The organism is Micromonospora sp. NBC_01740, assembly GCF_035920365.1.
Classification (GTDB): Bacteria; Actinomycetota; Actinomycetes; order Mycobacteriales; family Micromonosporaceae; genus Micromonospora; species Micromonospora reichwaldensis.
Genome location: NZ_CP109150.1, coordinates 6167512 through 6224822 on the forward strand (window position 1 = coordinate 6167512; position 57311 = coordinate 6224822).

Annotated in this window: 49 protein-coding genes (2 of these 49 only partly in view); 21 read left to right on the forward strand and 28 right to left on the reverse strand. The window is 73.4% G+C overall.

The annotated features are described in order from the left end of the window. The 3 genes in view from OG989_RS26885 to OG989_RS26895 are tightly spaced (at most 54 nt apart) and all read left to right on the forward strand, a layout consistent with a single transcriptional unit that may run on beyond the window. Positions 1–481, forward strand: partial view of an MFS transporter gene (locus OG989_RS26885; RefSeq protein ID WP_327031242.1) — the end only. Its footprint begins 734 nt before the window's first position; 481 of the gene's 1215 nt are visible here — the last part of the coding sequence; its start codon lies beyond the left edge, outside the window; its stop codon occupies positions 479–481. Positions 482–535: 54 nt separating this feature from the next. Then, the gene (locus OG989_RS26890; protein WP_327028861.1) at positions 536–1357 is read left to right on the forward strand and encodes an SDR family NAD(P)-dependent oxidoreductase; all 822 of its coding nucleotides are present in this window, start codon (positions 536–538) and stop codon (positions 1355–1357) included. Continuing rightward, a complete protein-coding gene (locus OG989_RS26895; protein WP_327028862.1) occupies positions 1350–1949 on the forward strand; it encodes a nuclear transport factor 2 family protein in 600 nt (199 codons plus the stop codon). The genes OG989_RS26890 and OG989_RS26895 overlap by 8 nt, the downstream gene beginning before the upstream one ends. A gap of 16 nt (positions 1950–1965) precedes the next feature. Here the strand turns inward: OG989_RS26895 and OG989_RS26900 are convergent, their stop codons facing one another. Further along, positions 1966–2781 (reverse strand): SDR family NAD(P)-dependent oxidoreductase, encoded by an 816-nt coding sequence (locus OG989_RS26900; RefSeq protein ID WP_327028863.1) that lies wholly within the window; start codon positions 2779–2781, stop codon positions 1966–1968. Next, a complete protein-coding gene (locus tag OG989_RS26905) occupies positions 2778–3590 on the reverse strand; it encodes a hypothetical protein (RefSeq protein ID WP_327028864.1) in 813 nt (270 codons plus the stop codon). Before OG989_RS26905 ends, OG989_RS26900 begins: the two co-directional genes overlap by 4 nt. 134 nt (positions 3591–3724) lie before the next feature. Between OG989_RS26905 and OG989_RS26910 the strand changes: the two genes are divergently transcribed. Beyond that, a complete protein-coding gene (locus tag OG989_RS26910) occupies positions 3725–4990 on the forward strand; it encodes an FAS1-like dehydratase domain-containing protein (RefSeq protein ID WP_327028865.1) in 1266 nt (421 codons plus the stop codon). A 10-nt stretch (positions 4991–5000) separates the two neighbouring features. After that, a complete protein-coding gene (locus OG989_RS26915; protein ID WP_327028866.1) occupies positions 5001–5954 on the forward strand; it encodes a quinone oxidoreductase family protein in 954 nt (317 codons plus the stop codon). Positions 5955–6162: 208 nt separating this feature from the next. Here OG989_RS26915 and OG989_RS26920 read toward each other — a convergent pair whose 3' ends face one another. The 16 genes from OG989_RS26920 to OG989_RS26995 form a co-directional block, all read right to left on the reverse strand. Beyond that, complete coding sequence (locus tag OG989_RS26920) at positions 6163–6693, reverse strand: nitroreductase/quinone reductase family protein (protein ID WP_151455101.1); 531 nt, start codon at positions 6691–6693, stop codon at positions 6163–6165. After that, entirely contained in the window at positions 6690–8162 is a 1473-nt protein-coding gene (locus OG989_RS26925; protein WP_151455102.1) for an MmgE/PrpD family protein, read from the reverse strand. Before OG989_RS26925 ends, OG989_RS26920 begins: the two co-directional genes overlap by 4 nt. A 3-nt stretch (positions 8163–8165) precedes the next feature. Next, positions 8166–8993 carry an ATP-binding cassette domain-containing protein gene (locus OG989_RS26930; protein WP_151455103.1) on the reverse strand — a complete coding sequence of 276 codons (828 nt, stop codon included), beginning with the start codon at positions 8991–8993 and terminating at the stop codon, positions 8166–8168. Beyond that, on the reverse strand, positions 8993–10063 hold the full coding sequence (locus OG989_RS26935; RefSeq protein WP_327028867.1) for an ABC transporter ATP-binding protein: 1071 nt from the start codon (positions 10061–10063) through the stop codon (positions 8993–8995). The genes OG989_RS26930 and OG989_RS26935 overlap by 1 nt, the downstream gene beginning before the upstream one ends. Before the next feature lie 27 nt (positions 10064–10090). After that, entirely contained in the window at positions 10091–11068 is a 978-nt protein-coding gene (locus OG989_RS26940) for an ABC transporter permease (RefSeq protein ID WP_151455105.1), read from the reverse strand. Next, positions 11065–12006 carry an ABC transporter permease gene (locus OG989_RS26945; protein ID WP_151455106.1) on the reverse strand — a complete coding sequence of 314 codons (942 nt, stop codon included), beginning with the start codon at positions 12004–12006 and terminating at the stop codon, positions 11065–11067. The genes OG989_RS26940 and OG989_RS26945 overlap by 4 nt, the downstream gene beginning before the upstream one ends. Before the next feature lie 142 nt (positions 12007–12148). Further along, positions 12149–13723: an ABC transporter substrate-binding protein gene (locus OG989_RS26950; RefSeq protein WP_151455107.1), complete on the reverse strand. Its 1575-nt coding sequence runs from the start codon at positions 13721–13723 to the stop codon at positions 12149–12151. 141 nt (positions 13724–13864) lie between these two features. Beyond that, entirely contained in the window at positions 13865–15046 is a 1182-nt protein-coding gene (locus OG989_RS26955; protein ID WP_151455108.1) for a lipid-transfer protein, read from the reverse strand. 1 nt (position 15047) lies between these two features. Then, positions 15048–15473 carry a MaoC/PaaZ C-terminal domain-containing protein gene (locus OG989_RS26960; RefSeq protein ID WP_225852247.1) on the reverse strand — a complete coding sequence of 142 codons (426 nt, stop codon included), beginning with the start codon at positions 15471–15473 and terminating at the stop codon, positions 15048–15050. Beyond that, on the reverse strand, positions 15470–16597 hold the full coding sequence (locus tag OG989_RS26965; protein WP_327028868.1) for an acyl-CoA dehydrogenase family protein: 1128 nt from the start codon (positions 16595–16597) through the stop codon (positions 15470–15472). Before OG989_RS26965 ends, OG989_RS26960 begins: the two co-directional genes overlap by 4 nt. Next, complete coding sequence (locus OG989_RS26970; protein WP_327028869.1) at positions 16597–17616, reverse strand: bifunctional MaoC family dehydratase N-terminal/OB-fold nucleic acid binding domain-containing protein; 1020 nt, start codon at positions 17614–17616, stop codon at positions 16597–16599. Before OG989_RS26970 ends, OG989_RS26965 begins: the two co-directional genes overlap by 1 nt. Continuing rightward, positions 17613–18797, reverse strand: a complete 1185-nt coding sequence (locus tag OG989_RS26975; protein WP_151455111.1) for an acyl-CoA dehydrogenase family protein — start codon at positions 18795–18797, stop codon at positions 17613–17615. Before OG989_RS26975 ends, OG989_RS26970 begins: the two co-directional genes overlap by 4 nt. Before the next feature lie 57 nt (positions 18798–18854). Next, entirely contained in the window at positions 18855–20552 is a 1698-nt protein-coding gene (locus OG989_RS26980) for an AMP-binding protein (RefSeq protein WP_327028870.1), read from the reverse strand. 91 nt (positions 20553–20643) lie between these two features. Then, positions 20644–21804 carry a CaiB/BaiF CoA transferase family protein gene (locus OG989_RS26985; RefSeq protein ID WP_327028871.1) on the reverse strand — a complete coding sequence of 387 codons (1161 nt, stop codon included), beginning with the start codon at positions 21802–21804 and terminating at the stop codon, positions 20644–20646. Next, on the reverse strand, positions 21801–23438 hold the full coding sequence (locus tag OG989_RS26990) for an AMP-binding protein (RefSeq protein ID WP_327028872.1): 1638 nt from the start codon (positions 23436–23438) through the stop codon (positions 21801–21803). The genes OG989_RS26985 and OG989_RS26990 overlap by 4 nt, the downstream gene beginning before the upstream one ends. Positions 23439–23512: 74 nt before the next feature. Then, positions 23513–25090, reverse strand: coding sequence for an ABC transporter substrate-binding protein (locus OG989_RS26995; RefSeq protein ID WP_327028873.1), 1578 nt, complete (start codon positions 25088–25090; stop codon positions 23513–23515). A 542-nt stretch (positions 25091–25632) separates the two neighbouring features. On the opposite strand from OG989_RS26995, the gene OG989_RS27000 reads away from it, so the two are divergent. Genes OG989_RS27000 through OG989_RS27025 form a run of 6 tightly spaced genes read left to right on the forward strand, consistent with a single transcriptional unit; the run spans position 25633 to position 30635 of the window. Further along, positions 25633–26280, forward strand: coding sequence for a PaaI family thioesterase (locus OG989_RS27000; RefSeq protein ID WP_327028874.1), 648 nt, complete (start codon positions 25633–25635; stop codon positions 26278–26280). Next, complete coding sequence (locus tag OG989_RS27005; RefSeq protein WP_327028875.1) at positions 26277–27152, forward strand: SDR family NAD(P)-dependent oxidoreductase; 876 nt, start codon at positions 26277–26279, stop codon at positions 27150–27152. The genes OG989_RS27000 and OG989_RS27005 overlap by 4 nt, the downstream gene beginning before the upstream one ends. Further along, the gene (locus OG989_RS27010) at positions 27149–28297 is read left to right on the forward strand and encodes a TIGR03617 family F420-dependent LLM class oxidoreductase (protein WP_327028876.1); all 1149 of its coding nucleotides are present in this window, start codon (positions 27149–27151) and stop codon (positions 28295–28297) included. Before OG989_RS27005 ends, OG989_RS27010 begins: the two co-directional genes overlap by 4 nt. Beyond that, entirely contained in the window at positions 28294–29190 is an 897-nt protein-coding gene (locus OG989_RS27015) for an LLM class F420-dependent oxidoreductase (RefSeq protein ID WP_327028877.1), read from the forward strand. The genes OG989_RS27010 and OG989_RS27015 overlap by 4 nt, the downstream gene beginning before the upstream one ends. A gap of 52 nt (positions 29191–29242) precedes the next feature. Continuing rightward, a complete protein-coding gene (locus OG989_RS27020) occupies positions 29243–29761 on the forward strand; it encodes a nuclear transport factor 2 family protein (RefSeq protein ID WP_327028878.1) in 519 nt (172 codons plus the stop codon). A gap of 4 nt (positions 29762–29765) precedes the next feature. Next, positions 29766–30635, forward strand: a complete 870-nt coding sequence (locus OG989_RS27025; protein WP_151452844.1) for a TIGR03619 family F420-dependent LLM class oxidoreductase — start codon at positions 29766–29768, stop codon at positions 30633–30635. A 48-nt stretch (positions 30636–30683) separates the two neighbouring features. Here OG989_RS27025 and OG989_RS27030 read toward each other — a convergent pair whose 3' ends face one another. Genes OG989_RS27030 through OG989_RS27040 form a run of 3 tightly spaced genes read right to left on the reverse strand, consistent with a single transcriptional unit; the run spans position 30684 to position 32907 of the window. Then, positions 30684–31514: an SDR family NAD(P)-dependent oxidoreductase gene (locus OG989_RS27030; protein WP_327028879.1), complete on the reverse strand. Its 831-nt coding sequence runs from the start codon at positions 31512–31514 to the stop codon at positions 30684–30686. Continuing rightward, complete coding sequence (locus OG989_RS27035) at positions 31511–31987, reverse strand: nuclear transport factor 2 family protein (protein ID WP_327028880.1); 477 nt, start codon at positions 31985–31987, stop codon at positions 31511–31513. The genes OG989_RS27030 and OG989_RS27035 overlap by 4 nt, the downstream gene beginning before the upstream one ends. Continuing rightward, on the reverse strand, positions 31984–32907 hold the full coding sequence (locus tag OG989_RS27040; RefSeq protein WP_151452847.1) for an NAD-dependent epimerase/dehydratase family protein: 924 nt from the start codon (positions 32905–32907) through the stop codon (positions 31984–31986). The genes OG989_RS27035 and OG989_RS27040 overlap by 4 nt, the downstream gene beginning before the upstream one ends. A 205-nt stretch (positions 32908–33112) precedes the next feature. Between OG989_RS27040 and OG989_RS27045 the strand changes: the two genes are divergently transcribed. After that, positions 33113–33574 (forward strand): hypothetical protein, encoded by a 462-nt coding sequence (locus tag OG989_RS27045; RefSeq protein ID WP_151452848.1) that lies wholly within the window; start codon positions 33113–33115, stop codon positions 33572–33574. Positions 33575–33680: 106 nt separating this feature from the next. Here the strand turns inward: OG989_RS27045 and OG989_RS27050 are convergent, their stop codons facing one another. Genes OG989_RS27050 through OG989_RS27060 form a run of 3 tightly spaced genes read right to left on the reverse strand, consistent with a single transcriptional unit; the run spans position 33681 to position 44436 of the window. Continuing rightward, positions 33681–35345, reverse strand: coding sequence for an amino acid adenylation domain-containing protein (locus tag OG989_RS27050; RefSeq protein WP_327028881.1), 1665 nt, complete (start codon positions 35343–35345; stop codon positions 33681–33683). Further along, positions 35342–42691 carry a non-ribosomal peptide synthetase gene (locus OG989_RS27055; RefSeq protein ID WP_327028882.1) on the reverse strand — a complete coding sequence of 2450 codons (7350 nt, stop codon included), beginning with the start codon at positions 42689–42691 and terminating at the stop codon, positions 35342–35344. The genes OG989_RS27050 and OG989_RS27055 overlap by 4 nt, the downstream gene beginning before the upstream one ends. After that, entirely contained in the window at positions 42688–44436 is a 1749-nt protein-coding gene (locus OG989_RS27060; protein ID WP_327028883.1) for a condensation domain-containing protein, read from the reverse strand. The genes OG989_RS27055 and OG989_RS27060 overlap by 4 nt, the downstream gene beginning before the upstream one ends. A gap of 232 nt (positions 44437–44668) precedes the next feature. Here OG989_RS27060 and OG989_RS27065 point away from each other — a divergent pair, with 232 nt between their 5' ends. The 7 genes from OG989_RS27065 (at position 44669) to OG989_RS27095 (ending at position 51262) form a co-directional block, all read left to right on the forward strand. Then, entirely contained in the window at positions 44669–45679 is a 1011-nt protein-coding gene (locus OG989_RS27065) for a ketoacyl-ACP synthase III family protein (protein ID WP_225851946.1), read from the forward strand. Between the two features lie 13 nt (positions 45680–45692). After that, on the forward strand, positions 45693–45962 hold the full coding sequence (locus OG989_RS27070) for an acyl carrier protein (protein ID WP_151452852.1): 270 nt from the start codon (positions 45693–45695) through the stop codon (positions 45960–45962). Then, entirely contained in the window at positions 45959–47122 is a 1164-nt protein-coding gene (locus tag OG989_RS27075; RefSeq protein ID WP_327028884.1) for an acyl-CoA dehydrogenase family protein, read from the forward strand. Before OG989_RS27070 ends, OG989_RS27075 begins: the two co-directional genes overlap by 4 nt. A gap of 5 nt (positions 47123–47127) precedes the next feature. Next, the gene (locus OG989_RS27080; RefSeq protein ID WP_151452873.1) at positions 47128–48147 is read left to right on the forward strand and encodes an HAD-IIIC family phosphatase; all 1020 of its coding nucleotides are present in this window, start codon (positions 47128–47130) and stop codon (positions 48145–48147) included. 43 nt (positions 48148–48190) lie between these two features. Next, on the forward strand, positions 48191–49075 hold the full coding sequence (locus tag OG989_RS27085) for a 3-hydroxyacyl-CoA dehydrogenase family protein (RefSeq protein ID WP_151452854.1): 885 nt from the start codon (positions 48191–48193) through the stop codon (positions 49073–49075). Positions 49076–49986: 911 nt separating this feature from the next. Next, complete coding sequence (locus OG989_RS27090; protein ID WP_327028885.1) at positions 49987–50763, forward strand: hypothetical protein; 777 nt, start codon at positions 49987–49989, stop codon at positions 50761–50763. Positions 50764–51010: 247 nt separating this feature from the next. Next, the gene (locus tag OG989_RS27095; protein WP_327028886.1) at positions 51011–51262 is read left to right on the forward strand and encodes a hypothetical protein; all 252 of its coding nucleotides are present in this window, start codon (positions 51011–51013) and stop codon (positions 51260–51262) included. A 14-nt stretch (positions 51263–51276) separates the two neighbouring features. Here the strand turns inward: OG989_RS27095 and OG989_RS27100 are convergent, their stop codons facing one another. Then, on the reverse strand, positions 51277–52011 hold the full coding sequence (locus OG989_RS27100; protein ID WP_327028887.1) for a VOC family protein: 735 nt from the start codon (positions 52009–52011) through the stop codon (positions 51277–51279). A gap of 144 nt (positions 52012–52155) precedes the next feature. Then, complete coding sequence (locus OG989_RS27105; RefSeq protein ID WP_327028888.1) at positions 52156–52806, reverse strand: TetR/AcrR family transcriptional regulator; 651 nt, start codon at positions 52804–52806, stop codon at positions 52156–52158. A gap of 118 nt (positions 52807–52924) precedes the next feature. Between OG989_RS27105 and OG989_RS27110 the strand changes: the two genes are divergently transcribed. Further along, positions 52925–53950, forward strand: a complete 1026-nt coding sequence (locus tag OG989_RS27110) for a hypothetical protein (protein ID WP_327028889.1) — start codon at positions 52925–52927, stop codon at positions 53948–53950. Positions 53951–54339: 389 nt separating this feature from the next. Here the strand turns inward: OG989_RS27110 and OG989_RS27115 are convergent, their stop codons facing one another. Together OG989_RS27115 and OG989_RS27120 are read right to left on the reverse strand one after the other, a co-directional pair. Then, entirely contained in the window at positions 54340–55485 is a 1146-nt protein-coding gene (locus OG989_RS27115) for an RNA polymerase sigma factor (protein ID WP_151452856.1), read from the reverse strand. A gap of 4 nt (positions 55486–55489) precedes the next feature. Then, a complete protein-coding gene (locus OG989_RS27120) occupies positions 55490–55897 on the reverse strand; it encodes a YciI family protein (protein ID WP_151452857.1) in 408 nt (135 codons plus the stop codon). 585 nt (positions 55898–56482) lie between these two features. On the opposite strand from OG989_RS27120, the gene OG989_RS27125 reads away from it, so the two are divergent. Further along, positions 56483–57311 carry the 5' portion of a glycoside hydrolase family 43 protein gene (locus OG989_RS27125; RefSeq protein ID WP_151452858.1) on the forward strand. The gene runs 563 nt beyond the window's last position, so only the first 829 of its 1392 coding nucleotides appear in the window; its start codon is at positions 56483–56485; its stop codon lies beyond the right edge, outside the window.

The window sequence follows — 57311 nt, forward strand, 5'->3', positions numbered from 1 at the left end:
GACCTCGACCTCGGACCATCCGGAGACGGTCTTCCCCATGCTCGTGGCCCTGACCGGGCTGGGCTCGTTCCTCGGGGTCCTCGTCGTGGCCCGGCTCTCCGGGCGCGTCGCCACCGTGTGGCACGCCGCGGCCACCCTCGGCCTGCTCGCCGTGAGCACCGCGCTGCTCGGGGCGGCGACGACAGTTCCCGTGCTCGCGGGGGCCGCGCTGCTGTGCGGCTCGTTCAGCATCGGCGCCATGGTGATCCTGCAGACGGTCGTCCAGCGGGTCGTCGACGACGCGCAGCGCGGCCGGGCGATGAGCCTCTACTTCCTCGGCTGGGGCGGCATGCCGTTCGGTGCCCTCCTGCTCGGCGGGCTGAGCACGTGGTTCGGCTCCGCGACCGCCTTCCTGCTGTACGCCGCCGCGTGCCTCGCGACGGCGATCACGGTGATCGTGTGGTTGCGGCGCGGGGGCACCGCCCCCCTGCCCGCGACGTGACCGCCCCGGCCCCTCCTGCTACTGCCGACCCACCGCCCCTTGAAGGAGTTCGCCGTGACCGACCAGTCCCCCCCGACCACGCCCGCGGCGGCGCTGCCCGTGCCCGCCGACTTCGCCCACCGCACCGGTGTCGCGCTCGTCACCGGGGGCAGCGGCGGCATCGGCCGGGTCGTCGCCCTCGAGCTGGCCCGCCGGGGGTCGGCGGTGGCGATCACCTACCGCAGCAACGCCGAGGCGGCCCGGCAGGTGCTCGACGAACTGCCGCCCGTCGCGTCCGGCACGCACTCGGCGCACCATCTCGACCTCACCGACGCCGAGGCCACCGCCGCGCTCGTGACCGAGCTCACCGGAAGCCACGGTCCGCTGCACACGATCGTGCACGCGGCCGGGCCGCACGTGCCCATGCGGCACCTGTCGACGGTGCGGCCCGCGCAGTTCGCCGCGCAGGTGGCCAACGACACGACCGCCTTCTTCACGCTGGTCTCGGCCTGCCTGCCGGCCCTGCGGGAAAGCCACGGCAACGTCGTGGCCATCACGACCGCGGCGACGGCGCGCTACCCCACCCGCGACGGCCTCTCCGCCGCACCGAAGGCGGCGGTCGAGGCGCTCGTGCGGGCCTTCGCCAACGAGGAGGGCCGCTTCGGCATCCGGTTCAACTGCGTCGGGCCGGGCATGCTCACCGACGGGATGGCCGAGCGGCTCATCGCCTCGGGAGACCTCGACGAACGCGCCCTGGCCGTCGCCCGGTCCTCGACCCCGCTGCGGCGGTTCGGCGACGCGCTCGACATCGCCGAGGCCGCCTGCTTCCTGGCCAGCGACCGGGCCGACTTCGTCACCGGGCAGAAGCTCGACGTCGACGGCGGCTTCGGTGTCTGAACAGCCCCGGTCCCCGTCGACTTCGGGCCCCGGTGGCGAAGGGGACGCGGCGACCAGGGCCTCCGACGCGGTCGGGCTGGAGGTGCTGCTCGCCGAGCGGGCCATCGAGCGGGCCCTGCTGCGCTACGCGCGCGGGGTCGACCGGATGGACCGGGACCTCGCCGCGAGCGCCTTCCACCCGGACGCCCGGATCACCCTCGGCGGCACCGTGGCCGACCGGGACACGACGCTGGACGTGGTCTTCGCGCTCGTGGCGCGGCGCACCATGACGATGCACTACCTGACGAACGTCCTGGTCGAGCTCGACCCGACCGACCCGGACCGGGCCCGGGCCGAGACGTACGGCATCGCGTTCCAGCGCAGCGCGTCGGAGCCGCCGCACGGCAACATCGTCAGCGGGTTCCGCTACGTCGACCTCGTCACCCGGCGCGCGGGTGAGTGGCGGGTACGGGAACGTCTCACCGTCTCGGAGTGGCAGCGGGTCGACGACCTCGCCGGACAGTGGCCGCTCCCCGAGGCCTCGCTGCGGGGAGCCCGCGACGGGTCCGACCCGGCCAGCCGCCCGTGGCCGCCCGACGGCCCGGGTACCTAGCCACCGGACAGTGCCGTCAGCTCGGGCCGGGGCGCGACCCGCCGAGCATCGCGCGCATCCCGCCGTGGTTGCCGGCGACGAGGGCGGCCCGGTCCAGGCCGGAGCGCCGCGCGGCGACCTCGGCCTGCTGGCGCACGACGTGTACCGGGCCGGCACCCAGGGCTGCCAGCCCCTGGGCGGCGACGTCGGCCGGGTCGGCCGCTTTGGTCAGGTCGAGGCCGGCCCGCTGCATGGCCGGGGTGGCCGTGAGCCCGAGCACGAGGTGCAGCACGTCGACGCCGACCTGCCCGAGTTCGAGCCACAGGCCCTCGGTGAAGATCCGGGCGAAGGCCTTGGCCGCGGCGTAGACGCCGATGTCGGCGTGGCCGAGGTAGCCGGCCGAGGAGCCGACGACGAGAATGCCGCCACGGCCGCGTGCGGCGAGCCGGGCACCGAGCTCCCGGCAAAGTTCGAGCGGGCGGGTGACGTTGAGATCGATGACGGCCTGGACGCGGGCGAGGTCCGCCTCGACGAAGCGGCTGCGGTAGGTGTTCGCGCCGGCGTTGAGGACGAGCAGGCCGAGGTCGAGGTCGGCGACGGCCTCGACGATCCGGGCGGTCGCGTCCGCGTCGAGCAGGTCCAGTGCGAGCACGCGGCACGGGGCCCCGTGGGCCCGCACCCGGTCGGCGACCTCCTCGAGGGCCTCAGGCTTGCGGGCGACGAGCACGACGCCGAGGCCGGCCCGGGCCAGCTGCTCGGCGAACGCGGCGCCGACCCCCTCGGAGCCGCCGACGACCAGGGCCCAGGGCCCGTAGCGCTCGCGCAGGCCGGTCACGCCGGGAGCCGCGCTCATGACCCCGCCCCGCGCTCCGTCGCGGCGGGCTCGTCGAACCAGTCCCACTCCCAGGGGGTGATGGTGGCCAGGGGCCCGGTGAGCAGCGGGGTGGCCGTGCTGGCGAGCGTTGCGGGCGGGGCCGGCAGCGGATCCGCGGCCAGGTCCCGCGCGAACTCGACCGGGTCGGCCTCGAGGTAGGTGAGGCGGATCCGCGTGACCGGTCCGTCGGGGTTGCTGCGGCTCGGGGCGCTGCGGAAGGTCCACACGCCCGCGACACCGTCGCGCGCGAGCAGGTCGGGCACCTGGGTCTCGTGCTCGAACCGGGACAGGTCGGCCACGTCGGGGTGCGGGGAGGTCTCGACCCGGTTCACCTCGACGTACACCCCGCGGTGGGGTCGGAAGGGCAGCGCGGCGAGGGTGACGAGGGCCCGGGGCGCCACGTAGCCCCGGACGGGACGGAACATCCGGGTCATCGGCCGTTCGGTCCAGGCCAGCTCCGGACGCCGGCCCTGGTGGATCGCCCGGTCGCCGAGGTCCTTCCACTCGCCGATCGAGTCCGCGGCCGGCTCGGCGAACCAGTACATCGCCAGGTACTGGCTGCCGGCGAGGGCGGGGTCGGGGTAGCTGCCGAGCCGCTCGCACGCGGGGGTACGCACCCAGCGGTCGCCGTGGACGACGCCGGGCAGGGCGAGGTTCTCGGGGCGGTGGTCGAGCTGATGCCACGCGTTGTAGTCGCGATGGCGCGCGGGGTCGGTCACCTTCGGGAACGAGAAGAAGGCGCGGGTGGCGGTCTCCGGGGTGCTCGGGATCATCTCGGCCCTCTCCACGGGTGGGCGCTGGTGGAGCGCGATCGGGCCGGCGTCGCCGCCGCGCTCGGCCGCTGACGCTTGACCCTAGGGCCGCACCAGCACTACCGTCAAGCAAGCGCTTGGTTGACATAAGTGCCCGCGAAGGAGCCCCCATGACCGCCAGCGACGCGGACTTCCGCGCCCGGCTCGACGCCCTGATCGGCCTCACCGACCCGCCGCGCCGGGCCAAGGACGCGGTCACCGAGGCGGCAATCCGCATCTGGTGCGACGCCGTCGGCGACGAGAACCCCGCCTACCAGGACCCGCAGTGGGCCGCCCGCTCCGCCTGGGGCGGCATCGTGGCCCCCGCGACCTCGCTGAACATGTGGACCCTGCCGGGCAACCGGCGCAGCCACCGCCACGTCGAGAGCCTCGACCGGGTCAACGAGGTCCTCGCCGAGCGTGGCTTCACCTCGGTGGCCGCGGTGCAGACGGAGCACACCTACGTACGCCCGCTGCGCCCCGGCGACCACCTCGAACAGTTCCCCTCCATCGGCGCGGTCTCCCCGGAGAAGTCCACCCGCCTCGGCCGGGGCCACTTCGTCGACCTCGTCAGCGACTACCGCACCCTCGACGGCGAGCCGGTCGGACGCGTCGTCCTGCGGATGCTCCGCTGGAACCCGGCGACCCGGGCCGAGGTCCCGGCGACGCCCGGGGACCGCCTGGCCCGGCCGGTGCGCCCGGTCGGTGCCGCCCCGACCGACCTGCCGCCCGCCGGCACCACCGGCACCCTGACCGCGCACCTGCAACCCGGCTACGCCGCCGCCCCCCTCGACGAGCGCCCCTACCTCGTCGGCACCGCCGAGCTCACCGACGGGACCCGCCTCACCGCAGACGTCGTGGACCTGCGCCCCGACCTCGTGCACGACGGCATGCCGGTCGTCGTGGCCCACCGACGCACCCGCGACGGCCAGCTCCTGCCGGTCCTCACCGCCCCGCGGCCCGAACGCGGAACGAGCACCCGCACCGGGGCCGAGGTGCGCACCGGGCAACGCCTCGCCCCCTGGCCGATCCCCGTCACCCAGCTGTCCATCGCGGCGCTGGCGACCGCGACCTTCGACTTCAACGACGTGCACCTCGACCGCGACGCGGCCCTCGAGCGAGGTGCCCGCGACGTCTACATGAACATCCTCGGCTCGAGCGCGCTGGTCAACTGCTACCTCACCGACTGGGCCGGGCCGGAGGCCCGCGTCGTCGACTTCCGCACCCGCCTCGCCGCGCAGAACCACCCCGGCGACACCTTCACCCTCGACGGTGTCGTCACCGGCGTGAAGCCGGCGCCCGGGGCCACCGGGGGAACGCACGTCACCGTCGACGTCCGCGGCACCAACAGCCTCGGCGACCACGTCATCGCCTCCGCCACCCTCGCCCTGCCCTGAGAGGAACCCCGTGCTCGCCAGCTACGTCGTCGACTCCGGCTCCCCCGACAGCCTGCGGCTCGGCCAGCTCGACGCCCCGACGCTCGGCCCCGGTCAGGTGCTCGTGCGGGTCCAGGCGGCGAGCCTGGACCGGGTCGACACGTACATCCGTCGCGGCACCCACGGGATGGCGGTCGCCGGGCCGGCGATCCTCGGCCGGGACGTCGCCGGCACCGTGGTGGGGACCGGTCCCGGCGTCACCGGTCTCGCTCCCGGCGACGCCGTCGTCGGGCTGACCAGCGGCACCCACGCCGAACTCGCCGTCGTCCCGGCCACGCACTGCTTCCCGCGGCCGGCCGCGCTCGACGCCGTCCACGCCGCGGCGGTGCCCACCGCCGGACGCACCGCCTACGACGCGGTCGTCAACCTCGCCGGGGTGCGCCCCGGTGACCGGGTCCTCGTCGTCGCCGCCGCGGGCGCCGTCGGCACCTTCGCCGCCCAGTACGCCCACCACCTGGGCGCGCGCGTCGTCGGCACCAGCGCCCCGGCGAAGGCCGACGCCGTACGCGCTCTCGGCGCCCTCGACGTCGTGGACCACTACCGCCCCGACGTCGTCGAGTCCCTGCGTGCCGCCCTGCCCGGCGGCGAGGCCGACGTCATAGTCGAGTCGGTCGGCGGCACCCTGTGGTCCGACGTGCTCAAGGTCCTCGCCCCCGGCGGGCGACTGGTCACCTGCGGCGTCACCGCCGACAGCCACGCCCACCTGCACCTGGGTCGACTCATGGTCAAGGGCTGGACGCTGCGCGGCATCGGCCGGCCCGGGCCCGAGGCGGTGGCCCGCCAACTGCGCGAGGCTCTCACTCTCTCGGCCGTCGCCGCCGTCCCCGCGGTCGCCGCCACGTACCCGCTCGAGCGGGCCGCGGCCGCGCACGACCGGCTGGAGGCCTCCGACTTCGTCGGGCGGATCGTCCTCGCGATCGGCTGAGCGGGGCCGCGGGAAGCAGCTCCTCGTTGTGGTGCCTCGTCATGCAGCCTGGAACGGGTGATCCGCGCCGCGTGGGGCGGTGGTGGCCGCCGAGCCGGACCGGCCGCCCACCACGCCGGTGAATCGTCTACGACATCAGCTCGACAGCGTCCCACGTGTGGATCCTCCGCGACGGACACCATGGCGGATCCTGCTCACAGACGAGGCGTCAGGTGAGCGACTCCCCCGACACGGCGGACAGGACGACGAGCGGGATCTGCCGCCCGAAGCCCGCGGCCCGTTCGGCGTAGCGCCCCACGTTCGGCTTCTGCGCCACGACGTGCGCGAACAGCTCCGGGTCGCGCTCCCCGTCGGTCACCCGCGCCCGCACCGCGATCGTCCTGCGCCGCAGGACGATCCAGCAGAGGTCGTGGTGCCGCGCGTTCACCACCCAGGCCGGGTCCTTGGGGCCGCCGCCCTTGGAGCCGACGACCACCAGGTCCGTCCCGTGCGGCACGTACGGCAACGCCGCGTCGCGCAGCTGCCCGGACCGGCGGCCCACCGTCGTCAGCAGCAGCGTGGGGTTGTACGGGAACCGGCCCGCCAGCGCGTACTGCAACGACACGAGCGAGAACCCGGTCCTGCGGACCAGGAACCGGTCGAACGCCATCCCGCGCGGCCCACGGATGACGATCAGCCACGACCGGCCGTACGAGGCGAACGACCTCGTCTCCGCACCGATCCGCTTTCCCCGGCTCATCGCGCCCGGGCCAGCAACGGTGACAGCGTCTCGGCGACGTCGGCGACGTCCTCGATGCCCCGGACCACCTCGACGAGCTGCTCCTGCGTGCCCGCGTCGAGGATCCCGTCGCAGAACGTGGCCAGCTTGCCGGTCACGAAGTCCCAGTCCGCCCGCGTCGCGGAGTCCCACGGGTCGCCCTGGGCGAAGTCCGACTCGACGACGTACTCCCGGCCGCCGGCCCGGATCGTCAGCGCGCCGCGCGTCCGGCGGATCTGACCGCCCGGATGCTCCCTGAGGTCGGCCTCCCACTCGGCGTCGAGCACCGGGTCGGGCGCCGTCGTGATCCGGCGCGCCAGGTCCCACACCTCGGGGTCCGTCAGCCGCTGCGGGTCGTACCACTGCGGACCCGGCGCGTGCCCGAGCAACGCCAGCGCCGCGGCGTACGGCATGTTGAAGGCACCGTCCAGCGGCGCGACGAGCGTGTCCGGGATCTGCGGGGCCGGCTCCCGGAACTGCAACGTCCGGTAGGCCGCCGGGCTCAGCCGGATCTCCATGGACTCGATCTGCGACACCGGCACCCCGTGGGTACTCGGGAACGCGCGGATCGCGTCGAGCGCGGCGTGGGTGAAGCGGCACGTCGGGTACGGCTTGAGCGACGTCTCGCTGATCCACCACGTCGACCCCAGGCCGGCGACCATCTCGTGCCGCTCACCGCCGAGGAAGCCCATCGCCTCGATGAAGCCCGGGGTGCGGTCCAGCACGTCCAGGTCGCCGGTGTAGCCCTCCTCGGCGAGCGCCGCGCCGAGCATCCCGGCGTGCGCGATCGCGCCGTACGGGCCGTACTTGAACGCGTTGAACGAGCGCCGCTCGGCCATGTAGGAGTTCTTCGCCGGCGGGGCCAGCCAGGCGACCAGGCCGAGCGCGTGGGTCAGGCGCTCCGGCTCCCAGCCGCCGACGACGGCGCACGCCGCGGCGGTGCCCATCGAGGCGTACCCGTGCGACGACAGCGGCGACCAGCGGAACTGCCCGTCGGAGAAGGCCATCAGCGAGGTCGACAGGTTCAGCCGCGCGTTGATCTCGAAGGCGAGGATGCTCGCGCGCAACAGGCTCGCCCCGTCGGCGTGCAGCCGCTCGGCCTCGGCCAGTCCGGCCGCGACCCCGAACACCGCGAAGTGCGCCGAGTTGAAGAAGGTGTCGTCCGCGTCCAACGCGTTCATCATGTCCGCGTTGGCGTGCGCGGCGTTGATCGCCGCGACCCGCTGCCCCAGCCCGAACACCGTCGCCTCGGCCGGGCCGCCGAAGCGGGCGGCGACCCGCTGGACCATGCGGCTGCGCCGCAACCGCACCGCCGCCAGCCCACAGACGAGCGAGTCGAGAAAGACGAGCCTTCCGTAGTCGCGCACCGACTCGGGAATGTCCTCGTCGCGGGTCGTCGTCGCGAACCGCGCGAGCAGCTGCGTCCGGGTCGGTCCCGTCGCGTCGGTCACCGCTCAGCCCACCTTTCCCGGCGCGACGAGCCGGTTGCCCTGCGTGTCGCGCGGCAGCGGCACGGGGATCGCCGCGAGCAGCTTCTGTGTGTACTCGTGCCGCGGGTTGGCGAAGATCCGCTCCGTGGTGTCGGTCTCCACGACCTCACCGGAGGCCATCACCATGACCCGGTCGGCGATGACCTCGACGAGAGCCAGGTCGTGGCAGACGAACAGGTACGCCAGACCCAGCTCCTCCTGCAGGTCCCGGAGCAGGTTGAGCACCTGCGCCCGCACCGACACGTCCAGCGCCGCGACCGGCTCGTCGCACACGATCAGGCTCGGCTTCATCGTCAGCGCCCGGGCGATCGCGACCCGCTGCAGCTGCCCGCCGGACAGCTCGGCCGGGTAGCGCTCCAGGTAGCGCGAGCCGATGCCGACCCTGTCGAGCAGCTCGACAGCCTCCCGCTCACGCGTGACCCGGTCCTTGTCGGTGTGCACGAGGATCGGCTCGGCGACCGCGTCCTTGATCGTCATCCGCGGGTCGAGGGAGCTGTACGGGTCCTGGAAGATCATCTGCATCCGCTGACGCAGCTCGCGCATCCGCTTCGTGGCCAGCACGTCGATCCCGTCGAAGGTCACCGACCCGGAGTCCGGCTCGATGAGGCGCAGCACCATGCGCCCGACCGTCGACTTGCCCGCGCCGGACTCACCGACGACCGCGAGGCACTCACCGCGCTCCAGGGTGAAGCTCACCCCCTTGACCGCGTGCGACCACTTCGTACGCCGGCCGAGCCAGTCCCGGCCGGAGCTGAACGACTTCGTGAGACCGTCGACCTCGAGCAGGCTCATCAGACCGTCACTCCATCCAGAGAGAGCTCCGCGACGCGTACGCACCGCGCGTCGTGCCCGGCGGCGCCGTCGACCCGGACCAGGCCCGGGTGGGCCACGTCGCACCGGCCCGGCTGGACGAACTCGCACCGGCTGCTGAACCGGCAGCCGTGCGGCCAGGCACCCGGGGCCGGGATGCCACCGGGAATCGAGCGCAGCCGCCGGCCGGTGCTCAGACCCGGCCTCGGGATCGACCCGATCAGGCCGGAGGTGTAGGGGTGCCGCGGGTGGAAGAAGATCTGCTCCGAGGGCGCGTTCTCGGCCACCTCGCCGGCGTACATGACCACGACCTGCTGGCACAGCTCGGCCACCACGGCGAGGTCGTGGCTGACGAACAGCAGCGCCACGCCGGTCTGCTCCTGCAGGTCGCGCAAGAGCTCGAGGATCCGCTCCTGCACCGTCACGTCGAGCGCCGTCGTCGGCTCGTCGGCGATGAGCAGGCGCGGGTTGCACGCCATGACCATCGCGATCATGACGCGCTGGCACATGCCGCCGGAGAACGCGTGCGGGTACTCGTCGACCCGCTGCGCCGCCCGCGGGATCTGCACCAGCTCCAGCATCTCGACGGCGCGGGCCCGGGCCTGTTTGCGGTTCATGCCCAGGTGCTTGCGCACCGACTCCGCGATCTGGTCCCCGACCGTAAAGGCCGGGTTCAGGCTGCGGATCGGCTGCTGGAAGATCATGCCCATGCCGGGGCCACGCAGGTTCCGCCACTGCTTCCGGGTGCCCGCGGTGAGGTCCGTGCCGTCGAAGACGATCCGGCCCGAGGCGATCCGCCCGCCGGTCGCCTCGGTCAGACCCATCACCGCGACCGAGGTCACCGTCTTGCCCGACCCGGACTCGCCGACGAGAGCCACCGACGCTCCCGGCTTGAGGGAGAACGAGACGTCCTGGACGGTCGTCTGCCACCCACCGGAGGGTGCGGGGAACTCGACGGTGAGGTTCTCCACGCGCAGCAGGTCCGCCGCCGGGCCGGTGGCGGCGTCGGTCCTGGTGCCGGCGATCACGCCGGGTGCCGTTTCATGTGCCATGTCAGCTCCTGGTGGGGGCCGGGCCGGTCAGTTGCCCGACCGGGTGCGCACGAGGGCGCGACGGACACCGTCACCGACGTAGGTGAAGGCGAGGACGGCGAGGAAGATCATCACGCCGGGCGGCCAGACGAGGTACGGCGCGAGGCGCATGTTCGAGGAGGCCGTCGAGAGCATCGAGCCCCAACTGGCCGTGGGGGCCGTGACGCCCAGCCCGAGGAAGCTCAGGCTCGCCTCGGCCGCGACGGCGCTGCCCAACGACACCGAGATGACGAGGATGATCGGCGGCAGCACGTTGGGCAGCACGTGCCGCACCGCCGTGCGCAGGGTGCTGCAGCCCAGGGCGATCGAGGCCTCGATGTAGGTCTCGTGCCGCACGTCCATCGTGCCGGCGCGGGCCACCCGGAAGAAGCGCGGTGCCATGACCAGGCCGATGGCGAGCATCGCGTTGGTGATGCCGGAGCCGAGGACCGCGACGATGGTGATGGCCAGCACGAGCGACGGAGCGCTCATCAGCGCGTCCATGATGCGGGTGAGGATCGTGTCGACCCAACCGCCGCGGTAGCCCGCGATCATCCCGAAGGGCAGGCCGAGCACGAGCGCGACGGCCGAAGCCTGCAGCGCCGCCCAGAGCGAGACCCGCGCCCCGAAGATGAGCCGGCTCAGCACGTCCCGGCCGTAGTCGTCGGTCCCCAGCCAGTGTTCGGCATTCGGCGGCTTGAGCCGCTGCAACAGGTCCTGCACGTCGGGGTCGTACGGCGCCAGGGCCGGGGCGAAGATCGCGATGAGGGTCAGTACGAGCAGGAAGACGCCGGCCACGATCGTCGCGGGGCGACGCACGATGCTCCCGAGGATGCCGGGGGCGGCGACCGGCTCCGGGGCACCCGTACCGGTGGCCGCCGTGGGCACCTCGGTGAGGACGGTCTCGGTGAGGCCGTCGCCGGGCACGCCGACGTCGGGTGATTCGCTCCCCGGCACCGGGGACGCGGGGGGCCGATTCGTGCTCATGACCGCACCTTCGGGTTGAAGTAGCCGTAGGAGATGTCGACGATGAGGTTGACGAGCACGACGATCGTGGTGCTGAAGAGGACGAAGCCGAGCAGCACCGGCACGTCACGCCCCTGTACGGCCTCGACGGCGGTGCGCCCGAGACCCGGCATGTTGTAGATCATCTCGATGGTCACCGACCCGGCGAGGACCTCCGCGACGCGGAAGCCGAGGACGGTGATGACGGGGATGCACGCGTTCTTCAGGGAGTGCTTGAACACGACGCTGGCGCGCGACAGCCCCTTGGCCTCGGCGTTGAGGATGTAGTCGGTCTTCATGACCTGCCCGAGCGCCGAGCGCAGTTGCAGGGTCACCTCGGCGGCGGGGAGCAGACCGAGGGCGATGCCCGGCAGGATGAGGTGCGAGAGCCACGGCCAGAAACCGGCGGAGAGCGGTTGGTAGCCGAAGGCCGGAAACATCTGCAGCCCCACCGCGAAGACCGAGGCGAGCACCAGGCCGAACCAGAAGCCCGGGATGGCGATCGAGATCGAGGCGAACCAGTTGACGACCCGGTCGACGATGCCGCCGGAGCGCAGCGTGGCCACGAGCGCCAGGATGGTCCCGAGCACGACGGCGAAGATCATCGCGACGAGCACCAGCGACATCGTCGTGGCCATCCGCCGGGTCAGCAGCTCGGTCACGGTCTGGTCCGAGAGGAAGGACGTGCCGAGGTCGCCGCGGACGACGTCGCCGATCCACATGAGGTATCGCAGAAGGACCGGATCGTTGAGGTTGAGTTCCTCGCGGATCGCCTCGACGCGTTCCGGGGTCGGTTCGTCACCGGCGAGGACGGCGGCCGGGTCCCCTGGGGCGAACTCGATCAGGACGAACACGAGCAGCGGGACGACGAACAGCAGGGGTATTGCCGCGAGTAGTCGCCTGCCGGCGTAGCGGAGCATGTCCTACCTCGACTCTGGGCGTGGTGCCTGGGACTGGCCGGTCGCGCGGCCTGGGGCCGGGCGGGGCCGGTGAGGTGTCGCCGCCGGCCCCCACAGCGGGTGGGTCCGGCGGCGACACCACCGGGTGGTCAGGAGCGGACGGTCACTTCTTGACCGCGATGTTGCGCAGGTCCCAGATGCCGATGTTCGACATCGGGATGTTGTCGAAGCCGACGACGTTCTCCTTCGCGACGGTCGCGTTGGTCTGGTTGCACAGCGGCACGTACCAGGCCTGTTCGAGCGTCGTCTTCCAGATGTCCTGGTACAGCGGGGCGCGCTTGTCCATCGACAACGCGGGGTTGCCGGCCTCGGCTGCCTTGGCCGCGACGAGCGAGGGGTCCGCGGCGAGCTTGTAGGTGTTCAGCAGGTAGGTGTTCACCGTCGCCGCCGGGTCGGCCTTCGGGCTCCACGACGTGGCGACCATCATCTCGAAGTCGCCGGCGATGAAGCGCGGCTCGTTCTCGGTGTTGGGCACGGGGTTGAGCGTCGCGTCGATGCCGACGGCCTTCAGCGACGCCTGCACCACGTTCGCCGGCTGCTCGGCGTTCGTGCCCGCGGCGAAGGTGATGGACACCTTGGCGCCACCGGCCTGCTGCACCAGGGCCTTGGCCTTGTCGACGCTGAACTCGTACGGGTAGGTGTAGTTCGGGATGCGGCTCGGGTCCGTCTCGCCGACGAGCTGGCGCGTCGGCGTGCAGTAGCCGCTGAAGAGTGCGCTGATCGCCGCCGGGTCGACCGCGTGGGCGATCGCCTGGCGGACCTCGGGCTTGGCGACGGCGCCCTTGTTGGCGCGCATGTAGACGCCCACGAGGTTCTTGAACTTGACCTGGTGCTGCTGCAGGCCGCTGCCCGTGGTGACGATCTTCTCGACCGTGGCGATCTCACCGGCCGAGCTGAGCGGGGCCAGGTCGACCTGGCCGCTCTGCAGACCGTTGAGGCGGGCCGCGGCGTCGGGCACGCGCTGCAGCTCGATGCCGCCGAGGCGTCCGACGTTCGGGTCCCAGTAGCTGTCGGCCCGCTTGAGGACGAGCTTCTCCTGGGGCACGAGCTCGGTGGCGATGTACGGGCCGGAGCCGGCGTTGCCGGGCTTGTTCTTGATGTCGACGCCGTCGGTGATGGCCTTCGGGCTGACCATCATGCCGGCCGTGCCCGTGAAGGACGCGGGAAGCTGGACACCCTTGCCCTTGACCAGCTTGAGGCGCACGGTCGTCTTGTCGACGACCTCGACCGACTCGATGTCGGCGAGGTCGCCCTTGAGGGTCGAGGTCGCGAGGGTCTTGCCGCGCTCGATGTTGACCTTGACGGCCTCGGCGTCGAACGCCGTGCCGTCGTGGAACTTCACGTCGTCACGCAGCTTGAGCTCGAGGACGCTGCCGTCCTCGACGAAGTTCCACTCCTTGGCCAGGCCCGGGACGATCTTGTCGTCCTTGTCGAGCATGGTCAGCCGGTCCCAGACGAGGAACAGGTAGCCCCAGGCGCCGTAGCTCGTCTGGGCGGCCGGGTCGAGGTCGCGCAGCGGACCCGCCGACGCGAACTTGAGCACGGCCGAGGTGTCGATCTCGCCCTGGCCAGCGCCGTTGGTGCCGGAGCTCTCCGGTGAGCTGCAGCCGGCCACGGCGAGGGCCCCGATGGCGATCAGCGCGACCACGCGTCGCCTGGTCTTGTTCTTGACGCCCATTCTCATCCTTCCAAACACGAGCCGAATCGCTCCGGCCGATCGAGAGGTGGTGTTGTCCCCCGACGGCTGCCCGGCGGGATCGGTGGGATCGGTGGGTCGATGCGATGTCTTCGGGGTGTGTGGGTGCCGGCCGCCCGCGGGTCAGCCCTCCGCGGAGAGGATCAGTGCGCTGGTCGGGACCCCGACGCCGGCCGTCACGAGGACGTTGCGTACGCCGTCGGGCTGGTTGGTCGAGGTCCCCCGGACGAGGCGGACGCCCTCCGCGACGCCGTTCGTGCCGTGCAGGTAGGCCTCACCGATCTGGCCACCGTGGGTGTTGGTCGGCAGCGACCCGGTGACCTCGAGGTTGCCGTCGGCGATGAAGTGCCTGGCCTCACCGCGACCGCAGAAGCCGTACTCCTCGAGCTGGTGGAGCACGTACGGGGTGAAGTGGTCGTAGAGGATCGCCGCGTCCATGTCGGCGGGCCCGAGGCCCGACTGGGCCCACAACTGTCGGGCGCAGAGCTCGACCTCGGGGATCCGGGTCAGGTCCTCGCGGTAGTAGCTGACCATCTGGTACTGGTCCGGCCCCAGACCCTGGGCCGCGCCGACGATGTAGGCCGGGGTGGCGGGCAGGTCCTTGGCGCGCTCGGCGCTGACGACGACCATCGCCTGGCCGCCGTCGGTCTCCTGGCAGCAGTCGAACAGGTGCAGCGGCTCGGCGATCCAGCGGGAGGCCTGGTGCTCCTCGAGGGTGAGCGGCTTGCCGTGGAACCACGCCCTGGGGTTGTTCGCGGCGTGCTTGCGGGCGAGCACGGCGACCCGGCCGTAGTCCTCGCTGGTCGCGCCGTACTCGTGCATGTAGCGACGGGCGAACATCGCGGTGTGCTGGGCCGGGGTGAGCAGGCCGTACGGGTTGACCCAGGAGCGGTACTCGTTGTCCGAGGTGGCCTGGGTCTTCGCCGGCGGCGGCCCCTGCCCGAAGCGGACGCCGGAGCGCTCGTTGAAGGCGCGGTAGGCCACGACGACGTCGGCGACGCCGCTCGCGACGGCCATGGCGGCCTGCTGGACGGGGGCACAGGCGCCGCCACCGCCGTAGGGGATCCGGGAGAAGAACTTCAGCTCGGGGATGCCCAGGCTGCGGGCGACCATGTTCTCCGGGTTGGTCTCCATGGTGAAGGTCGTCATGCCGTCGACGTCGGCGGGGCTCAGGCCCGCGTCGGCCAGGGCGGCCGATACGGCCTCGACGGCCAACTGCAGCTCGCTGCGGCCGGAGTCCTTGGAGAACTCCGTCGCGCCGATGCCGACGATCGCGGTACGCCCCGACAGGAAGTTGGACGTCACGTCACTGCTCCGTTCCGCGGGGCAGGCGCACGGTCACCTCGGAGACGGCGTGCGCGCCCTTGCTGTTCATGCCACGCACCGCGACGCGCACGGTGTCCTCCTCGACGCCGACGACCTCTCCGGTCAGCCGCATCACGTCACCCGGGAAGTTCGGCACCCCGAGGCGGGTGCTCAGGCGCACCATGCGCGCGGCGGGGCCGGCCCAGTCGGTGACGTAGCGGCCGACGAGCCCGTTGGTGTTGTTGATGCTCATGTAGGTGTCGGGGGTGCCGCGACGTTCGGCCTGGGCCGGGTCGTGGTGCACGTCCTCGTAGTCGCGGGTCGCGAGGGCGCCGGCGACGATGAGGGTCCGGGTCAGCGGGATCTCGAGCTCCGGCAGCGTGTCGCCGACGCTCACCTGCGCGATGGTGATCTGCGTGCCGCTCACAGCTGCTCCCCCGCGTCGACGAGGTCCGCGAGCTGCTGCAGGTGCCAGGCTCCCGAGCCGGCGGTGTTGGCCAGCTGGGTGGTCCAGAGCATGTAGCGGTGGATCGGGTAGGTGACGTCGGCGCCGATGCCGCCGTGCACGTGCTGCACGGTGCGCGCGACGCGGTCGCCCGCCTCGGCGGCCCAGTACTTCGCGACGTGTACGGCCGCGCGGGGCGGCCGGTCGGCCGTCTCGCGCCAGAGCGCGTTGAGGTAGGTGACCTCCATCGCCTCGGTGTCGATGTGGCAGTCGGCGATCTGGTGGGCGACGGCCTGGAAGGTCGCGATCGGCACACCGAACTGCTCGCGCCCCGAGGTGTAGTCGGCGGCCTGGCGCACGGCGGCCTGGCTGACGCCGCTCTGCAGGGCGGCCACGGCGATCCAGACCTGGCGCAGCAGCCAGTCGATCCGGTCCTCCCCCGGGCCCTCGGCGAGCGGCTCCGCGGCGGCGCCGTCGAGGTGCACGTCCGAGGCGAGCCCCCGGTCGGTGCGCTCGAAGGTGTCGCGGCGCACCCCTCCGCCGGTGGTCGGCACGAGGTAGAGCCCGACCGTGCCCTCCTCGTCGGTGGCCGGGACGACGATCGCGTCGGCGAGGTGCGCCGAACGGACGCCGACGGCGGTGCCGCTCAGGGTGACCCCCGCACCGCCGGGCCCGGTGCCGGACCGCGCGCGGACGCGGGCGCCGTACGGCCGGGCGTCGGCCAGGTCGTCGACGGCCACGGTGAGGACCGCGTCCCCGGCGGCCACGCGGGGCAGCCACTCGGCCTGCTGCTTGGCGTCGCCGTAGCGCACCAGCGGCAGGACGCCGCCGACGAGGGTCTCCCACAGCGGGACGGTGCCCAGCGTGCGGCCCTGCTCGACGAAGACCCCGGCGACCTCCCACAGGCCCAGCCCGGCGCCGCCGTGTTCCTCGGGCACGAGCAGCCCGAGGACGCCGGACCCGGCCAGGTCGCGGTACAGGACGCGGTCGAAGCGGTCCGGCCCGGCCTCGACGTCGAAGAGGCGCTGCGGGTCGCCGTTGCGCGAGAAGACGTCGCGCGCCAGGTCGTTGACCGTGACCTGGTCCTCGGCGAGCTGGAAGTCCATCAGTTCTCCTCTCCGGCGGGCTCCGATGCGGAGGTCGCGGCCCGGAAACGCGGCAGGGTGACGTTCTCGTCGTAGTCGAGCCAGTCGACCTGCACGGGCATGCCGATCTCGACCTCGTCGGCCTCCCCGACGAAGTCGGCGACGAGACGCGTGCCCTCCTCGAGGTCGACGAGCACGACGGTGAGCGGGTAGTCGTACCCGGGCGCCTTCGGGTGGTGGCTGACGACGTAGCTGTGCACCGTGCCGCGTCCGCTCGCCTCGACCTCGTGCCACGCGTACGAGCGGCAGGAGGGGCAGATCGGGCCGGGCGGGTGGCGCAGCGTGCCGCAGTCGGTGCAGGCCTGGATGACGAGGCGACGCTGTGCGGCGGCCTCGAACCAGAAGGCGTTGTCGCGCAGGACGAACGGCTTGTGCCGCAGCGCCGGGTCGGCGGCGGCCGGTGCCGGGGGCCTGGCGCGGGACGGGTCGAAGCGCAGGATGCGGAAGCGCTGGCGGGCCACGACCTCGTCGTCCTGGTCGGTGTAGGTGCGCAGCGTCGTGATGAAGTGGCCGGTGCCCAGGCCCGTGGTCTTGCGCGGCGAGACGTCCTCGATGACCGTCGTCATCTTGATCTCGTCGCCCAGGCGCAGCTCGCGCACGTACTCGTGCTCGTCGTTGGTCGCGACGACCCCGACGAAGCCGGCCTCGGCGAGGAGCGCGAGCAGCCGGGCCATGGGGGTGTCCGCCGTGGCGCCCGCGGCGGCGGCCGTGTGGGCCCGGTAGCCGACCATGAGCCAGGTGGACAGCATCGGCGGCGGCGCGACGACACCCTCGCGGCCGGTGTCGCGGGCGGCCCGCTCGTCGACGTAGACGGGGTTCTCGTCGCCCATCGCCTCGACGAAGTGGCGGATCATCGCCTGGTTGACGGCGTCCTGGGCGTGGCGGGTGGGCGTGGCCTCGAGGCCGACGAACTCGCGCAGGCGGGCGAGGAAGGCGTCCTCGTCGGTGGCGGCGGCCGGGGTCCGCGTCGTGGTGCTCATGCGGACCGTCCCTTCCTCGGCATGCCGAGGCCGGCGACCGCGATCATGTCGCGCAGCACCTCGTTGGTGCCGCCGCCGAAGGTGTTGATGTAGGAGCCGCGGGTGTAGGCCTCGAGCTGTCCGCCGAGGACGGCGTCCGGGGCGCCGGGTCGCCGGGTCGCGCGGGGCCCGACGACGGAGACGAGGTTGCGGCAGACCCGGTCGTGGGTCTCCGTGCCGTAGACCTTGGCGACGGACGCGGCGGCGGGGGCCGGGTTCTGGCCCTCCCCGACGACGGCGATCTTCCAGTTGAGCAGGCGCATCGCGGTCAGCTCGGCGTAGTCGCGGGCCAGCTCCGTGCGCACCCACGGCTTGTCGAGTACGCGGACGCCGTCGGCGTCGGGCTCGGCGGCCCACGCGGCGACGTCGGTCCACAGCTGCTCGGTACGCCCGCCCATGGCGGCCAGCCCCACCCGCTCGTGACCGAGCTGGCCGGTGATGAGGCGCCAGCCGCCGTTCACCTCGCCGACGAGGGCCTCGGGACCGACGCGTACGTCCTCGTAGTAGGAGGCGTTGGTGTGGGTGATGCCGCTGGTGGCGATCGGCGTGCAGCTGAAGCCGGGGTCCGAGGTCGGCACGATGAGGATGGTGATGCCCTTGTGCTTCGGGGCGGCGGGGTCGGTGCGCACGGCCATCCAGACGAAGTCGGCCTGGCTGACGCCGCTGGTGAAGACCTTCTGGCCGTTGACGACCCAACCCCCCTCGGGCGTGGCCTCGGCCCTGGCCTTCAGCGAGGCGAGGTCGGTGCCGGAGCCCGGCTCGCTGTAGCCGATGGAGAAGATGACGTCGCCGGTGAGCATGCCCGGCAGGTAGGTGCGCTTCTGCTCCTCGGTGCCGTAGCGCATGAGCATCGGGCCGATGTTGTTGATGGTGACGAAGGGGAACGGCGCCTGGGCGCGGTTGATCTCGTCGAAGAGGATGTACTGGTCGAGCGCCGGGCGGCCCTGGCCGCCGTACTCCTTGGGCCAACCGAGCCCGAGCAGGCCGTCCCTGCCGATCTGACGGATGATCTCGCGATAGGCCGGCCGGTCCTCGTTGGTGCCGCCCAGCGCCTCGCGGACCTCGGGCGTGAGCAGGCGCGCGAAGTAGGCGCGCAGCTCCCGGCTCAGCTCTCGATGCTCCGGGGTGTACTCCAGGTACATGGATGTCCTCTTCTCGGGGCGTGGGGCGCCCGTCGGCGTGCCGGGCGGGCCGGCGGGTCAGGTGGCCGGCAGGAGCGCGGTGCGCCCGTTGTCGGCGAACTGTTTCTCGAGGTCCTGGACGTCCGCCGCCGTGAGCGGGCGGTACGCGGTGGACGCGCCGTCGCGGACGTAGACGGGATCGGTCGTGACCCAGGCGGCACGGCGCAGGACCTGCTTGGCGACCTTGCTGTTGCCCGTGGTGGGGATCTCGGTGACGATCCGCACGAAGCGGGGCCGCCACTTGGTGCCGAGGTCGGCCTGCGCGTCGAGGAAGGCGGTGAACGCCTCGGGGTCGAAGCTGGCGCCGTTGCGCAGTTGGAGCGCGCACATGACCTGGTCGCCGGTGCGCGGGTCGGGCACGGCGAAGACGGGGGCGACCGCCACCCGGTCCCAGCGCTCGATGATCCGCTCGGCCGGTCCGGCGGCGAAGTTCTCGCTGTCGACGCGGATCCAGTCCGAGGAGCGGCCGGCGAAGTAGAAGTAGCCGTCGGCGTCGCGGTAGGCCAGGTCCCCGGACCAGAAGTCCTCGCCGCGGATCCGCTCGGCGGCGGCCTCGGGGTTCTTGTAGTAGCCCTCGAACCGGGCAGCCATGCCGACTCCGACGAGCTGGCCGATGGCCTCCTCGGCGTTGACGAGCCGTCCGGTCCCGTCGAGCCTGGCCGGCGGGCACTCCAGGCCGGTGGCCTCGTTCATGACCTTGATCTCGGCGCCCGCGACGGCCACGCCGAGCGCCTCGTCGGGGGTCCCCGGGGTGCGGTTGATCCGCATGACGCCCTCGCTGGAGCCGTAGCCCTCGGAGATGACGGCGCCGAAGCGCCGGGTGAAGCGGGCGATGTCGGTGGCCGAGGCCTCGGTGCCGACGGCGCGACGCAGGGTGCTCGTCGCGTCGCGCGGGTCGACCGGCTGGGCCAGGACGTAGGCGAGGGCCCGGCCGACGTAGTTGAAGTAGGTGACGCCGTGCTCGTGCACGTCGCGTACGAAGCCGGACGCGGAGAACTTGCGGACCATGCAGATCGTCGCGCCGCAGACCATGGCGGGCCCGAGGTTGAGCATGACGGCGTTGCCGTGGAACAGCGGCATCGACAGGTAGCTGACCGAGTCGCGGGTCAGCTCGGTGCGGGCCAGCAGCGCCTCGGAGACCGCGGCGAGGCGCCCGTGCGAGCAGATGACCGCCTTCGGGGCCCCGGTCGAGCCCGAGGAGAACAGGAGCAGCAGGTTGGCGCCGGGGTCGACCGCGTCGACGGGCACCGGCGCGCCGGCGTGCCGGGCCAGCCAGGCGGCGTACTCCGGGGAGTCGGTGTTGCGCACCTGCTCGGCGGGGATGCCCAGGTCGAGCCCGTCGACGAGGCCGGCGAGGCGGTCCTCGGTGATGAGCACGTCGCAGTCGGTGTGCCGCACGTCGTGGGCCAGCTCGGCGCCGCGTCGGGTCGGGTTGATCCCGACGACGGTGGCGCCGGACAGCGCCGCCGCGCAGATCCAGTACACGTGGTCGGGGGTGTTCTCCAGGAGCACCCCCAGGTGCAGCGGCCTGCCTTCGGGCCGGGGCACCTCGGCCAGGGCGGCGGCCCGGTCGGCGGCTTCCTGCACGACCTGGCCCCACGTGATGGTGCGGCCCTCGAAGAGGAGGCCCGGGTGGTCGTCACCCGTGCGCCCGCGCACGATGTCGCCGAAGACGGCGGGCCCCGAGGTCCGGGCCACCGAAGTCTGAGTCGTCATTGACGTCGCTCCGTCTCGTTCGTCGTCGAATGCGGACCAGCGGCAACAAGCAAGCGCTTGGTCGAGATCGTAAGGTGGGGTGTGACGCAGGTCAAGGCCTGGACAGGGCTTCCCACGGGCTGGCCCCGGCGAGCGCCGAGCGCACCCGGTCGGTGTCCTCACCACGGCGGCGCGGGGCCCGCGGGATCCCGGCGGGCGTCCGCGAGAAGCGGGGCACCGGGGCCGGCTGGGCGACCCCCTCGACCTCGACGACGGCGCGCCGGGCCCGCACCTGCGGGTGCCCGGCCGACTCGGCGACGTCCAGCACCGGGTGTACGCACGCGTCGACGCTCCCGAAGACGCCGGTCCACTCCTGCCGGGTGCGTCCGGCGAAGACCTGCGCGATCCGCTCGGCCCAGCCGGCCCACCCCGACTCGTCGAACTGCCCCGGCCCGTCCTCGGGATCGAGGCCGAGGGTGAGCAGGAACGTGCGGTAGAACTTCGCCTCGATGGCCGCGACGGACATGAACCTGTCGTCGGCGGTGCGGTACACCCGGTAGAAGTGCGCCCCGCCGTCGAGGTAGTTCGTCCCCCGGGTGAGGTTCCAGGCGCCCCGCCCGAGCATCGAGCGGATGACGACGGTGAGCAGCCCGCTGCCCTCGAGCATCGAGGAGTCCACGACCTGCCCACGCCCGGAGGAGACGCGCTCGTGCAGGGCGGCCAGGACGCCGAAGGCCAGCACCATGCCGCCGCCGGCGAAGTCGGCCAGGTACATCGGCGGCACGACGGGGCCCTGCTCGGGCAGGCCGATCGTGTCGAGCACGCCGGAGACGGCGATGTAGTTGAGGTCGTGCCCGGCGGCCGAGGCGAGCGGGCCGTCCTGGCCCCAGCCGGTCATCCGCGCCACGACGAGGCGCGGGTACCGCTCGGTGAGTTCGGCCGGGTCCAGGCCGAGACGTTCGAGCACCCCGGGACGGAACGGGTCGAGCAGCACGTCCGCGTCGGCGAGCAGCCGGTGCACGAGCCGCCGGTCGGCCTCCGACTTCAGGTCGAGCGTGACGGTCGTACGGCCGCGGTCGATCGCGTTGACCTGCGCGCGCTCCCGCCGGTCGGGCTCGCCGGGCGGGTCCACCCGCACGACCTGCGCACCGAGGTCGGCGAGCATCATCGTCGCGAACGGCACCGGCCCCTGCCCACCGAGTTCGACCAGGCGCAGGCCGGCCAGCGGCCCCTCGGACCGCGGGCCGGTGACCGGGCCGGGGGCGGCACTCACGCCTGCTCCCCGGCGCCGGCCGGGACCGGGCCGGTCACGGCGCGGGGGTCCGTGCTCCACGTCCGCGGGGTCACGCCCTCCTCGCGCAGGACCCGCTTGAGGACCCGCCCGACGGCGTTCTTGGGCAGCTCGGCGCGGACCTCGATGTGGGAGGGGACGGCGTACCGCGGAATCCGCGGGTGCAGCCACTCGAAGAGCTCCGCGGGGTCGATCCGGGCGCCGGGCGCCGGCACGACCGTCACCTTGAGGTCGTCCTCGGCCAGCGGGGAGGGGACCGCGTGGACGGCGACCTCGCCGACGGCCGGGTGGGCCGCGACGATGCCCTCGATCTCGAAGCTGGAGATGTTCTCGCCGCCGCGGCGCAGGTAGTCCTTGCCGCGGTCGACGAAGTAGAGGTAGCCGTCCTCGTCGAGACGGCCGTAGTCGCCGCAGTGGAACCACAGGCCCCGGAAGACCTCCAGGGTCTTCTCCGGCTGGCGCCAGTAGCCGTTGAACATGATCGCCGGGCGGGTGGGGCGGGCGACGATCTCGCCGACCGCGCCGACGGGCAGCGGGTTGTCGTGCTCGTCGACGATGCGCACCTCGAAGGAATCGTTGATCTTGCCGGCGGCCCCGGCGCGGTAACCCCCGGGCGGGGTGAGCGTGATCAGGCTGGCCTCGGTCAGGCCGTAGGCGCCCGAGCCGACCCGCTCCACGCCGAACCGCTCGGTCCAACGGGCGGCGAGGTCGGCGGTGACCGGCGAGCCGGACACGACGCGCAGCTGGCCGAAGGCCTTGCGGGCGGCCTCGGACTCGGGGGCGCCGGCGATCATCGGCAGCATCGAGCCCATGAGCGCGGCCATCGTCGCGCGGGAGCGCAGGATCTCGTCCCAGAAGCCACTGACCGAGAAGCGCCGCGCGACGTCCATGGCCGAGCCGATCTGGAGCGAACCCATGACGTGCCCGACGGCGGCCATGTGGAACAGCGGCATCGCCGACCAGAGGACGTCACCGGAGTGGCGCTCGAGGTTCTCGCGCATCTGGCGGGCCATGTTCGCCACGTAGCCGTGGCTGACCAGGCACGCCTTGGACGGTCCGGTCGTGCCGGCCGTGTAGATGAGGTGGCTGGTGGCGTACGCGTCGAGGTCCGGGGTGGTCGTCACCGCCGAGCCCTCGGCGACGGCGGTGTCGAAGTCGACGACCTCGGCGGCCCAGGCGGGCACCGGGCCGGAGGAGGGCCGGCCGGCCACGGGGGCGCCGACGAGGACCGGCGCCCGTAGCCCCGTGCCGACGAGGGCGTCGTCGAGGACGGGCACGAACTCGTCCTCGACGATCATCGCGACCGGGTCGGCGTCGAGCACCTGGTGGGCCAGTACGGGGCCGCGGTTGCTCGTGTTGAGCGGGACGACGAAACCGCCGCAGAGCGTCGTCGCCCACCAGGCGAGCAGGGCCAGGCGGCCGTTGCGGGCGAGGACGACGACCCGGTCGCCGGGAGCGACGCGGTCGGCGAGGAACCCGGCGAGGCGACGCGACGCGGCATCGAGCTCAGCCACGGTGAACGGGGTGCCGGCGAGGGTGAGGGCAAGGTCCGGCTGTTCGTCGAGCAGGCGGGACAGGGCGGGCAGGAGGGGGGTGGCGGCGGTGGGACGGGTCACTGGCTCTGGCTGCCTTTCTTCGGGCCGGCCGGTCGGGTGGGCGACCAGCCGGCCGGCGGGTGGGGAGCTGGCGCTCAGCCCTTCGTCATCGCGACGGTGCGCAGGTCGAACAGGCCGAGGTTGGTCCACGGCAGCTGCTCGGCCCCGACGACCTTCGGGGAGGCGATGGTGGCGCTGGTGAGGTTGCAGAGCGGGATGAACCACGCCTCGGTGAACAGCCGCTCCCACAGTTGGTGGTACTGCGTGGCGCGCTCCCCCACGCTGGAGCGGGGGTCGGCGGCCCTGGCCGCGATCGGGGCGATGGTCCCGGGGTCGGTGGCGAGCTTGTAGTTGCCGGTGAAGTAGTTGTCCACCGTGCCCGCCGGGTCGAGGCGCGGGTTGAAGGTGTTGGACACCTCGAGCTCGAAGTCGCCGGCGACGAAGCGGGCCTCGGTCTCGGAGTTCGGCGTCGGGTTGAGCTTCGCGTCGATGCCGGCCTGGGCCATGGCGGCCTGGATGGCGGTGGCGGGCTGCTCGGTGTTGGTGCCGGCGGAGAAGGTGATCGACACCTTGGCCCCGCCGGCTTCGGCGATCAGCGCCTTGGCCCTGGCGAGGTCGAACTCGTACGGGTAGGTCGCCGCCGGGTCCGCCCACGGACTGTCCGGATAGATGCTGCGGGTGGGCGTGCAGGTGTCGGCAAACAGGGCGCGGATGGCGGCCGGGTCGACCGAGCGTGCGATGGCCTCCCGGACCCGCTTGTCCTTGAGGTCGCCCATGTCGGCGCGCAGCAGGATGCCGAGGACGTTGCGGAACGGGCGGGTGGTGACCTTGAGCTGACCGGCCTCGCCGAGCTGGCGGGCCTGGACGACCTCGTTGGCCGAGGAGACGAAGCTGAGGTCGGTCTGACCGCTGACGACGCCGTTGAGTCGGGTGGCGCCCTCGGGGACGCGGGTGATCTCCATCCCGGCGAGGCGCCCGGCGTTCGGGTCCCAGTAGGCGCCTTCGGCGCGCTTGACGACGTACTTCTCGTTGGGCACGAACTCCGTGGCGACGTACGGGCCCGAGCCGGCGTTGCCGGGGGCGCGCTTGAGGTCGACGCCGTCGGCGATCGCCTTGGGCGAGACCATCATGCCGGCGGCGGTGGCCAGGGCCGAGGGGAGCACCGCGCCGGTGCCCGGCGTGAGGTTGAGGCGCACGGTGTGCGCGTCGACGACGGTGACGCCGGTGATGGCGGCGAGGTCCTGCTTGATGGTGCTCGTCGGCAGCGTCTGGCCGCGCTCGATGTTGACCTTGACGGCGGTCGCGTCGAAGGGCGTCCCGTCGTGGAAGGTGACGTCGTCGCGTAGGGCGAGTTCGAGGTGGGAGCCGTCCTTGGCGTAGGTCCACGAGGTCGCCAGGCCGGGGACGATCCCGTCCCTGGAGTCGACCATGGTGAGCCGGTCGTAGATCAGCGTGAGGTAGGGGTAACCGCCGGGGGCCGGCTGGGCCGGGTCGAGGTTCTGGAACGGGGACGAGGCCGTGACCCGCAGGACGGCGTCGGGGTCGATCTCCCCCGTGCCGGCACCGGTGGCGCCGGGGCTGCTGGTCGGGTTGCCGGAGCAGGCTCCGAGAGCGAGGGTGGCGAGCAGGCTGGTGGCGACGGCGAGGCGTCGGTGGTGCGGGAGGCGGGACAAGGTGCTCCTTTCCTGACCTGCCGCTCCGAGCCGGGAGCGGCTCCGCGGCTGGCGGCGGGGTCCCGGGTGTCCGGGGCGCGGCCGGGGTGCCGACGGGTCGTTCGGCAGTGGCCGCGCGGGCGCGGTGGTCACGGTGGGTGGTGGATGGCGTCGGCGGCGTGATGCCCGCCTGGAGCTGCTCGGCGCGCGGCGTCCCCGAGGCTGCCGGCATGCGGCGCCCCCGCGAACCAACCAAGCGCTCGGTTGGGACGGTAGGGGCAGGCTGCGGGCGCGTCAATGGGCGGACGCCCGCCGCGACCCACAAAAGGACGCCACCGCGACCCACGGCCGGACGCCACCCGCGACCCACGAAGGGACGCACCACCCACGGACGGACGCCACCGCGGCCCACGGAGGAACGCCGCCGCGGTCCGCACGGACGGGCGCCGCCGCGACCCGTGGGAACGACGCCGGGGCGCAAGCGTTGCCAGCGCGCCACCGGGTCGCTAAAGTGCGATCAAGCAAGCGCTTGGTTGCCCTGACCGGCCGAAGGAGTCCGCCCGGTGAAAGCCACCCTCGCCACGGCACAGCCCCGCGACACCGGCATCGACGCCGTCGCCTCAGCCACCCGCCGGCTCGTCGACGCGATCACCCGCGCGGGCGGGGCCATCGACGCCGACGCCGACCGGATCGTGGCCGACCTCGACGGGCTCACCGCCCGGATCGACGCCCACGCTCCGGGCCTCTCCGAGCGGATCGCGACGATGTGGCGCCAGCCCGGCCCGGGCCGTTTCGACCCCGCCGGCGGCACCGAGAACCCGCTGTCGCCGCCGGTGAGTCTCTGGGTCGAGCCGGACGGCTCGCTGCGCGGCGAGGTCACCCTGAGGCTGGCCTTCCAGGGACCTCCGGGGCACGTGCACGGCGGCACCTCGGCCATGCTCATGGACCACGCCCTCGGCATCGCCAACGCCCGCGCCGGATACGCCGCGGTGACCGTCGGGCTCGACGTCTCCTTCCGCGCGGCCATCCCGATCGGCTCGACGATCACGATCCTGGCCCGGCACGACGGGCGCGACGGGCGCAAGGTACGCAGCTCCGGCGAGCTGCGCGTCGGGGACCTCACGTGCGTCACGGCCACCGGCACCTTCGTGCTGATGGACGACCCGTCGACGCGGGACAGGTTCCGACGAGACTCGAGGGAGCAGGGATGAGCACGAGTCCCGACCCGACCAGCGCCCCACCCGGTCCGCTCGCCGGCCGCGGTGCCCTCGTCATCGGCGGGGGTGGCGGCTTCGGCCGCGCCATCGCCGCCGCGCTGGCCGCCGACGGGGCCGCCGTGACGATCATGGGGCGCACCGAGGCCACGCTGCGAGCGGCGGCCGCGACGATCGCCGCAGCCGTTCCCGGGGCGCTGCCGGTGCGGGTCAGCGTCGGCGACTCCGCCCTCGATCAGGACGTGGCCGCCGCGGTGCGCGTCGCCGACGAGACCCCGTTGGCGGCCGTCGTCACGACCGTCGGCGGCGGCACCTTCCGCCCCGTGCTCGCCCTCGACGCCGAGACCCTCGAGTACGACTTCCGTCGCAACGTCACGACGGCGCTGCACGCGATCCGGCACGGCGGACAGGCCCTGGCCGCGCGCGGTGGGGGCTCGATCGTGTGCACCTCGTCGAGCGCGGGCGGGCACTCCTTCCCGTTCATGCCGTCGTACTCGGTGAGCAAGGCCGCGCTCGAGGCGCTCGTCCGGGTCGCCGCCGACGAGCTCGGCCACCTCGCGGTGCGGGTCAACGTCGTACGCCCCGGCATCGTGGCCACCGACGGGAAGAACCCGGGCCTGCTGCTGGCCGACCCCGAACTGGCCGCCGCGACCGTCGCCGAGAAGCCCCTGTCGCGAGTCGGACGCGCCGAGGACGTCGCCGCCGCGGTCCGCTTCCTGTGCGGCCCCGAGTCGTCGTGGATCACCGGCGCGTGCCTGCCGGTCGAGGGCGGGGCGCACCTGCGCCGCGCGCCCCGACTGGAGAAGCTCGCCCGGATCGTCGGTGGCGACGAGGTCGTCGACGCCGCCCTGGCGGGCCGCATCCCATGACGGCGGCACAGGTGCCCGCCACCCGGATGGAGCTGGCCACGACACTGCCGCCGACGACGGCGCTGCGCGAGGTGCCCGCGGTCGCGGCGCGCATCGAACGGCTCGGCTTCGACACCGTGCACGTCCCCGAGACGACGCACGACTCCCTGGCGGTCGCCCTGCTCGCGGCCGAGCACACCAGCCGGATCACCGTACGCACCAGCATGACGCTGGCCTTCCCCCGCAGCCCGATGGTGACCGCGTACGCCGCGTGGGACCTCGCGCGGTTCTCCGAGGGTCGCTTCCAGCTCGGGCTGGCCACCCAGGTGCGCGGCAACATCGTCGGCCGCTTCTCGGTGCCGTGGGACCGGCCGGCCGAGAACCTGCGCGACTACCTCGCCTCGATCCGGGCGATCTTCGCCGCCTTCGCCACGGGCGGGCCCCTGGAGCACGAGGGCAGCCACTACCGCTTCACCCGGCTCCAGCCCTACTTCAACCCCGGCCCGCTGTCGACCGCGGCCCCGGCGCTCTACACCGGCGGGGTCAACCGGCGCGTCTGCGAGGTGGCCGGCGAGCTCGCCGACGGCTTCGTCACCCACGCGACGAACTCGCACCCGAGCCACCTGCGCACGGTCGTGCTCCCCGCACTCCGCGCCGGGGCCGAGCGCGCCGGACGCTCCCGGATCCCGCGGGTCGTCGTCGTGTCCAAGTCGATCACCGGTCCGACACCGGCCGCACTCGCCGCGAGCCGCGACTCCGCCCGCCAGGAGCTGGCGTTCCTCTTCTCCACCCCGGCCTACCGGACGACCCTGGACCGGCTCGGCCTGGGCCGGGTCGGCGAACGGCTCGCCGGGATGGCCGCCTCCGGGCGCTGGGCGGGACTCGCCGACACCCTCGACGACGAGACCCTGGCCACGCTCATCCCGCACGGCACCTACGCCGAACTGCCGGACGTGCTCGAACAGGCCTACGGCGGGCTCGCCGACGGGCTCGGGCTCGGGCTGCCGCTCGACCCGGCCGACGACGAGGACTTCGGCGCGCTGCTCGAACGCCTCCGGCGTATCCCGACGAGTACCGCGACCTGCGACCCGCCAGCGACCGGCGGCCCCAGCGAAGAGGCCACCGGCGCGACGCGCGGCGGCGCCGGATCGGAGATCCTACCATGACCGCACGCATCGGGCTGCTCACCCCGGTCGTCGTCCAGCATCCGCGCACCGCCGCCGCCTGGGAGCGGGACGTCCTGGCCGGCCCCGACGTCGGCGGTACGCTGCTGGCCATCGCCCGCGCCGCCGACGACCTGGGCTACCACCACCTGACGTGCAGCGAGCACGTCGCGGTGCCCGCCCCGATCGCCGCCGAGCGGGGCGGGACGTACTTCGATCCCGTGGCCACGCTGTCGTTCCTCGCCTCGGCGACGCGCCGCGTCCGGCTCGCGACGAACGTCGTCGTCATCGGCTACCACCACCCGCTGGCCCTCGCCAAGACCTACGGCACCCTCGACCTGCTCAGCGGCGGGCGCGTCATCCTCGGGGTCGGCGTCGGCAGCCTCGAGGAGGAGTTCGACCTGCTCGGCGCCGAGTTCGCCGGGCGCGGCGCGGTCGCGGACGAGGCGATCGCGGCCCTGCGCGCCGCCTGGGGCAGGGCCGTGCCGCACCACGAGGGGCCCCGGTTCACGTTCACCGACTTCGTCGTCGAACCGCACGCGCCGCGCACCACGGTGCCGCTGTGGTTCGGTGGGCGCACCCGCCGCTCGCTGCGCCGTGCCGTGGCGTACGGCACCGGGTGGGCGCCGTTCGGCCTCGGGCCGCAGGAGCTGACCCGCCTGTGGACCTCCGTGGAGCGCCCGGACGACTTCGACCTCGTGCTGCAGATCCCCCCGCTGGACCCGCTCGGGGACCCGGACGGCTCCCGCGAGCACCTGCGCACGGCCGATGCCGTCGGGGCGACCGCGGTCAACGCCAGCCTCGTGGCCACCTCGGCGGCCCACCACCTCGCGCAGATGGCCGCGCTGCGCGAGCTCACCCCGGAACGCTTCGAGACGAACGCGGCCACGACCTGACCGGCCACCGGCCGGATCGGCCCGCGAGAAGCCCGCTCGGAAGGAACCCACCATGACCGACTCGCAGCCCGACCGGCTCGCCCGGCTCGAGGCGCGCCTCGAGCAGGCCGAACGGCGCCTCGCCGCCGCCGAGGACCGGCTCGCCCTGTGGCAGATCGTCGCTAGCTACGGCCCCGCCGTGGACAGCGGCTCAGCCGAGGTCACCGCCCGGATGTGGACCGAGGAGGGCGTGTACGACACCTACCCGGTCGTGCTCGACGGCCGGGACGCGCTGCGCGCCATGGTGACCGGCGAGCGGCACCAGGCCCTGATCCACTCCGGCGCCGCCCATCTCATGGGCCTGCCGCACATCGTCGTCGACGGCGATCGGGCCGTCGTGACGAACTACTCGCAGCTCGTGCTCCACGCTCCCGACGAGAACGGCTACCGGATCTGGCGTACCGGCTCCAACCGGTGGGAGTTCACCCGCACCGCCGAGGGCTGGAAGGTGACCCACCGCTGGAACCGCCAGCTCGACGGCACCGACGAGGGCCGCGACATCCTCGCCCGTGCCGTCGAATCCGAGGCCTGAGGCCGTGCGCATCGGCCTGAGTTCCCCGGTCCTGGCCGACTCCGGACCCCGGCCCCCGTGGGAGGCCGAGGCCGGGGTCGCCGAGCTGCGGGAGGTCTTCACGACCGCCGACCGGCTCGGGTACGAGTTCCTCACCTGCCCGGAGCACGTCAGCGTTCCAGAAGGGCTGGCCCGGGGCGAACGCTTCTACGACCCGGTCGCGACGTTCTCCTACCTCGCGGCGATCACGGAGCGGATCCGCTTCCTGCCGTACGTGCTCGTGCTCGGGCTGCACCATCCGCTCGAGCTGGCCAAGCGGTACGGCACCCTCGACCACCTCAGCGGCGGACGGGTCGTCCTCGGAGTGGGCGTCGGCAACCTGGAGGAGGAGTTCGCGCTGCTCGGGCGCCCGTTCGCCGACCGCGGACCACGGGCCGACGACGCCCTGCGGGCCCTGCGGGCGTCGCTGTCGGTGCGGCTCGCGACCTACCACGGGGAGTACTACCACTTCACCGAGCAGGTCGTCAGCCCGCACGCGGTCCAGGAGAAGGTCCCGATCTGGGTCGGTGGTCACAGCAGGCGTGCCCTCCGGCGCGCGGTCACCCTGGGCGACGGGTGGGCACCGGCGCCGGTGACGTATCGCGGTCCGGACCTGCGGACCCTGCCGCGGATGCTCGCCGAGCACGACCTGCCGGAGGGATTCGACGTCGTCATCACCCCGCCGGCCCGCCTCGACCCGACGGGCGACCCGGAGGCCGCGCTCGACCTCGTCGGCCGGATCGGCGAGGCGGGGGCCACCGTGGTCAACGTCGTCGTGCGGCACCGCGAGCTGGCCGAGTACCTCGACCAGCTCGCGGCGGCAGCCGAGCTCTTCGGCCTCGACCGCCGCGACTGAGCACGGCCGCCTGCGCCGGGACCCCCGCGTGGGTCCCGGCGCCCACGGTCAGGCCTCGTTGGGCATGTTCGACCAGCCCTTGCCGTCGACCCGCGCGTACCAGCCCGAGGCGGCCAGGGTCCCTCCGTCGACGGGGATGGTGTGCCCGGTGACGAAGCGGGCGTCGTCGCTGGCGAGGAACTCGACGACGGCGGCGTAGTCGTCGGGCGCGCCGAAGCGCCCGACGGGGATCCACGTGCGGATGAGCGCCGGGTCACGGCCGCGCAGCATCGCCGCGGCCGGTGTCTGGGGCGTGTCGGCGAGGTCGGGCGCGATCGCGTTGACCCGCACCCCGTGGCCGGCGACCTCGACGGCGAGGCTCCGGGTGAAGGCGCTGACCCCGGCGTTGTAGGCGGAGTACGGGGCGCACGCCGGGATGCCCCGGAAGGCCTCGACTGTCGAGTTGTTGACGATGGCGCCACGGCCCCGCTCGACCATGCCGGGCAGCAGCGCGTGGGTCATCGCGAGCACGTGCCACAGGTTGACCTCGTAGAGCGCCTGCCACTGCTGCGGGTTCGAGTGCAGGAAGGTCCTGGAGGCCGGGCGGAAGTCGCCGACGTTGTTGACGAGCACGTCGACCCGCCCCGAGTCGAGGGCCGACGCGGCGGCGACCGCGGTGGCGACACCGTCGGCGGTGCGTACGTCGGCGAGGACGACCTCGACCTCGCCGCCGGCGCCACGGATGTCGGCGGCGGTGTCGACGGCGGCCTCCCCGTCGATGTCGACGAGGACGACGCGGGCACCCGCGGCGGCGAGACGGCGGGAGATGCCGCCGCCGATCCCGCGGGCGCCGCCGGTGACGACCGCGATCTGGTCCTCGAGCCTGCGGGTGGCGCTCATCTGCCGGTCACTTCCTCGTCGGTCCTGATCGCGGAGACGCGGTGGCGTTCGATCCAGTTGATGGTCACGGCGCGCCGCGTGAAGGCCCAGCCGTCGTCGGTGCGCGCGTACTCGTCGTCGTAGTGCAGGAACCAGACCAGGTCCGAGGGCCCTTCGCGACCGGACAGCAGGTGGTGGGCCGTGCCGCGTACCCGGCCACGGGCCCCGGTCGACGTCGGCAGGTAGCGGGCCCCGGCCACGACGTGGGTCGTCGCCAGCGTCCCGGCGAGTGCCCCGAGCGCGGCCACGACAGCGGGGCGGCCGACGTGGGACACGTGGGCGTCGAGGTGAGCCGGCGGATCGGGGACGACGAGGACGCCGTCCGGGACGAAGAGCGCGCCGACCGCGGCGGCGTCACGGTCGTCGGCGGCCGCCGCATACGTCTCGGAGAGTACGCGCAACGCGGTGAGGTCGGCCGCGTCGAGGCTGGTCACGACCTGGGAGCGGTCGCCGCGCGCACGACCTCGACGAGCTCGGCGGCGGCACGCTCGCAGTCACCGCGGGTGTAGCCGAGCAGTGCGGTCTCGGTCGGATCCGGTTCGTAGGCGAGAACGGTCCCGCGGCCCTGGACGATCATCGAGTCGGGCATGAAGGGGTGCGGCTCGTCGAGCTCGGCGATGGTGCGGTTGCCCCCGGCCGCGTCGACGAGCAGCTGGAAGAACTGCGCGAACGTGAGGTTGGCGTCACCGACGAGGTATGCCGCGCCCGCCGTACCGCGGTCGATCGCGCCGCCGATCGCCTCGGCCAGGGACCGGGCCGACATGTAGTTCGTGCCGCCGGCCGGTGCGTGGTCGGGGAACTGCGGCTCGTTGCCGGCCGCCCAGGACACCATGCGGCGGTAGCGCTTGGCCGTGATGCCGGGGATGGCACCGATGATCGAGGGCGGGTTGAGGGTGCAGACCGTGAAGGAGGCGTCCGCCAGCGCCCGGGCTCCCTCGTCGGCGTCGCGGCGGGCGGCGACGTAGGCGTTGGAGTCGGCCAGGTCGGGTCGCAGGTGGTGGTAGTAGCTGCCGATCTGGACGAAGCGGGAGACACCCGCGCTCTTGGCGAGCGCGGCGAAGGCCGGCACTCCCCCGCTCTGGGTCTCCTTCCAGAACTGGGTCTCGTCCACGTCGCGGGGCAGATGGCGCACGTCCTGGCCCGCGGCGAAGACGACCGCGTCGAAGGGGGCCAGGTCCTTGCGGGTGAACGTCTGGCGGGTGTAGTCCCCGACCAGGACAGGCAGGTCGGCGACGGGCGAGTCCGCGTCGACCGCTCCCCGGGCGGCGACGGTGACGTCGTCTCCCCGATCCCGCAGGTGGAGAGCGGCGTGGGCCCCGATCATGCCGGTTCCACCGACGACGAGCACCTTCATCGTGAGGTCTCCTTGCGTAGTGAGGCGACTCCCCGGCGCGCGTCTGGGAGCCAGCATGGCAGCTGAGCTTACCAACCAAGCGATAGGTTGGTTAGTGGTGCGGGTGTGCGCGCTGACGCAACAGCTGTGCACTCGCCCGTAAGGACAGCCGTGTGCCGCGGCGAGCATGCTCGTTCCACAACGTCCGCAACAGACGGAGGAACCCATGCGAGATCTACGGAGAATCCGGGTCCTGGCGACAGCCGCCGCAGTCGTCGCGCTGCTCACCGCCGCCGCGTCCCCGGCGCGGGCGGACACCACGCTGGAGGTGAGACCGGGTCTCAGCCCGTTCTTCTCCGACGGCAAGAACGGCAGCGGACCCCGGGAGTACGTGACCCGCAACCTGAGCACGGAGGCCCGCAACCAGTACCTGCGCAGCTGCAGGTCGGGCTACTCCTGCTACGCCGTGGGAGAGGGCGACGGTCAGCACACCTTCTTCGAGCTCTACTACTGCGACAATCGGAGTGTCACGAACTTCCTGGGCCGCGGCGCCGCCGTCAACCACCAGACGGACGAGGCGGTCGCGTACCTCCGCGACAGAGAAAGCGTGACGAGACAGGAGATCGACCCGGACAACATCCCGGTCTCCGTCGACTGGAACCCGATCTGGTACATCCACCCGTGCTGACCCGGTGAACGGGCCCGCGCCGTCGTGATCCCGGGGGCGACGGCGCGGGCCCGCGGTCGTGCGCGCACCTCTCCCCCGGGTGCGCCCACCGGCGGCCGGACGGCGGCTACCCCGGCACCCCGAGCACGTGCGTGCTGCCGGTGCGTGCCGGCCACGGCAGCGCCGCGCGGTCGAGCTTTCCGTTGGCGGTGGCGGGGAAGCCGTCCACGAACACCACCGCGGCCGGCACCATGTAGTCCGGCAGCGCGGCGGCCACGTGCCGGCGCAGCTCCCGTACGGTCGGACGGCAGCCGGGGGCCGGCACGACGTAGACCACCAGGGCGCGCTCGCCGTCGCGGTCCGGCCGGGCCAGCGCCACCACGTCCTTCACCCCGGCGTGCCCGCGCAGGCGGTGCTCGACCTCGGCCAGCTCCACCCGGGCGCCCCGGATCTTGACCTGCCCGTCGACCCGGCCGAGGAAGGTCAGCACCCCGTCGGAGCCGAAGCTCGCCCGGTCGCCGGTGCGGTAGAGCCGGCCGCGTGGGTCGGGCCCGAGCGTGTCCGGGACGAACCGCTGCCGGGTCAGCTCCGGCTGGCGGTGGTAGCCGAGGGCGAGGACGTCGCCGCCGATGAGCAGGTCGCCCGGCACCCCTACCGGGCACGGCCGCAGGTCCTCGTCGACCACCCAGTACTGCGCGTTGTCGATCGGTCGCCCGTACGGGATGCTCCGCCAGGCCGGGTCGACCGCGCCGACCTCGAACCAGTTCGACCAGACGGTCGCCTCGGTCGCGCCGCCGAGGCTGACGATCGTCGCCCCGGTGAAGACCGACCGCACCTCGTCCGGCAACGTCAACGGCGTGTAGTCGCCGCTGAGGTAGACCAGCCGCAGGTGCCCGGTCCCTGCGGCGCCCCGGTGCCCGCCGAGCAGCGGCGCGAGGTGGGCCAGCGTGGTCGGCGCCGAGTTCCAGTACGTCACCGGCTCCCGCAGCAGCACGTCGAGCAGCAGTTCCGGGTCGCACCGCTGCGCGTCGTCGGCGACGTAGACGCCCGCCCCGTACGCGGGCAGGCCGAGCAGGTCGAAGACGGACAGGTCGAAACCGAGCGAGGTGACCGACAGGCCCAGGTCGTGCGGGCCGAAGCCGTGCGTGCGGCGGCACCAGGCGAAGAGGTTGTGCAGCGACCGGTGCGCCACGGCGACGCCGTTGGGCCGGCCGGTGCTGCCGGAGGTGAAGACCACGTAGGCGGTGGAGTCCGCGCCGGTGCCGGGCTCCGGGCTCCGCAGCTCGCGGTGGTCCGGGACCGGGGCGTCGGCGGGCACCGTGCGTACCTGCGGCGGCGCCGGCCAGCCGTCCTCGCCCGCCGTGCCGACCAGCAGCCGCACACCGGCCTCGGCCAGTAGGGTGTGCGCGCGTTCGGCCGGGAGCGCCGGCTCGACCGGCACGTAGCAGCCGCCCGCCTTCAGCACCCCGTACACGGCGACCGCCAGCAGCGGGCCGCGCGGCACCCGGATGCCCACCGGCGTCTCGGGTCCAACGCCCTGGTCGCGCAGCGCCCAGGCCAGCCGGTTGGCGAGCCGGTCCAGCTCGGCGAAGCTGAGCGCGCCGCCGGCCCAGCGCACCGCCACGGCGTGCGGGCGGAGCCGGGCCTGCTCCTCGAACAGCCGGTGCACCGGGCCGTCCGCGGCGTACGCGCGGGCGGTGGCGTTCCACGCCCGCTGCTGCGCGGCCGGGTCGGATGCGGCAGGTCGGGGCACGGCCGGGTCGGTCGACGGGCGGCCCGGCGTGGTGGTCATCGGCTGCCGGCCAGCACGGCGCTGATCACGTCGGTCAGGTGCACCAGGAGCGGCGGCTTCATGATTCCGATGTGGTCCCCCGGCACCCGGTGCAGCTCGATCCCGCCGCCGATCAGCTCCTCCCAGCGTTCGAGGTAGTCGGCGAACGTCTGGCCGGAGGACACCACGTGCTGGCCGTTGGCGAGCGCGTCGCTGGCGATGAGGTGCAGCTTGCCGGCGTAGCGGGGGTTCGGGTACTCGATGAGCGCCTGCAACGATTCCCGCCAGACCCGGACCATCCGCGGCCAGGCGGCGCCGACGCCGCGCTCGGGCAGCGCCATGCCTTCCTTCTCGTCGATGTCGTTGGCCACCCGCTCGTAGAGGTCCATGATCTCGGCGCGCCGCTCGGGCGTGTCCGCCTCCGGCCCGCCCCGGTCGATCTCCAGCACCAGCTTCTCCAGCCGGCGCACGAAGCCCATCTGCTCGTAGAACTTCGGCCGGGTCTGCGCGTCCAGCACCGGGTCGAGGAGCATGAAGGTCACCTCCTCACCGGCGTCCAGCAGCAGGGTGGCGAGCTCCGCCGCGATCGTGCTGCCACCGCACCAGCTGAACAGCCGGTACGGCCCGTGCGGCTGGGCGGCCCGCAGCTCGTCGAAGTGCCGGCGGGCCATCTCGGCGGCGGTGGGGATCGTGGCGTGGTCGCCGTGCGGCTTCGGCCACTCGAACGCGGCCAGTGGTAGCTGCGGGTCCAGGTACGGCAGGAAGCGCTGGAACCAGTGGGCGCTGCCGCCGCCGGGGTGGATGCAGAACAGCGGCGTGGCGCTGCCGCGCCGCAGCCACAGCAGCGCCCGGTTGCGGCTGCCGGGCGCGGCCGGTGCCTCGGGGCCGCCGACCGCGCCGTCGGTGATCGCGGCGGCCAGCCGCGCGACGGTCTGGTGCTCCAGGAAGGCCCGGAACGTCAGCTCCACGCCGTGCGACTCCCGCAACAGCGAGATGACCCGCATCATCGCCATCGAGTGCCCGCCGAGGTCGAAGAAGTCGTCGTCGATGCCGACCCGGTCCAGCCGCAGCACCTGCGCCCAGGCGTCGGCGATGGTCTGCTCCAGCGGCGTGCGCGGCGCCACCGGCGCGATCTGCGCGGCGGCGGGCTTCGGCTCCGCCGCGATCAACGCGGCGCGGTCGACCTTGCCCGAGGCGGTGACCGGGAACTGCCCGACGACGTGGCAGCGGGTCGGCACCATGTGCGCCGGCAGCTGGCGGCGTACGTGCTCGCGCAGCTCGGCCGGCGACGGGGCGGCGCCGCAGCTGCCGGCGGTGAGCCGGACGAACGCCACGAGCGTCGCCTCCTCGGTGCCCGCCGCGGCGACGGCGACGGCCGCGGCCGCGACGCTCGGGTGCGCCTCCAGCGCGTGCTCGACCTCGCCGAGCTCGATGCGGAAGCCGCGGACACTGACCTGCTGGTCGCCGCGCCCGTGGAAGCGCAGCGAGTCGTCGGCGGCGCGGGAGACCACGTCGCCGGTGCGGTACATCCGGCTGCCGGGCGGCCCGAACGGGTCCGGGACGAACCGGTCGGCGGTCAGCGCCGGCCGGCCGAGGTAGCCGCGGGCCAGGCCCGCGCCGGCGACGTGCAGCTCGCCGCGCACCCCGGCGGGCAGCGGCCGGCCGTCGGCGTCCAGGACGTGGCACCGCACGTTCGCCAGCGGGGTGCCGATCGACGGCATCCGGTCCGGCGAGCCGGGGGCGACCGGCGCGTACGTGGCGGCGACGCACGCCTCGGTGGGGCCGTAGAGGTTGACGAACGCGGCGTGCCGCGCCCACCGGTCGGCCTGCCCGGCGGGGCACGCCTCGCCGCCGACCAGGGTGACCCGCAGCCGCGGGAAGTCCGCCGGGTCCAGTCGGCTCAGCATCGACGGCGGCAGGAACAGGTGGGTCAGCGTGGCCGCCTCGGCGCGCAGGTCGCCCGGGTCGCGGTCGGGCTCGGGCAGCACCAGCTCGGCGCCGGCGGTGAGCGCGGCGACCAGCTCGGACACCGACGCGTCGAAGCCCACCGAGAAGAACTGGAGCATCCGGTCGCCCGGCCGGACGTCGAAGACCTCCTGCTGGGCGTGCCGGAGGTTGAGCAGCGCCCGGTGCGGCACGGCGACCCCCTTGGGCCGCCCGGTCGAGCCGGACGTGTAGGTGACGTACGCCAGGTCGTCCGGCGCCACCGTCACCTCCGGCGCGGTGACCGGCATGTCGAGCTGGGCGGACTCGTCGGTCACGTCGACCGTCGGCACGCCCGCTGGGCCGGCCTGGACGAGGCCGGCCGGCAGCCGCCCGGCGGCGAGCAGCACCGCGGCTGCCGTGTCGTCGAGCATGAACCGCAGCCGTTCGACCGGGTACGCCGGATCCAGCGGCAGGAACGCGCCGCCCGCCTTCAGCACGGCCAGTACGCAGACGGCGAGGTCGGGCGTCCGCGGCAGGCAGATGCCGACGACCGTGCCCGGGCCGACGCCGAGCGCGCGCAGCCGGTGCGCCAGCCGGTTCGCGCGTAGCTCCAGCTCGGCGTAGTAGACCTTGACGACGCCCTGCCGCAGCGCGACGGCGGTGGGCGCGGAGCGGGCCTGCCGCTCGATCAGCCGGTGCACCGGCTCATCGGTGGGGAACGCCCGGTCGGTGCGGTTCGGGTCGACGAGCACCCGCTCGCGGTCGGCCGGCGCCAGCGTCACGGTCCGCGGCGACGGCGACGGCGACGGCGACACAGCCGGGGTGGCGTCGGGACCGGCGCCGGGGTCGCGGGCGGCACCGGGCCCGGCCGCGCTGGCGGCCATCGACGCCAGCACCTGCCGGTAGGTCCGGCCGACCAGCTCCAGGTACGGCCGGCCGATCCTGCTCGGCCGGCCGAGCAGGCGCAGGTGGCCGGGGAACGACACCGCGGAGAACGGCTGCTCGCTCGGGCTGAAGTCGGCCTCCAGGTCGATGCCGGCGCTCCAGTCGAGCATGTGGAAGTCCAGGTACGTGAAGCTGACGTCGACAAGCGCCGAGGCGTGCCGGCCGTCGCGCCGCATCGCGGCCATCGGGTAGCGCCGGTGCGGCCACATTCGCGCCTCCCGCGCGAAGACCGCCCGCACCAGCTCCGGCCAGCTCGCGGCGGTCAGGTCGGCGGGGAACGGCACCGTGTTCAGGTACATGCCGATCACCTCGTCGCCGCGCAGCCGCTCCGGCCGGCCGTTGCCGACCAGCCCGGTGAAGAAGCGCTGCCGCCCGGTGACCACGCCCCACGCCGTGAGGTGGGCGGCGTGCAGCACACTCTTCAGCGACGCCCCCGCGTCGGCCGCGAGCCGGCGCAGCGCAGGCTCCAGGTCGGCGTACTCGACGACGACCTGGTCCGGCGCGTCGTCGGCGCCGGCCGGCCCCTCGGCCCCGTCCGCCTGACCGCCCCACTCGGCCGGGATCTCCAGCTTGTCGGCGGCCGTGATCGTGGCCGTCCAGAAGTCCCGGTCGGCCGCCGAGCGCAGCGACTCCTGCTCGGCCGCGACGAAGTCGGCGAACCGGACGGCCGGCAGCGGCGCCGGCCGGGGCACGCCGCCCCGGCGCAGCGTCCGGTAGTACCCGAGCAGCTCGGCGATCACCGACGTGTGGCTCCAGCCGTCGAGGATCGCATGACACTCGACGTGGGTGAGCCACCACTCGCGCTCGCCGGTCTGGTGCACCGTGTAGCGCAGCAGCGGCGGCACGGCCAGGTCGAACGGCGCGGCACGCTGGGCGAGCAGGAATTCGTCGAGGACCTGGCGCCGCTCGGCCGGCGGCAGGTCCCGCAGGTCGTCCAGGTCCACCGGCAGCTCGGCGGTGCGGTGCACCAGTTGCAGCGGCCGCGTGTAGCCGGCGAGCGCGAACGAGGTGCGCAGGATCTCGTGCCGCCGCACCAGCAGTGCCGCGGCAGCCTGCAGGTCCGCCAGGTCGAACGGCGTCTCGTCCTCGATCCGGTAGCAGCTGACGTTCACGTAGACCGGCCGCTGCGCGGCCAGCATCTCGTACACCATTCCGGCCTGGATCTCGCCCATCGGGTACGCGTCGACCAGGCCCGGCGGCAGCAGCGCGCGGTCGGCCTCGGACAGCAGCGCGAACGGCGCCACGACCGGCTGCTCGGTCACCTCGGCCGGCTGCTCCGGCGCCCGGGCGCCGACCAGTTCGGCCAGCTCGGCCACCGTGGCGTGGCTGAACAGGTCGTGCACCGACACCGGCAGGCCGGCCGCCCGCAGCGCCCCGACGGCGCGGATGGCCCGGATCGAGTCGCCGCCGTGCGCGAAGAACGCGTCGTGCCGGCCCACCGCGTCGACGCCGAGCGCGTCGGCCACGGCGCGCGCGATCGTCCGCTCCAGCGGGGTGCGTGGCGCTTCCGCCGCCGGCGGAGCGCCGCTGGGCGGCGCGGGCAGCGCGCGATGATCGACCTTGCCGGCGGCGGTCAGCGGCAGCGCGTCGAGCACCACCCACCGCGCGGGCACCAGCTGGCGGGGCAGCCTGGCCCGGGCGTACGCGGCGACGCCGTCCCGGTCGACCGCCGGCCCGACCTGCCCGGCACCGGCCTCGGCGGCCGGGCCGACGAGGTACGCGACGAGCCGGTCGTCGTGCACGGTGACCACGGCGGCGGCGACGTCCGGGTGCGCGGTGAGCACCGCCTCGACCTCGCCCGGCTCGATCCGGTGACCGTGCAGCTTCACCTGCCGGTCCAGCCGGCCCAGGTACTCGATCGTCCCGTCGGCGCGGTGCCGGGCCAGGTCGCCGGTGCGGTAGAGCCGGTCCCCCGGCCGCGTGCCGAACGGGTCCGGCACGAACCGGTCGGCCGTGTGCGCGGGGCGGCCCAGGTAGCCGCGGGCGAGCTGGACGCCGGCCACCACCAGCTCGCCGGGCACGCCGACCGGCAGCAGCCGCAGGTCCGGGTCGACGACGTGGGCGCGGGTGTTGGCGACCGGGCGGCCGATCGTGACCGGTTCCCCGGGCAGGCACCGCGCCGCGGTCACGTCGATCGTCGCCTCGGTCGGGCCGTAGAGGTTGTGCAGCTCGCAGCCGATCCGCTCGGACACGGCCGCCGCCAGCCCGTCCGGGAGCGGCTCGCCGCTGGCGAAGATCCGGCGTACCGAGGGCAGCTCGCCGACAGGCGTGTCGAGGAAGGCGCGCAGCATCGACGGCACGAAGTGCAGCGTGGTGACGCCGTGCTCGGCGATCGCCGCGGCCAGGTACGCCGGGTCCCGGTGCCCGCCGGGGCGGGCGACGACGAGCGTCGCGCCGGTGATAAGCGGCCAGAACAGCTCCCAGACCGAGACGTCGAAGCCGTACGGGGTCTTGTGCAGCACCCGGTCGGTGGCGTCGAGCGGGTACTCGCGCTGCATCCAGGCCAGCCGGTTCACGAGCGCGCGGTGGGTGATCACGACGCCCTTGGGCGGGCCGGTCGAGCCGGAGGTGTGCAGCACGTACGCCGGGTGCTCCGGGTCGGGGTCGCCGAGCGGCGGCCCGTGCGGGGCGGTGCCGTCCACGTCGGGCCGGAGCACCGTGCGGGTGGCGGTGCCGACGCTGTCCCGGTCGGTCACCACGACCCGTACCGCGGCGTCGGTGAGCAGCTGCTCCAGCCGCTGCGGCGGGCTCTCGGTGTCGAGCGGCAGGTAGGCGCCGCCGGCGGTGAGCACGGCCAGCAGCGCGGTCACCAGGTCCGGGCCGCGCTCCAGGCACACCCCGACCACCGACTCGGGGCCGACGCCGGCCGCGCGCAGCCGGAGCGCCAGCGCGGTGACGCGGGCGTCGAGCTCGGCGTACGACAGGCTCCGCTCCGCCGTCCGAACGGCCACCGCGTCCCCGGTGGCGGCCACCTGGGCCCGGAACAGCGCGGGCAGCGTGGTGGCCGGCACGTCGGTCGCGGTGTCGTTCCAGCCGTCGAGCAGCTGCTCGCGCTCGGCCGGCGGGAGGATGTCGACGTCGGCCAGCGGGATGTCCGGGGCCGCCGCCACGCCGGCCAGCAGCCGACCGACGTGTGCGACGAAGCGCTCGATCGTGGCGCGGTCGAACAGGCTGGTGGCGTAGACCGCGGCGCCGGCGAGCGAGCCGTCCGGGCCCGGGCCCACCGACAGGGTCAGGTCGAACTTGGCGTCGGCGAACGGGATCGGCACCGACAGGACGTCCAGGCCCGGCGCCTGGAAGCCGTCCGGCCCGGCCTCCTGCCAGACGAACATGGTCGAGAAGAGCGCGGTCCGCGCGGGGTCGCGGACCGGCGCCAGCTCCTCGACGAGCTGCTCGAACGGCAGCTCCTGGTGGGCGAAGGCGTCCAGCGACGTACGGCGGACCCGCTCGACCAGTTCGCCGAACGTGGGATCGCCGGCCAGGTCGGCCCGCACCACGACGGTGTCCACGAAGAGCCCGATGAGGTCCTGCACGTCGTCGTGCCCACGGCCGGCGACCGGGGTGCCGACCGTGACGTCGGTCCGGCCGCTCCACCGCCCGAGCACGACCGCGTACGCGGCCAGCAGGACCATGAACGGCGTGGCCCGGTGGCGGCGGGCCAGTTCACCGAGGGTTGCCGCCACCTCGGCGGGCACGGTGAACGGCACGACGTCGCCGGCGGAGTCCCGTACCGCCGGCCGTGGCCGGTCGGCCGGCAGGTCCACCGGCGTGGCGCCGGCGAGCTGGCGGCGCCAGTACGGCAGCTGGGTCTCGCGCAGCTCGGCGGTCCGCTGCCGCTGCCAGGCGGCCACGTCGGCGTACTGCGCGGGCAGCGGGGGGAGGTCGGCCGGGCGACCGTCGAGCGCGGCGGTGTAGCGGTGGTGCAGCTCGTCGAGCAGCAGGCCCTCCGACCAGAGGTCCATGGCGATGTGGTGGGTCGTGAGCAGCAGCAGGTGCTGGTCGGGTTCCCGCCGGACGAGCAGGGCGCGGAAAACCGGCCCGGCGGCCAGGTCGATCGGCTCGCGGTCGACGGAGACGAGCCGGTTGAGCAACCCGCACTGGGTGTCGCCGTCCAGGTGGGTGAGGTCGCGGATCGGCAGGGGGACCGGGGCGGGCGGGTCGATCAGCTGCACCGGCTCGCCGTCGGGGCCGACCGGGTAGCGGGTGCGCAGCACCTCGTGCCGGGCCACCAACCCGTCCAGCGCGGCCCGCAGCGCGTCGAGGTCCAGCCGGCTGCCCGGCCGGTCGGTCATGTGCAGCGCGATCTGCACCAGGTACTCGACGCCGCCGGGGCGCAGCCGGTCGAGGATCCACAGCCGGCGCTGGGCGTACGACAGCGGTGGCGGGTCCGCCCGCGACGCCGGGGGGATGCCCGGCTCGGGGAGCGGCTCGAGGCCGAGCAGCCGGCGCTCCAGCAGCTTCTCGTGCGGGGTGGGCGACTCCAGCATCTCGGTCATCGGGTTCCTTCCCGGGCGGCTCGGGACAGCAGGTCCTGCACCTGGCTGTCGGAGAGTCGGCTGACGTCGGCGCGGACCGCGGCGGTGACCACGGCCGCGAGTCCGGCCACGGAGGTGGCCTCGAACAGGACCTGCAGGGGGAGATCGACGGCGAACGTCCGCCGCAGCGCGGTACGCACCCGGGCGACCAGCAGCGAGTGGCCGCCGAGGTCGAAGAAGTCGTCGTCGGCGGCGATGTCGTCGACGCCGAGCAGCCGCGACCAGATCCCGGCGACGACCTGCTCGACCGGGCCGGCCGGGGCGGGTGCCGGCGGAACGGGGGCACCCGCCGGCACCGCCGCAGTAGCCGGCACGCCCGGCGCGCCGGGCGCCGGGGCCAGCCGGACCGCCCGGGCCTCCGGTTCGCGGGTCGACCGCTCCAACAGCGCCACGTAGTCCTCGGCGAGCCGGAGCATCGTCGTCCGGTCGAACAGGCCGCCGGCGTACTCGAGAACGCACCGCAGGTCGCCGGCCGCGGTGCGGCAGACCGTGAAGACCAGGTCGAACTTGGCGTCGGTGGCGTTCATGGGCAGCGGCCACACCGTGGCGCCGCCGAGCGTGCCGGGCGTCTCCGCCGTGTGCAGGACCTGGAACATGATCTCGAACAGCGGGTTGCGGGCGGGGTCGCGGCGGGGCCGGACCGCCGCCACGACTTCCTCGAACGGCACGTCGTTGTGCAGGAGCGCGGCCAGCACCGTCGTGCGCACCCGGTCCAGCACCTCGGTGAACGACGGTGCGCCCGCCAGGTCGGTCCGCAGCACCAGGGTGTTGACGAAGAAGCCGATCAGGTCCTCGGTCTCCGGCACGTCCCGCCCGGCGGCGGGCATCCCGACGGCGATGTCGGTGCGGCCGGTCCGGTGCGCCAGCAGCACCTGGAAGGCGGCAAGCAGCGTCATGAACGCGGTCGTGCCGTACCGCTCGCCGGCGGCGGCGACCAGCCGGGCGACGTGCCGCGGCACGTCCACGGCGAGCATGTCGCCGCTGGGGTCGCGGCGGGTGCCGCGCGGGCGGTCGGTGGGCAGCAGGACCGGTTCGAGCCCGGCGAGCTGGTCGCGCCAGTAGCCGATGCCGGCCGCGCCGGCCGCCTCGCGCCGGGTCCGCTGCCAGGCCGCGACGTCGGCGTACTGCACCGACGGCGGCGCCGGCACCGGCCGGCCGGCCGCCAACGCGCGGTACGCGTGGTCCAGGTCGCGCAGCAGCACGTCGCACGACCAGGCGTCGGCGGCGATGTGGTGCAGGGTGAGACCGACCAGGTGCTCCGTCGGCGCGAGCCGTACCACCATGACCCGCAGCGGGTGCTCCCGGCGCAGGTCGAACGGCCGGCCCGCCGCCGTGTCGAGCAGCGCCGCAGCCCGGGTTCCGGCGTCCGGTCCCCCGGTCAGGTCCACGACCGTCACGTCGGCCGGGCCGGGCGGGTCGACGACCTGCACCGGCTCGCCGTCGCTGTCCCGGTACCGGGTGCGCAGCACCTCGTGCCGGCCGACGACCGCGGTCACGGCGCGGGCGAACACCGCGGGATCCCACGGTCCGCGCAGGCGCATCCGCAGCCAGACGAGGTATTCGGTGCCGTCGCCGTGCAGCCCGTCGAGGAACCACAGCCGCTCCTGTCCGGGCGACAGCCGCAGCGCGCCGGTGCGCGGCACCGGCCGGATCCGGGTGCCGCTCGGCGGCGGGGCGTTCGTCTGGTCGGGCATCCGGCTCGGCATCGGCGGTCTCCCCTTCACCGGCGGTCGGCGTCGGATCGAGACTGGTGGACGCGAGCGGGCCGGAACCAGAGAAGGACCGGCAGAGGCGTTGCCGGTCCTTCTCTGTCCCGGCACGAGCCGCGATCGGCAGAGTGGCATCGAGTCGGCGCACGGAACTCCGGACGCAGGAGCGGGTCCGGACGCCCGGGACGGGACACCGACGACGGCCCCTGCTACCGAAAGGCGTGGCGACATGCCCGGAACGATCGCGGTACGGACGATGGCGTCGTTCCTGCCGCAACGGTCGGTCGCGGTGGCGGAGCTGCCGGAGCTGGCGTACCTGGGGCCGGCCGAGCGGGAACTCTGCGCCGGCCTCGGCATCGACCGGGTGCGTACCGACCCGGAGCTGGACGCGTTCGACCTGGCCGCGGGAGCCGCCACCCGGGCGCTGGGCGCCGCCGGGCTGGACCCGGCACGGATCGGGGCGCTGGTCGTGGTGGAGTCCCGCGCGCCGGCCACCCTGATGAGCTCCGCCGAGACCCGGCTACAGGCGTACCTCGGTGCCGACCGGGCCCTGACCTTCGCCGTCGGCGGGCTGGGCTGCGTGTCGACCACGCCGGCGCTGCTGGTGGCGCGCGGCCTGCTGGCCGCCGACCCGGACCTGACCGACGTCCTCGTCGTGCACGGCAGTACGCCGGCCACGCCCCGGCGCTACCGGCACCCCGTCACCGTCAGCGGCGACGGGGGCATGGCCGTGGTCGTCTCGCGGGACGGGCCGCTGCGGGTGCGCGACGTGCTCCAGGAGACCGACGGCCGCTACTGGGACCTGTTCCGGGTGGACTACCGGGACCGCCCGTCGGCCCGCTGGACCGAGCAGTGCCGCGACCCCCGGGAGTACTCCTTCCAACTGGCCCTGGAGAGCCGCAATCGGCTGCGCGCGATGTACCGGAGCCTGCTGGACCGCAACGGGCTGACGCCGGCGGACGTCGCCCGGCACGTGAGCCACAACCTGTCGGCGGGCGCGTTCCGGTTCGTCGAGGAGACGCTCGGGGTGACGGTCGCCCCCACCTGCCGCGACAACCTGCGCGACCTGGGCCACCTCGGCGCGAACGACGTCCTGCTCAACCTGGCGACCGAGATCGGCACCGGGCGGCTGCGGGGCGGCGAGCGGGCCGTACTGATCAGCTCCAGCCCCGTGGCCGCCTGGAGCATGGTGCTGGTCGAGTTCGACGGCGATCCCGCTGCGGCCGTCGCGGGAGACTGAGATGGGAGTGGGGATGGGAGCACCGGACCGGCCCGCGGTGGCGCGGGAGCTGCACGACTTCATCGCCCCGGCGGTGTCCGGACCGATCGGCCCGGACGAGGACTACTTCGCGCTCGGCCTGCTCAACTCGCTGTTCGCGATCGAGCTGGTGGTGTTCGTGGAGCGTCGCTTCGACATCGAGGTCGAGGTGGCCGACCTCGACCTCGACCACTTCCGCACCATCTCCCGGCTGACCGACTTCGTGCTGGCCAAGACCGCCGGCCGCGCCGGGATCCCGGCGTGACCGCCGCGGCCGCGCCGCCGGCGCTCGACGGTCTCGGCGACGACCTCGCCGCGGCGGCGCGCGACGAGGCGGCCCGCTGGGACCGGGACGGCGCGCTGCCCGCCGGGGTACGCCGCGCCGCGGCGGCCGCCGGGCTGCTCACCGCTGACCTGCCGGTCGGGCACGGCGGTCTCGGCGCCACACCGGCGCAGCTCGGTGAGCTGTGCGCCCGGTTCGGCGGCGTGTGCGGCGCGCTGCGCGCGCTGGTCACCGTGCAGGCCATGGTCGCCGCGGCCGTCCTGCGCTGGGGCACCGCTGAGCAGCGGGCGCGCTGGCTGCCCGCGTTCGCCCGCGGTGAGCTGCTCGCCGGATTCGCCGCCACCGAGGCCGACGCGGGCAGCGACCTGACCGCCGTCGACACCCGCATCCGTGCGGTCGGCGGTGGCCGGCAGCCGACCCTGGAGCTGACCGGGGCCAAGCGCTGGGTGACCTTCGGCCAGGTCGCCGACGTGCTACTGGTGCTCGGGGTGCTGGACGGCCGGCACACCGCCGTGCTCGTCGAGACCGACCGGGCCGGCGTGACGCGGCAGCCGGTCGAGGGTCAGCTCGGCCTGCGGGCCGCCCAGCTGGCCCACATCCAGCTCGACGGCGTACGGGTCCCGGCGGCGAACCGCGTCGCACCGCCCGGGTTCGGCCTGTCGCACGTCGCGGCCAGCGCACTCGACCACGGCCGGTTCACGGTCGGCTGGGGCTGCGTGGGCATGGCCGAGGCGTGCCTGCGGGACATGACCGACCACGTGCTCACCCGCCGGCAGGGCGGCACCCTGCTCGCCGAGCACCAGACCGTACGGGGGCTGCTGGGCCGGGCCGCGGTGGACACCGCCGCCGCGCGGGAACTCGCCGCCCGGGCCGCCCGGTGGCGGGCCGCGGGTGCTCCCGACGCGATCGCCGGCACGGTCGCGGCGAAGTACGCGGCGGCGCGCACCGCCGCCCGGGTCGCCGGCACGGCCGTGCAGGTCCTCGGTGCGGCCGGCTGCGCCCCGGACAGCCGGGCTGGCCGGTTCTACCGGGACGCCAAGGTCATGGAGATCATCGAGGGCTCCTCCCAGGTGGCCGAGCTGCACGTCGCCGACCACCTGCTGCGGCGCGCCCGCGCGACGGGGCCGGGAGGGCGGCCGTGACCAGCATGGTGAAGTGCCTCGTCTGGGACCTCGACGACACCCTGTGGGACGGCGTCGTGCTGGAGGGCGACGAGCCGGTGCCGTTCCCCGCCGCCGTACGCACGCTGCACGCCCTGGACCGGCGCGGCGTCCTGCACGCCGTGGCCAGCCGGGGCGAGCGTGCCGCCGCCACCGCCCACCTGGCCGCGCACGGCCTGCTCGACCTGTTCACCCGGGTCGAGGTGGGCTGGGGCGCCAAGTCCCTCGCGGTCGCCCGGATCGCCGCCGACCTGGGCATCGGCCTGGACTCCGTCGCGTTCGTCGACAACGACCCGGTGGAGCGCGCCGAGGTGGCCGCCGCGCTGCCGGTCGTGCGCTGCCACCCGGCCGACGCCGTCGCCGAACTGCCGGCCCTGCCCGAGTTCGCCTGCGAGTTCGTCACCGAGGAGTCCCGGCAGCGCCGCCAGCTCTACCGGACCGACGAGCGACGCCGGGCCGCCGAGGCCACGCATGCCGGGCCATCCGCGGACTTCCTCGCCTCGCTCGGCCTGGTGCTGGAGGTGCGCCGGGCCGGCCCGGCCGACCTCGCCCGGGCGCACGAGCTGACCGTACGCACCCACCAGCTGAACACCACCGGCGTCACCTTCAGCCTGGCGGAGCTGCACGCGCTGTGCGCGTCGCCGCGGCACGAGGTGCTGGTGGCGCGGCTGCGGGACAGGTTCGGCTCCTACGGAACGGTCGGGCTGGCCGTTACCGAGTCGCGGCCGGACGCGACCGTACTGCGGCTGCTGCTGATGTCGTGCCGGGTGCTGTCCCGCGGCGCCGGCGCGGCCCTGCTCGACCACCTCGTGCACACCGCGCTCGCCGCGGGCCGGCGGCCGGTGGCCGAGTTCGTGCCCACCTCGGTCAACCGGCAGATGCTGGTCACCCTGCGGTTCGCCGGCTTCGCCGTCGAGGACGACGCGGGCGACCGGTGGACGCTCTCGATCGACCCGGCCCGGCCGCCGGCCGCGCGGGCACACCCGGTGCGGGTGGTGACGGCGTGAGCGGGCACAGCGGACGGATCATCAGACGCGGCGAGGGGGAAGCATGAGCGGAACCGTCGGGGTGGTCGGCGCCGGCACGATGGGGCTCGGCATCGCCCAGTGCCTGGCCGAGGGCGGGTACGACGTGGTCGTGGTCGACCCGGCGCTCGGGTCGACGACCGGGGTGGCGGCGGCAGCGGACCGGCTGCGTACCGGGCTGCGGCAGGCCCGGCTGCTGGCCCCGGACCGCGCGGGCGAGCCGGTGGCCCGGGTGGTCGAGCGGATCAGCTGGACCCACCGGACCGCCGGGCTCGACCGGGCCGGGTACGTGGTCGAGTGCGCACCGGAACGCATCCCGCTCAAGGAACGGATCTTCGGCGAGCTGGACGCCGTCTGTCCACCGACGACGGTGCTCGCGTCGGTCACCTCCGCCATCCCGATCGACCGGCTCGCCGCCAGCACCCGCCGGCCGGACCGGGTGGTCGGGACGCACTTCATGAACCCCGCGCCCCTCAGGGACAGCGTCGAGGTGGTGCGTGCGCCACGGACCAGCGCGGACACCCTCCAGCGCACCCTCGACCTGCTCGCCGCGATCGGCAAGACCGGCATCGTGGTCGCCGATGGGCCGGGCTTCGTGATCAACCGCGTGTTGATGCTCACCGTGAACGAGGCCGCCGAGGTCGTCGGCCAGGGCACCGCCGACGCCGCGACCGTCGACCGGGTCTTCCAGGAGTGCCTCGGCCACGCGACGGGTCCGCTGCGTACCGCCGACCTGATCGGCCTGGACACCGTCGTCGACACGCTCCTGGTGCTGCTCGAGTGCACCGGTGACCCCCGCTTCCGGCCCGGGCGCACACTGCGGGAACTGGTGGACACGGGCAGGTACGGGCGCAAGAGCGGCAGCGGTTTCCACCAGTACCCGCGGCCGGTCGCGACCGCCGCCACCTGACCACCGCCGACCTCCGTCCGGCAGCCACCCGCACGGCTGCCCGCCGGACGGAGGTCGACGCAGGTCACTCGCCGACGGTGCCGATCGACCGTCAGCGCTTCCCCTGCGAGGGTGCCGACGAGGCGAGTCGCTCGCGCATCGCGTCGACCGGCAGGGCCGGGTTCCGCGCCGTGGACTCGGCCAGCTCGATGTCATCGAGCAAATCGACGATCCGGCGGCACGTACGCGCGGCTCCGGGTGGGTGGCGGCGACACGCGCCGCACGCCGCACGCCGGTCGCGCCACGCCAGCTCGACCACCTCGCCTGCCGCGTACCCGGGCCATGGGGTGACGCATCGCCGCTGCGACGACCGCGGGCGGCAGGTCGGCGCGCCGCCGGAACGCTGCGGGCACGGCCTCGGCGTGGTCGTCGAGCAGACACAGCAGCACGTCGGCCGGTGCCGCCGGGTTGCCCGCGAGTCCCCGCGCCACCGGATCTCCGACCGGGCCGTCCAACCAGAGGTCGCCGCGGAGGTGGACCACCCTGGAGTTGCCGACGTGTCCGTCGGTCGTCCGGAGCGTCGTCCAAGGGCTGTCGTCAATCACAAGCAGCGAGGGTATAGCGGCGAAACCGCAGCTCAACATGGCTGTTCACCCGAATGGCAGCAGTGCGGGCCCGACGTAGGCTGTGGACGGTGCCACTCTGCGGAGGCCGCCAGCACCATGGCTGCGGCGGAGACCCTGTTTCCGAGAGTGAACGGCCGGGATCGTGCGATCAGTGGCTCAGCCTCGATGAATTCAGGCTGGTCCCCGTGGTGTCTTCAGCCGGTGGCCGCGTACTCGCACCATCTGATCCTGATACAGAGGTCAGACGTTAAGACGACCGTGGCCTCCGGTAGGCGCTGCCCGGGGCATGGCCGGTACCGTGGGCCGATGCGTTCGGCGGCAGAGGTTCGGCAACGTTGGCTCGATCAGTTACCACAACTGATGACCAGGCCCTCAATGTGGGCGACGACCGGGCAGGCCTTCGACAGGTTGGCCCATGGGCTCCTCAATGATCTGTGTTTCCTCGACGAACGCGAGATCGACCAGGACGCTGTCGAGACGGTGCTCCGCTCGTACGGAAAGCGGGGAGTTGCCGGGCCGTTCCTCGCCATGTTCGGCGAGGACCGTAGCTGCGTCGCCGAGGTCGCCTCGGTCTTCGCCGAACAATTCCACCGACTCGGCTACCTCCAGTTGGGGCGACTGCTTGACGCGGATAGCTGGAACCACCTCACCGCAGATCTCCAGCAGCGTTTCGACGGCCAGGATGTACGTCGCAGTGAGGTCGAGGCCAGCTACGGACCACCAAGCCTCATCGTCGACAAACGCGTGCTCTGCTATGCCCCGGCAGACGCGTCCGGATGGCTCTTCTTCGACTGCTTCCAGGAGCACGGGCCTGGCGAGTACGTCCCAGGCGCCGGACACTACGAGTGGCGTTCGAACGACGATCCCCTGGTACGGGCGGTACGCCGTCCCGCCGCGGATTTCGAAGCCGGCCTCATTCTGACTCTCTACGGCAAGGTCATGCGCTGGGGACCCGGCTGGTGGCTGAACCACCCGGAGACCCTTCCCGACGACCAACAGGCGATCGCCGCCCAACTGCGTGCCGTCGAAGCGAGTGATCCATCCCAGTCGCTCGGTGCGCAGAGGGACGGCCCGAGGCGCTGATCCAGTGCGGCGGAGAACCGGGGCGTACGACCTGTGCACCAGGGGTCAGCTAGGGCCTGTGTCAAGTAGGTTGAAGCCCAGGTGGTGGCGGGTGGAAGAGTTTCGGCGGCATGTACTGTCCTGCCCGCGAGGCCGCCCGCCTGGCGTGCGACGCCTCGACGTCGCGTTCGACTACGATGCCTTCCCTGTGTGGGCCTGGTGCACGATTCCCGCTCGCGGTGGTCGTCCAGGCCGAGAGGTCGTGGGGATGGTTCCCCCGGAAGGGCTGAGGCTCTCGGTGGAGCTGGCTACTGCCCTGCGTGCGTGGTCGGACTGGATGGACATGCACAGCGAGTACGGCGGTGGTCGGGTCGGCACCGACGAGCAGTACCGGGCGTGGACGGAACAGGGCCGGAAGCTGGCCCAGCAACTGTCAGAGGAAACCGGCGCGGCAGTCGTCTACCAGGGCGATCGCGGCGAAGTCGATATCGATTGCCCGTCCTGCGGTCGCCGCGGCTAGACCGTGCCTCGAAGTCAGCCTGGGGTGAGGACGCAGAACTCGTTGCCTTCCGGGTCGGCGAGGACCGTCCACGGGACGTCGCGGTCCAGGTCGACGGCGGTGGCGCCGAGATTCCGCAGTCTGGCCGCCTCGGCCTCCAGGTCGTCACCCGGGTACGGGCGGACGTCGAGATGGACGCGGTTCCACCCGGTCTTCACGTCGGGTGTGCGGAGGAACCGCAGGTAGGGGCCAACGCCCTTGGCGGAGCGCAGCACCGCCCTGTGGTCGGTCACCTCGTGCAGGGCCCAGTCCATGGCCTCGCTCCAGAAGCGCGCCATGGCTCGCGGATCCGCGCAGTCGACCACCACCGCGGCGATCGGTCCGGTGTCGCGGTGGAGCGGTCGGGGGTCCAGCACGCAGAACTCGTTGCCCTCCGGGTCGGCCATGACCGTCCATGGGACGTCGCCCTGGCCCACGTCGGCGGGTGTCGCGCCGAGATCCTTCAGGCGCGTGACCACCTCGGCCTGGTGGGCTGCCGAGGTGGTGGCGAGGTCGACGTGCACGCGGTTCTTCACCGTCTTGGGTTCCGGGGAGACGATGAGGTCGAGGCAGACCGCGACGGGGTCGGGGTAGACGAAGCCCTCGGGTTCGAGGTTGGTCACGCCGGGCCCCTCGCTGGAGACTTCCCAGCCGAGCGCCTCCGCCCAGAAACCGCCCAGCACGGAGTCGTTCCGGGCCTTCATGTTGATCTGCACGAGCCGCGTCGCCACGCCGGCCAGGCTAGTACTCCAGTCGTGGATCGCAACCTGACGTAGCGTCAGCTACGTTGCGTCGACCGCCGAGGACGATGGCCGGGCGCATCGGCATGTTCCGGATCTACTGCTGGTGCAGCGGATGCCCCGGTTGGGTCGGCTTCACGGCTGGTTGTGCTGCTCGGCGGCGTCGAACGCGGGCGCGAGCGGGGCCAGCGCCTTGCGGAGCTGGTCGGCCAATGAGCCGGAGGGCACGACCAGTCCTCCGGCGGCGAAACTCCCGGCGGCCTCCGGGTTACCGGCCGGCTGGAGCCAGCCTTCCAGTGCGATGCGAACTGCCGCGGCCACGCTTGCCGCGAGGACGCGGGCCGTGTGCGCTTCGGCGTCGTCCAGGCGTTCGGCGATCACCGCCGCGAGCGGGGGCTCGATGCCGGCGGTGGTGTCGAGGAACGCGTCGCGCAACGCGGTCTGGGTGGTGATCAGCAGCAGCGCCTTGTGTTCGCGCTCGCCGGTGTTCGTGTACTGCTCGACCACTGCCTGGGTGACGGCGTCGGCCAGGCGTACTCCTGCGGGCCGGGCCGCGACCGCCGCCGCGATGCGCGCCTCCCGGTCCGCGGTGACGGCGGAGACGATCGCCTGCTCGCGGCTGGCGAAGTAGTTGTTGTAGGTGCGCGGCGAGACCCCGGCCGCTTCGGCGATGTCCTCGACCCGCACCTGGTCCGGTCCGCGCTCCTCGGCCAGGCGCAGGGCCGCCTCGCGTAGCGCCTCACGCGTGGCCTGCTTCTTCCGCTCCCGCAGCCCTGGTGGTGTCACGGTGTCAGCGTCCCATGCAGGGCTGCACACACGCAAAGTTGCGTGCATGCAAACTTGCGTGCACGCATTTTTCCTGCTAGTCTCGACCTGGACCGGGACCGACAGAGAGGACGTCGCCATGCGAGCAAGAGGAATGACCTACGACACCGGATTCGTCGTGCACGGCCAGACGTCCCGCGAGCACTTCGACCTCGCGGTGGTCCGGCGCGAGCTCGCCATCATCCGCGACGACCTGCACTGCAACGCGGTCCAGATCATCGGCGGTGACCCGGATCGACTGGAACTGGCCGCCGGTGCCGCCGCCGAACTCGGACTGGAGGTCTGGTTCTCGCCCTACCCGCTGGAGCTGGATCCGGAGCAGATCCTCACGCTCTTCCGCGACTGCGCCGAGCGGGCGGAACGGGTCCGGCAGCAGGGGGCCACAGTCGTGTTCGTCGCAGGCGTCGAGCTGAGCGTGATGAACCGCGGGTTCCTGTCCGGAGAGAGCCCCGAGGATCGGGTCGAGCGGCTGATGAGCCAACCCGAGCGGCGGGCCGAAGCCATCCGCGAACTCGGCGTGCACATCAACGCGTTCCTCCGCGACGCCGCGGCGACGGTCCGCGAGCGCTTCCAGGGCAAACTCACCTACGCGTCCATCCAGTTCGAGCAGGTCGACTGGACTCCCTTCGACATCGTGGCGTTCGAGCTGATCCGCTCCGCCGAGGTCGCCGACCGGTTCCGGGACGCGGTGCGCATCCTGGCCCAGAGCCCGAAGCCGCTCGCCATCACCGGGTTCGGCACCGCGGCCTACCGCGGCGCGGGAGACCGCGGTGGGCGGGTGCTGGAAGTGGTCGAGTACGACCCGGAGACCAGGGCTCCGGTACGGCTGAACGGCGTATACGAGCGCGACGAGGCCGGCCAGGCCACCTACCTGAGCGAACTGCTGGAGATCTTCGAGACCGAGGGCGTGGACAGCGCGTTCGTGTTCCTGTTCGCCCTGCCCGGCTACCCGCACCGCCCGGACGGCGACCCCAGGGACGACCTGGACCGGGCCGGCCTGGGCATCGTCAAGCTCCTCGAAGGGCGCCGAGGGCAGACCTACCCCGACATGGAATGGGAACCCAAGGCCGCCTTCGCGGCAGTGGCACAGCGCTATCGGAGGTGACAGGCCCCGAGCACGATGGCCACGGCGCGGGATCTGCACCGCGCCGCGGTGCAGATCCCGAACAGATGGACGCGGTGGTCGCCGACCGCGGCTGGTCCGCCCGGCGACGCCGCCACCAGACCCGAGCCCGCTGGCACCGCTACCGACCCGATTCGCCCTCGATGAATGACACCAGGTCGGGTTCCGCCCGTGCCGGCTGACGCACATCCCCTAAAGCGTCCTAGGACATTGATTGTCCGGCGACGCTGGGCCGCGACCTGGGCTCTCCTCGATCCGGCACTCTCTCGGCCTGTGCCGCTCGCCCGGTCTCCCGAGGAGCGACCGGAGCCGGAGTGGCCTCCCTCCGGGGCGGCCCTGTCGTACGAAAAAGCGGTGAAGTCCTGGACCGCTCAGGGGCGCTGGCGGGCGTTGAGCCGGGCGGCCTGGCGCGTCAGGTGGTCACGTTCGGCGAGGTTGGGCGCCCGCCGGGCCGCTTCGGAGTACAGCCGTGCCGCCGTCGCCAGGTCGCCGTCGCGCTCGTGGAGGTACGCCGCCACCGCCGCGTGGCGGGGCAGCGAATCGTCCAGCGCCACGAGCGCCGCCAGGCCGGCGCGCGGTCCGTCGGCCTCGCCGACGGCCACCGCGCGGTTGAGCCGGACGACCGGACTGTCGGTCAGGCGGACGAGCTCGTCATACCACTCGACGATCTGCACCCAGTCGGTCTCCGCGGCGGTGGGCGCGTCGGCGTGCAGCGCCGCGACGGCTGCCTGGGCCTGGAACTCGCCCAGCCGGTCGCGGGCGAGGGCGGCCTGCAGGATCTCGACGCCCTCGGCGATCGACGTGGTGTCCCACCGGCCGCGGTCCTGCTCGGCGAGCGGCACCAGGCTGCCGTCGGGCGCGGTCCGGGCGGCGCGCCGGGCGTGGTGCAACAGCATGAGGGCGAGCAGCCCCGCCACCTCGGGGTGGTCGATCGCGGCCGCGAGCTGCCGGGTGAGCCGGATGGCCTCGGCGGCGAGGTCGACATCGCCGGAGTAGCCCTCGTTGAAGACCAGGTACAGGACGCGCAGTACGGTCGCGACGTCGCCGGGCTGGTTGAACCGCACGCCGGAGACGGTGCGCTTGGCCCGGCTGATGCGTTGCGCCATGGTCGCCTCGGGCACCAGGTACGCCTGGGCGATCTGGCGGGTGGTCAGCCCGCCGACGGCACGTAGCGTGAGCGCGACCGCCGACGCCGGCGTCAGCGACGGGTGGGCGCACAGGAAGTAGAGCTGGAGCGTGTCGTCCACCGTGGGCGCGGGCCCGGGCGCGGGCTCCTCGTCGACGAGGTCCTCGCGCCGACGGCGGGCGGCGTCCGCCCGGGTCGCGTCGAGGAACCGACGCCAGGCCACGGTGACCAGCCAGGCCTTCGGGTCGCGCGGCGGGTCGGCCGGCCAGGTGCGCACCGCCTCGACCAACGCATCCTGTACGGCGTCCTCGGCCGCCGCGAAGTCGGCTCCGCGGCGGACGAGGATCCCGAGCACGCCGGGCGTGAGGCTCCGGAGCAGGGCCTCCTGCATCAGGTCACTCCGTGATGGTGGGCGGCGCGGTCAGGAACGGGCGCAGCTCGAGCCACTCGTGGATCGGCTTCCCGCCCGCCCCGGGGGCGGCCGACAGCTCCCCGGCCAGCTCGACGGCGCGCTCGTAGCTGTCGACGTCGATCACCATCCAGCCGGCGATGAGGTCCTTGGTCTCGGCGAACGGGCCGTCGGTGACCGGCGGGCGCCCCTCACCGTCGTACCGGACGAACGTCCCCTCGGGGGCGAGCGCCTGACCGTCGACGAACTCGCCGGTCCCCTCGAGCCGGGTCGCGAAGTCCTGCATGTACTGCACGTGCGCCGAGATCTCCTCCGGCGTCCACTGGTCCATGGGTACGTCGTTGACCCCGGCCGGAGCGCCCCGGTAGTGCTTGAGCAGCAGGTACTTGGCCATCGTGTTTCCCCTCTCGGTGCGGGTGCGAACCCATTCTGATCGCGTCCACCACGGGGACGGAGCCGGTCCCGGGTTCTCGACATCGCTGCCCGGATATTTCTGGGTCGATCTCGTGTCCGGTCCCGGAGCATGCGAGATCCGAGGTGCGTCGGCTCCTGCCCCGCGCGCTCCGGTGCCGTCCCGTTGCCCGCAGGCGACCGGATCCGCACCGCAGGCGGGCGGGCGACCGGCGGACAGGGCTCGGCTTCCCGGGCCGGGAGGAGTCTTGCGCGGGCGTCACGCGGAAACTATGTTATCGATAACATAGATGTTTCCCCATGGCTTGTCTGGACGGTCGCGCGGCCGTTCCGACCGCCGCGCCCGTGGCACGCACCACCCGTCCCGCACCTCTTCCCCGACGTCACACCCGCTCCGGCGACGGCGTGCCGCCGGGCCCTTCGGCCGGCCGGAGCGCTCGCCGACGGCTGGCCCGTCCTGACTCGGCCGGCCCCACGACCAGCACCCGAAAGAACCAGGACGTAAGGGCTCTCGCGGCGCCGGCCCGCCAACCGCCGCTCTCCCGCCACCATCGAGAAAGGTCACCCCATGGCCCTGACCCGACGAGCCTTCACCCTCGGTGCGGTCGCCACCGGCGCGGCCACCGCCACCGGCCTGACGATCGCCCCCCGGGCGGCCTCGGCAGCGGCCTACACCGGCTACGTGATGACCTACTTCACCGAGTCGCCGAACTTCGTCGGCGCGGACTACGGCCTGCACCTCGCCGTCAGTCGCGACGGTCTGAACTGGACCCCGCTCAACCAGAACAACCCGGTGGCCACCCCGACCGCCGGCCAACTGGGGCTGCGCGACCCGTTCATCTTCCGCAAGCAGGACGGCACGTACATCGTCATCGCCACCGACCTGCGCGGCACGAACTTCGGCGTCATCAGCCAGTACCTGCACGTATGGGACTCGACGAACCTGACCGGCTTCACCGGTTACCGGCGGCTGCGGATGCACACCTACAACGCGCACACCTGGGCGCCGACGGTCTTCTGGGACGCCAACCGCGGGCAGTACGGCATCGTCTATTCCTGCAACACCAGCAGCGGGGACGTGTTCCTGGTCAACTACACGTCCGACTTCCACTCGGTCGGCTCCCCGCAGGTCTTCTTCAGCCCCGGCTTCGGCGTCCTGGACAGCGACATCATGGTCGACGGCGGGGTCACGTACCTGTACTACAAGAACCTCGCCAACGGAAACCTGTACGGCGCCCGCTCGTCGACCGGCGCCCCGAACAGCTTCACCACCTACACCGGCGGCCTGCGGCAGGGCGACGCGATGGAGGCCCCGCTGCTGGTCAAGCGCAACGACGGCAACGGCTGGTACCTGTGGGGCGACTCGTTCGCCCCGGTGAACGCCGACTACTACGCCT

Bases quoted from the DNA above. Each gene is read 5' to 3' on its own strand.
- OG989_RS26980 (WP_327028870.1), bottom strand. From the start codon at position 20,552: ATGACGACTCAGACTTCGGTGGCCCGGACCTCGGGGCCCGCCGTCTTC.
- OG989_RS27085 (WP_151452854.1), top strand. From the start codon at position 48,191: ATGAGCGGAACCGTCGGGGTGGTCGGCGCCGGCACGATGGGGCTCGGC.
- OG989_RS27055 (WP_327028882.1), bottom strand. From the start codon at position 42,691: ATGACCGAGATGCTGGAGTCGCCCACCCCGCACGAGAAGCTGCTGGAG.
- OG989_RS27005 (WP_327028875.1), top strand. From the start codon at position 26,277: ATGAGCACGAGTCCCGACCCGACCAGCGCCCCACCCGGTCCGCTCGCC.
- OG989_RS27110 (WP_327028889.1), top strand. From the start codon at position 52,925: ATGCGAGCAAGAGGAATGACCTACGACACCGGATTCGTCGTGCACGGC.
- OG989_RS27045 (WP_151452848.1), top strand. From the start codon at position 33,113: ATGCGAGATCTACGGAGAATCCGGGTCCTGGCGACAGCCGCCGCAGTC.
- OG989_RS27115 (WP_151452856.1), bottom strand. From the start codon at position 55,485: ATGCAGGAGGCCCTGCTCCGGAGCCTCACGCCCGGCGTGCTCGGGATC.
- OG989_RS26930 (WP_151455103.1), bottom strand. From the start codon at position 8,993: ATGAGCCTGCTCGAGGTCGACGGTCTCACGAAGTCGTTCAGCTCCGGC.
- OG989_RS27065 (WP_225851946.1), top strand. From the start codon at position 44,669: ATGCCCGGAACGATCGCGGTACGGACGATGGCGTCGTTCCTGCCGCAA.
- OG989_RS27060 (WP_327028883.1), bottom strand. From the start codon at position 44,436: ATGCCGAGCCGGATGCCCGACCAGACGAACGCCCCGCCGCCGAGCGGC.
- OG989_RS27050 (WP_327028881.1), bottom strand. From the start codon at position 35,345: ATGACCACCACGCCGGGCCGCCCGTCGACCGACCCGGCCGTGCCCCGA.
- OG989_RS26920 (WP_151455101.1), bottom strand. From the start codon at position 6,693: ATGAGCCGGGGAAAGCGGATCGGTGCGGAGACGAGGTCGTTCGCCTCG.
- OG989_RS27095 (WP_327028886.1), top strand. From the start codon at position 51,011: ATGGTTCCCCCGGAAGGGCTGAGGCTCTCGGTGGAGCTGGCTACTGCC.
- OG989_RS27040 (WP_151452847.1), bottom strand. From the start codon at position 32,907: ATGAAGGTGCTCGTCGTCGGTGGAACCGGCATGATCGGGGCCCACGCC.
- OG989_RS27080 (WP_151452873.1), top strand. From the start codon at position 47,128: ATGGTGAAGTGCCTCGTCTGGGACCTCGACGACACCCTGTGGGACGGC.
- OG989_RS27015 (WP_327028877.1), top strand. From the start codon at position 28,294: ATGACCGCACGCATCGGGCTGCTCACCCCGGTCGTCGTCCAGCATCCG.
- OG989_RS26950 (WP_151455107.1), bottom strand. From the start codon at position 13,723: ATGGGCGTCAAGAACAAGACCAGGCGACGCGTGGTCGCGCTGATCGCC.
- OG989_RS26975 (WP_151455111.1), bottom strand. From the start codon at position 18,797: ATGTACCTGGAGTACACCCCGGAGCATCGAGAGCTGAGCCGGGAGCTG.
- OG989_RS26935 (WP_327028867.1), bottom strand. From the start codon at position 10,063: ATGGCACATGAAACGGCACCCGGCGTGATCGCCGGCACCAGGACCGAC.
- OG989_RS26900 (WP_327028863.1), bottom strand. From the start codon at position 2,781: ATGAGCGCGGCTCCCGGCGTGACCGGCCTGCGCGAGCGCTACGGGCCC.
- OG989_RS26945 (WP_151455106.1), bottom strand. From the start codon at position 12,006: ATGCTCCGCTACGCCGGCAGGCGACTACTCGCGGCAATACCCCTGCTG.
- OG989_RS26965 (WP_327028868.1), bottom strand. From the start codon at position 16,597: ATGGACTTCCAGCTCGCCGAGGACCAGGTCACGGTCAACGACCTGGCG.
- OG989_RS27030 (WP_327028879.1), bottom strand. From the start codon at position 31,514: ATGAGCGCCACCCGCAGGCTCGAGGACCAGATCGCGGTCGTCACCGGC.
- OG989_RS27120 (WP_151452857.1), bottom strand. From the start codon at position 55,897: ATGGCCAAGTACCTGCTGCTCAAGCACTACCGGGGCGCTCCGGCCGGG.
- OG989_RS26910 (WP_327028865.1), top strand. From the start codon at position 3,725: ATGACCGCCAGCGACGCGGACTTCCGCGCCCGGCTCGACGCCCTGATC.
- OG989_RS26970 (WP_327028869.1), bottom strand. From the start codon at position 17,616: ATGAGCACCACGACGCGGACCCCGGCCGCCGCCACCGACGAGGACGCC.
- OG989_RS27010 (WP_327028876.1), top strand. From the start codon at position 27,149: ATGACGGCGGCACAGGTGCCCGCCACCCGGATGGAGCTGGCCACGACA.
- OG989_RS26940 (WP_151455105.1), bottom strand. From the start codon at position 11,068: ATGAGCACGAATCGGCCCCCCGCGTCCCCGGTGCCGGGGAGCGAATCA.
- OG989_RS27090 (WP_327028885.1), top strand. From the start codon at position 49,987: ATGCGTTCGGCGGCAGAGGTTCGGCAACGTTGGCTCGATCAGTTACCA.
- OG989_RS27070 (WP_151452852.1), top strand. From the start codon at position 45,693: ATGGGAGCACCGGACCGGCCCGCGGTGGCGCGGGAGCTGCACGACTTC.
- OG989_RS27020 (WP_327028878.1), top strand. From the start codon at position 29,243: ATGACCGACTCGCAGCCCGACCGGCTCGCCCGGCTCGAGGCGCGCCTC.